The organism is Geodermatophilus africanus (assembly GCF_900107105.1).
Classification (GTDB): domain Bacteria; phylum Actinomycetota; class Actinomycetes; order Mycobacteriales; family Geodermatophilaceae; genus Geodermatophilus; species Geodermatophilus africanus.
Genome location: NZ_FNOT01000021.1, coordinates 1 through 57,025, shown reverse-complemented (window position 1 = coordinate 57,025; position 57,025 = coordinate 1). Strand labels below are relative to the sequence as shown.

At 72.3% G+C, this 57,025-nt stretch carries 48 protein-coding genes and 3 pseudogenes; 32 read left to right on the top strand and 19 right to left on the bottom strand.

Annotation, left to right across the window (positions count from 1 at the left end; genetic code table 11):
• Positions 1-183, bottom strand: a 183-nt coding sequence (locus BLW63_RS23365) for a hypothetical protein (RefSeq protein ID WP_139263765.1), incomplete at its 3' end; no start/stop codon positions are given.
• Between the two features lie 303 nt (positions 184-486).
• The gene (locus tag BLW63_RS23360) at positions 487-1,536 is read right to left on the bottom strand and encodes a helix-turn-helix transcriptional regulator (protein WP_091161666.1); all 1,050 of its coding nucleotides are present in this window, start codon (positions 1,534-1,536) and stop codon (positions 487-489) included.
• A 149-nt stretch (positions 1,537-1,685) separates the two neighbouring features.
• Here BLW63_RS23360 and BLW63_RS29100 point away from each other — a divergent pair.
• Positions 1,686-1,916, top strand: a pseudogene (locus BLW63_RS29100) (helix-turn-helix domain-containing protein); the annotation flags it as partial.
• A 122-nt stretch (positions 1,917-2,038) separates the two neighbouring features.
• Entirely contained in the window at positions 2,039-2,740 is a 702-nt protein-coding gene (locus BLW63_RS23350; RefSeq protein ID WP_091161646.1) for a LysR family transcriptional regulator substrate-binding protein, read from the top strand.
• Here the strand turns inward: BLW63_RS23350 and BLW63_RS28260 are convergent.
• Genes BLW63_RS28260 through BLW63_RS23340 form a run of 3 tightly spaced genes read right to left on the bottom strand, consistent with a single transcriptional unit; the run spans position 2,683 to position 4,301 of the window.
• On the bottom strand, positions 2,683-2,883 hold the full coding sequence (locus BLW63_RS28260) for a hypothetical protein (protein WP_244522755.1): 201 nt from the start codon (positions 2,881-2,883) through the stop codon (positions 2,683-2,685). The genes BLW63_RS23350 and BLW63_RS28260 overlap by 58 nt on opposite strands.
• A 36-nt stretch (positions 2,884-2,919) precedes the next feature.
• Positions 2,920-3,858 carry an alcohol dehydrogenase catalytic domain-containing protein gene (locus BLW63_RS23345; protein WP_244522754.1) on the bottom strand — a complete coding sequence of 313 codons (939 nt, stop codon included), beginning with the start codon at positions 3,856-3,858 and terminating at the stop codon, positions 2,920-2,922.
• Entirely contained in the window at positions 3,855-4,301 is a 447-nt protein-coding gene (locus BLW63_RS23340; RefSeq protein WP_211517261.1) for an SRPBCC family protein, read from the bottom strand. The genes BLW63_RS23345 and BLW63_RS23340 overlap by 4 nt, the downstream gene beginning before the upstream one ends.
• 308 nt (positions 4,302-4,609) lie before the next feature.
• On the opposite strand from BLW63_RS23340, the gene BLW63_RS23335 reads away from it, so the two are divergent.
• Positions 4,610-6,766, top strand: coding sequence for an amylo-alpha-1,6-glucosidase (locus tag BLW63_RS23335; RefSeq protein ID WP_091161643.1), 2,157 nt, complete (start codon positions 4,610-4,612; stop codon positions 6,764-6,766).
• On the opposite strand, the gene BLW63_RS23330 is transcribed toward BLW63_RS23335, so the two are convergent.
• On the bottom strand, positions 6,710-7,825 hold the full coding sequence (locus tag BLW63_RS23330; protein ID WP_091161640.1) for a glycosyltransferase family 4 protein: 1,116 nt from the start codon (positions 7,823-7,825) through the stop codon (positions 6,710-6,712). The two genes, BLW63_RS23335 and BLW63_RS23330, sit on opposite strands and share 57 nt — an antisense overlap.
• A 380-nt stretch (positions 7,826-8,205) precedes the next feature.
• Positions 8,206-8,457: an ANTAR domain-containing protein gene (locus BLW63_RS23325; protein WP_170856940.1), complete on the bottom strand. Its 252-nt coding sequence runs from the start codon at positions 8,455-8,457 to the stop codon at positions 8,206-8,208.
• A gap of 367 nt (positions 8,458-8,824) precedes the next feature.
• Between BLW63_RS23325 and BLW63_RS23320 the strand changes: the two genes are divergently transcribed.
• From BLW63_RS23320 to BLW63_RS23300, 5 genes and pseudogenes are all read left to right on the top strand, one after another.
• Entirely contained in the window at positions 8,825-9,979 is a 1,155-nt protein-coding gene (locus BLW63_RS23320; RefSeq protein ID WP_091161663.1) for a glutathione-independent formaldehyde dehydrogenase, read from the top strand.
• A gap of 1 nt (position 9,980) precedes the next feature.
• Positions 9,981-10,550 (top strand): type 1 glutamine amidotransferase domain-containing protein, encoded by a 570-nt coding sequence (locus tag BLW63_RS23315; protein ID WP_091161636.1) that lies wholly within the window; start codon positions 9,981-9,983, stop codon positions 10,548-10,550.
• A 571-nt stretch (positions 10,551-11,121) separates the two neighbouring features.
• A pseudogene (locus BLW63_RS28255) lies at positions 11,122-11,295 on the top strand (alcohol dehydrogenase catalytic domain-containing protein); the annotation flags it as partial.
• A 41-nt stretch (positions 11,296-11,336) separates the two neighbouring features.
• Positions 11,337-12,203 carry a zinc-binding dehydrogenase gene (locus BLW63_RS23305; protein WP_244522753.1) on the top strand — a complete coding sequence of 289 codons (867 nt, stop codon included), beginning with the start codon at positions 11,337-11,339 and terminating at the stop codon, positions 12,201-12,203.
• 91 nt (positions 12,204-12,294) lie between these two features.
• Positions 12,295-12,969: a DUF1345 domain-containing protein gene (locus BLW63_RS23300; protein ID WP_244522752.1), complete on the top strand. Its 675-nt coding sequence runs from the start codon at positions 12,295-12,297 to the stop codon at positions 12,967-12,969.
• A gap of 306 nt (positions 12,970-13,275) precedes the next feature.
• Here the strand turns inward: BLW63_RS23300 and BLW63_RS23290 are convergent, their stop codons facing one another.
• Entirely contained in the window at positions 13,276-14,316 is a 1,041-nt protein-coding gene (locus BLW63_RS23290) for a hypothetical protein (RefSeq protein ID WP_091161629.1), read from the bottom strand.
• 562 nt (positions 14,317-14,878) lie between these two features.
• Here BLW63_RS23290 and BLW63_RS23285 point away from each other — a divergent pair.
• The 3 genes from BLW63_RS23285 to BLW63_RS23275 all read left to right on the top strand — a co-directional run bounded on the left by BLW63_RS23285 (position 14,879) and on the right by BLW63_RS23275 (position 19,036).
• Complete coding sequence (locus BLW63_RS23285) at positions 14,879-16,240, top strand: DUF2254 domain-containing protein (RefSeq protein WP_091161627.1); 1,362 nt, start codon at positions 14,879-14,881, stop codon at positions 16,238-16,240.
• 313 nt (positions 16,241-16,553) lie between these two features.
• On the top strand, positions 16,554-16,928 hold the full coding sequence (locus BLW63_RS23280) for an SCP2 sterol-binding domain-containing protein (protein ID WP_170856939.1): 375 nt from the start codon (positions 16,554-16,556) through the stop codon (positions 16,926-16,928).
• A complete protein-coding gene (locus tag BLW63_RS23275; protein ID WP_091161621.1) occupies positions 16,925-19,036 on the top strand; it encodes an amylo-alpha-1,6-glucosidase in 2,112 nt (703 codons plus the stop codon). Before BLW63_RS23280 ends, BLW63_RS23275 begins: the two co-directional genes overlap by 4 nt.
• 394 nt (positions 19,037-19,430) lie before the next feature.
• On the opposite strand, the gene BLW63_RS23265 is transcribed toward BLW63_RS23275, so the two are convergent.
• On the bottom strand, positions 19,431-19,649 hold the full coding sequence (locus tag BLW63_RS23265) for a hypothetical protein (protein ID WP_091161616.1): 219 nt from the start codon (positions 19,647-19,649) through the stop codon (positions 19,431-19,433).
• A gap of 957 nt (positions 19,650-20,606) precedes the next feature.
• Between BLW63_RS23265 and BLW63_RS23260 the strand changes: the two genes are divergently transcribed.
• Entirely contained in the window at positions 20,607-21,554 is a 948-nt protein-coding gene (locus tag BLW63_RS23260; RefSeq protein ID WP_091161613.1) for a helix-turn-helix domain-containing protein, read from the top strand.
• 638 nt (positions 21,555-22,192) lie between these two features.
• On the opposite strand, the gene BLW63_RS28705 is transcribed toward BLW63_RS23260, so the two are convergent.
• The gene (locus BLW63_RS28705) at positions 22,193-22,324 is read right to left on the bottom strand and encodes a hypothetical protein (RefSeq protein ID WP_280140567.1); all 132 of its coding nucleotides are present in this window, start codon (positions 22,322-22,324) and stop codon (positions 22,193-22,195) included.
• 355 nt (positions 22,325-22,679) lie between these two features.
• On the opposite strand from BLW63_RS28705, the gene BLW63_RS23255 reads away from it, so the two are divergent.
• The 12 genes from BLW63_RS23255 to BLW63_RS23200 all read left to right on the top strand — a co-directional run bounded on the left by BLW63_RS23255 (position 22,680) and on the right by BLW63_RS23200 (position 34,195).
• Positions 22,680-23,132 carry an Hsp20/alpha crystallin family protein gene (locus BLW63_RS23255; RefSeq protein WP_211517262.1) on the top strand — a complete coding sequence of 151 codons (453 nt, stop codon included), beginning with the start codon at positions 22,680-22,682 and terminating at the stop codon, positions 23,130-23,132.
• Positions 23,133-23,253: 121 nt separating this feature from the next.
• Positions 23,254-23,685: a YflT domain-containing protein gene (locus BLW63_RS23250; RefSeq protein WP_091161608.1), complete on the top strand. Its 432-nt coding sequence runs from the start codon at positions 23,254-23,256 to the stop codon at positions 23,683-23,685.
• A gap of 1 nt (position 23,686) precedes the next feature.
• Positions 23,687-25,567 (top strand): molecular chaperone DnaK, encoded by a 1,881-nt coding sequence (dnaK, locus tag BLW63_RS23245; RefSeq protein WP_091161605.1) that lies wholly within the window; start codon positions 23,687-23,689, stop codon positions 25,565-25,567.
• Positions 25,568-25,577: 10 nt separating this feature from the next.
• Positions 25,578-26,168, top strand: coding sequence for a nucleotide exchange factor GrpE (locus BLW63_RS23240; protein ID WP_091161603.1), 591 nt, complete (start codon positions 25,578-25,580; stop codon positions 26,166-26,168).
• Positions 26,169-26,171: 3 nt separating this feature from the next.
• Positions 26,172-27,158: a DnaJ C-terminal domain-containing protein gene (locus BLW63_RS23235; RefSeq protein WP_091161601.1), complete on the top strand. Its 987-nt coding sequence runs from the start codon at positions 26,172-26,174 to the stop codon at positions 27,156-27,158.
• Entirely contained in the window at positions 27,155-27,541 is a 387-nt protein-coding gene (locus BLW63_RS23230) for a chaperone modulator CbpM (protein WP_091161599.1), read from the top strand. The genes BLW63_RS23235 and BLW63_RS23230 overlap by 4 nt, the downstream gene beginning before the upstream one ends.
• Complete coding sequence (gene clpB, locus BLW63_RS23225; protein ID WP_091161596.1) at positions 27,532-30,156, top strand: ATP-dependent chaperone ClpB; 2,625 nt, start codon at positions 27,532-27,534, stop codon at positions 30,154-30,156. The genes BLW63_RS23230 and clpB overlap by 10 nt, the downstream gene beginning before the upstream one ends.
• Complete coding sequence (trxA, locus tag BLW63_RS23220; RefSeq protein WP_091161593.1) at positions 30,153-30,611, top strand: thioredoxin; 459 nt, start codon at positions 30,153-30,155, stop codon at positions 30,609-30,611. The genes clpB and trxA overlap by 4 nt, the downstream gene beginning before the upstream one ends.
• Positions 30,608-30,880 (top strand): UBP-type zinc finger domain-containing protein, encoded by a 273-nt coding sequence (locus BLW63_RS23215; RefSeq protein ID WP_091161590.1) that lies wholly within the window; start codon positions 30,608-30,610, stop codon positions 30,878-30,880. The genes trxA and BLW63_RS23215 overlap by 4 nt, the downstream gene beginning before the upstream one ends.
• A complete protein-coding gene (locus tag BLW63_RS23210; RefSeq protein WP_170856938.1) occupies positions 30,877-32,586 on the top strand; it encodes an FAD-dependent oxidoreductase in 1,710 nt (569 codons plus the stop codon). The genes BLW63_RS23215 and BLW63_RS23210 overlap by 4 nt, the downstream gene beginning before the upstream one ends.
• 103 nt (positions 32,587-32,689) lie before the next feature.
• Complete coding sequence (locus tag BLW63_RS23205) at positions 32,690-33,769, top strand: hypothetical protein (RefSeq protein ID WP_211517260.1); 1,080 nt, start codon at positions 32,690-32,692, stop codon at positions 33,767-33,769.
• A 186-nt stretch (positions 33,770-33,955) separates the two neighbouring features.
• Positions 33,956-34,195 carry a hypothetical protein gene (locus BLW63_RS23200; RefSeq protein WP_091161585.1) on the top strand — a complete coding sequence of 80 codons (240 nt, stop codon included), beginning with the start codon at positions 33,956-33,958 and terminating at the stop codon, positions 34,193-34,195.
• Between the two features lie 17 nt (positions 34,196-34,212).
• Here the strand turns inward: BLW63_RS23200 and BLW63_RS29095 are convergent.
• A pseudogene (locus BLW63_RS29095) lies at positions 34,213-34,437 on the bottom strand (DUF2795 domain-containing protein); the annotation flags it as partial.
• 416 nt (positions 34,438-34,853) lie between these two features.
• Between BLW63_RS29095 and BLW63_RS23190 the strand changes: the two are divergent.
• The 5 genes from BLW63_RS23190 to BLW63_RS23170 all read left to right on the top strand — a co-directional run bounded on the left by BLW63_RS23190 (position 34,854) and on the right by BLW63_RS23170 (position 43,316).
• Positions 34,854-36,005 (top strand): zinc-dependent alcohol dehydrogenase, encoded by a 1,152-nt coding sequence (locus tag BLW63_RS23190; protein WP_091161580.1) that lies wholly within the window; start codon positions 34,854-34,856, stop codon positions 36,003-36,005.
• 13 nt (positions 36,006-36,018) lie between these two features.
• Complete coding sequence (locus BLW63_RS23185) at positions 36,019-36,591, top strand: hypothetical protein (protein WP_091161578.1); 573 nt, start codon at positions 36,019-36,021, stop codon at positions 36,589-36,591.
• A gap of 711 nt (positions 36,592-37,302) precedes the next feature.
• Positions 37,303-39,828, top strand: coding sequence for an ATP-dependent Clp protease ATP-binding subunit (locus tag BLW63_RS28700; RefSeq protein WP_091161576.1), 2,526 nt, complete (start codon positions 37,303-37,305; stop codon positions 39,826-39,828).
• Positions 39,829-40,354: 526 nt separating this feature from the next.
• The gene (locus BLW63_RS23175) at positions 40,355-42,598 is read left to right on the top strand and encodes a malate synthase G (protein ID WP_211517259.1); all 2,244 of its coding nucleotides are present in this window, start codon (positions 40,355-40,357) and stop codon (positions 42,596-42,598) included.
• A gap of 271 nt (positions 42,599-42,869) precedes the next feature.
• A complete protein-coding gene (locus BLW63_RS23170) occupies positions 42,870-43,316 on the top strand; it encodes a hypothetical protein (RefSeq protein ID WP_091161574.1) in 447 nt (148 codons plus the stop codon).
• A 299-nt stretch (positions 43,317-43,615) separates the two neighbouring features.
• Here BLW63_RS23170 and BLW63_RS23165 read toward each other — a convergent pair whose 3' ends face one another.
• Genes BLW63_RS23165 through BLW63_RS23150 form a run of 4 tightly spaced genes read right to left on the bottom strand, consistent with a single transcriptional unit; the run spans position 43,616 to position 48,081 of the window.
• Positions 43,616-44,833, bottom strand: a complete 1,218-nt coding sequence (locus BLW63_RS23165) for a (Fe-S)-binding protein (protein ID WP_211517258.1) — start codon at positions 44,831-44,833, stop codon at positions 43,616-43,618.
• Positions 44,830-46,212, bottom strand: coding sequence for an FAD-binding oxidoreductase (locus tag BLW63_RS23160; RefSeq protein WP_091161572.1), 1,383 nt, complete (start codon positions 46,210-46,212; stop codon positions 44,830-44,832). The genes BLW63_RS23165 and BLW63_RS23160 overlap by 4 nt, the downstream gene beginning before the upstream one ends.
• Positions 46,209-46,322: an LUD domain-containing protein gene (locus BLW63_RS28235; RefSeq protein WP_280140568.1), complete on the bottom strand. Its 114-nt coding sequence runs from the start codon at positions 46,320-46,322 to the stop codon at positions 46,209-46,211. Before BLW63_RS28235 ends, BLW63_RS23160 begins: the two co-directional genes overlap by 4 nt.
• Before the next feature lie 46 nt (positions 46,323-46,368).
• Positions 46,369-48,081, bottom strand: a complete 1,713-nt coding sequence (locus BLW63_RS23150; protein WP_091161569.1) for an L-lactate permease — start codon at positions 48,079-48,081, stop codon at positions 46,369-46,371.
• A 385-nt stretch (positions 48,082-48,466) separates the two neighbouring features.
• Here BLW63_RS23150 and BLW63_RS23145 point away from each other — a divergent pair, with 385 nt between their 5' ends.
• Together BLW63_RS23145 and BLW63_RS23140 are read left to right on the top strand one after the other, a co-directional pair.
• On the top strand, positions 48,467-48,718 hold the full coding sequence (locus tag BLW63_RS23145) for a hypothetical protein (protein ID WP_139263761.1): 252 nt from the start codon (positions 48,467-48,469) through the stop codon (positions 48,716-48,718).
• A gap of 85 nt (positions 48,719-48,803) precedes the next feature.
• Positions 48,804-50,360, top strand: a complete 1,557-nt coding sequence (locus tag BLW63_RS23140) for a nitrilase-related carbon-nitrogen hydrolase (protein WP_211517257.1) — start codon at positions 48,804-48,806, stop codon at positions 50,358-50,360.
• Here BLW63_RS23140 and BLW63_RS23135 read toward each other — a convergent pair.
• The 4 genes from BLW63_RS23135 to sigJ form a co-directional block, all read right to left on the bottom strand.
• A complete protein-coding gene (locus tag BLW63_RS23135) occupies positions 50,310-52,583 on the bottom strand; it encodes a winged helix-turn-helix domain-containing protein (protein WP_211517256.1) in 2,274 nt (757 codons plus the stop codon). The two genes, BLW63_RS23140 and BLW63_RS23135, sit on opposite strands and share 51 nt — an antisense overlap.
• Before the next feature lie 968 nt (positions 52,584-53,551).
• The gene (locus BLW63_RS27110; protein WP_244522751.1) at positions 53,552-53,845 is read right to left on the bottom strand and encodes a transposase; all 294 of its coding nucleotides are present in this window, start codon (positions 53,843-53,845) and stop codon (positions 53,552-53,554) included.
• Complete coding sequence (locus BLW63_RS28230) at positions 53,770-54,315, bottom strand: hypothetical protein (protein WP_244522750.1); 546 nt, start codon at positions 54,313-54,315, stop codon at positions 53,770-53,772. Before BLW63_RS28230 ends, BLW63_RS27110 begins: the two co-directional genes overlap by 76 nt.
• A gap of 380 nt (positions 54,316-54,695) precedes the next feature.
• Entirely contained in the window at positions 54,696-55,580 is an 885-nt protein-coding gene (sigJ, locus tag BLW63_RS23125; protein WP_091161557.1) for an RNA polymerase sigma factor SigJ, read from the bottom strand.
• Between the two features lie 105 nt (positions 55,581-55,685).
• On the opposite strand from sigJ, the gene BLW63_RS23120 reads away from it, so the two are divergent.
• Positions 55,686-56,495 carry an SDR family oxidoreductase gene (locus BLW63_RS23120; RefSeq protein ID WP_091161554.1) on the top strand — a complete coding sequence of 270 codons (810 nt, stop codon included), beginning with the start codon at positions 55,686-55,688 and terminating at the stop codon, positions 56,493-56,495.
• The last annotated feature ends 530 nt before the right edge of the window (positions 56,496-57,025 follow it).

The window sequence follows — 57,025 nt, the reverse complement described above, 5'->3', positions numbered from 1 at the left end:
ATCGCGGGCCACGTCTGCTGCACACGCGCGCGGCTGCTGCCAGGCGAGCAGCCGGTCCTCTGCCTGGGTCCACTCGGCGTGCGGCAGAGTCATCAGCAACGGGGTGTCGGGGCCGCCCTGATGCACGCCATCCTCGGCGCCGCCGACGCGCTCGACGAACCCCTGGTCGTCCTGCTCGGGCACCCGGACTACTACCCCCGCTTCGGGTTCCGGCCGGCGGCCCGAGATCGGCGTGGAGCCCGAGAACCCCGAGTGGGCTCCGTTCTTCCAGGCCCGCACCTCGACCGGCTACCGCCCGGAGCTCAGAGGTCGGTTCCGCTACCCGCAGCCCTTCGCAAACCCCTGAGCGGACGACACGACCGCCTGTGCCGCTCGATGTTGAGCGGAAACCCGTGAGCGGACCGCCAGTCGTTGATGACAGCACGAGCCGCCCGGTCCGCCGGGCTCACGGCGACGTCCTGGAGCGGCAGGGAGCTGCGCGGCACGCTATGTCGTGCCGATGCTCTCGCGTTGACCCCCGCATGCCCGCCGGCGGGAGGACGCCGGAACGTAAAGACCGTCGCGTTCTGCGCGGACCGCGGCGAGTGTCCTGGTCGGTGCCCTGAGCTTGACGAGGACGTGCTCGAGGTGGGCGGCCACGGTCCGCGGCGCCACGACGAGGGCTCGAGCGATTTCCTGGTTGGAGCCCCCCTCGACCAGGAGGCCCAGCACCTCCAGCTCCCGTGGGGTCAGCCCGTGCAGGTCGGTCGCCGGTGACAGCAGGGCCACAGCGGTCAGCCCCGGCGGCACGTCCTCGGGTGCCGCCAGGACGGTGACGCGCACGTGCCCGCCGGGGGCGTGAGAGCCGCCCACCGGCCAGAGGAAGGACGAGTAGACGTGCCCGTCACCGATCCGCTCACGTGCGGCGGCCAGGACGGGGGAGCGGGAGACCAGCAGCGCATCCGCCGGCAGTCCCGGCAGCGCCTGGCATCCGCCGTCCGCGCGGAGCACCGCGCCGGCCGTGGCCCCCCGGACCAGGCGTGCGGCGGTGAGCAGCGAACGCATCGGGTCGATGCCGTGCGCGAGCACCGGCGCGAGCCGCCCGAGCCGGCGGCGCGTGGCCGGGGACGGTGGCTGCCGGCTACCGGACAGCAGTGCGAGATGGCCCACGTGCCGCCCTCCGGGTGCGAACAGGGCGAGGCCCAGCCCCTCGTGGATACCGGACGGGATCAGGCACTCGGCCCAGGTCGGGAGCTCCTCGGCCGGGTAGGGCAGGTCCGACGGGCTCAACGGCGAACGTGCCCGGTCGGCGCCGGTGACCTCGATGTCCCGCGCCAACTGGGGGCCGGAGAGGAACTCCACCGTCGGGCCGTCCAGGTCGATGCTCGCCAGGGAGTGGTAGCCGTGGCCCAGCGGGTCGGCGAACGCCAGGAATGCAACGTCGAACGGGACTATCCGGTGGAGGACATCGAGCAGGGCCTGCGCGCGCTCGAACGTGGTGCCGGCCGCGGCAGCGGTCTCGGCCAGCAGCAGTTCCCCGGCCTGGTGCGAGCGCATGTCCACCCCCTGGGACTCAGCGGTAGCGGGCCGATTCCAGCCACGACCGAACCGGCTGCTCGACCGGCCGGGGGAGGACACGGTTCAGGTACTCATACCGCGGAACGTCACGGTTCACCGTGTGCACCGTGACGTAGAACCGCAGGCCTGTGAGGCCTGGCCTAACACGCCGACCGCCCGGTCCCTCGCCCGGCGATAGCCTGTCCTGTGGACCTGCGCCAGCTCAGGTGTTTCCTCACCGTGGCCGAGGAGCGGCGCTTCTCTTCGGCCGCACGCACTTGCACGTCGCCGCTCCGTCGCTCTCCCAGCAGATCCGTGCGCTGGAACGGGACCTGCGCGTCATGCTCTTCGATCGCACTCCACGCGGAGCCGAGCTTACGCCTGCGGGGCGCGTCCTGGCGGAGCGGGCTCGGGTGATCCTGGCCGAGGTCGACCGGGCTCGCGCGGACGTGCGATCCGCAGGACCCTCGAGCCGGGAGCAAGTGACCTGCGGGTCTAGACGATGGCCGACCGGGTCCTCGACGGCCCGCTGCGAACGGTGGGCCTCACCATCCCGGGCGCCGAGGTCTTCGTCACGTCCAGCCCCGGGGACGACGCCGTCGAGGCGGTCCGGCAGGCGCGGGCCGATGCAGCGGTCGTCTGGAGTCGGCCGCAGGCGCACCGGGACCTCGACGGTGTCGTCCTCGGTTCGGTGCCCTTCGGCGTCGTCCTGCCGGAGGAGCACCCGCTCGCCGACCGGGCGGAGATCCCGGTGACGGCGCTCGGCCACGAACCCGTGGTGATGTTCCCGCGTCCCCCATTCTCCGGCATCTGGCAGCGCGCCGTGGACCACCTGCTGCCGAGGGGCGCGCAGCTGGGGCAGGTCGTCGTCGAACCGGACCTCATCAACAGCCCCGAGGCGATGGTGCGGGCGGTCGCGAGGGGGTCCGGCGTGGCCCCGGGGATCCTCGGGGTCGCCGAGCGCATGGGCGTCGGCGGGATCGTCGTCCTGCCGCTCGATCCCTCCTTGTTCCTGGACCTGGAGGTCGTCTGGCGCCGCCCGGCCCGCCCCGCCGTCCGCCGCCTCGTCGACTTCCTCGTCGCGGCGGTCGACGACCCGGAGGTCCTCGTCTCGGCTCCTCGTCGTCCCCCCGCAGGCGCGAGCGGTCAGGGCTTGAGAACCACCTTCTCGCAGCCGTCCGCCTTGTTCGTGAAGATGTCGTAGCCGTGCGGGGCCTCGGCCAGGGGGAGTCGGTGGGTGATGACCCGGGTCGGATCGAGCTCGCCCCGCTCGATCCGGTCCAGCAGTGGTCGCATGTACCGCTGCACGTGGCACTGCCCGGTGCGCAGGGTGAGTGACCGGTTCATCCAGGCGCCGGCCGGGAACTTGTCGACCAGCCCGCCTTAGGTCCCGATGACCGAGACGATCCCGCCGCTGCGGCAGGACAGGATCGCCTGGCGCAGGGCGTGCGGCCGGTCGGACTCCGAGCGGACCGCCTGCTTGAGCCGGTCATAGAGGTGCACGTGGGCGGCACCGTGCGTGGCCTCCATGCCGACGGCGTCGATGCACTTGTCCGGTCCGCGCCCACCGGTCAGCTCCAGCAGGGCGGAGCGGACATCTGTGTCGGAGTAGTCGATCGTCCGGTAGCCCTGGGAGGCGGCCATCTCGAGGCGGTAGGGGACGTCGTCGATGGCGATCACCGTTGCCGCGCCGAGCACGCGGGCGCTGTCCATCGCGAACTGGCCCACGGGGCCGGCGCCCCACACAGCGACGACGTCGCCTTCCTGGATGTCGCACATCTCCGCGCCCATGTAGCCGGTGGGGAGGATGTCGGAGAGGAAGAGCACGTGCTCGTCGGAGAGGTCGCTCTCGATGCGGATCGGGCCGACGTTGGCGAACGGCACCCGGGCGTACTCGGCCTGTCCGCCGGCGAAGCCGCCGGTGAGGTGCGAGTAGCCGAAGATCCCGGCGACGGGGTGCCCGAACAACTTCTCGGCGACGCCGGCGTTGGGGTTGGTGTTCTCGCAACAGGAGTACAGCTCCGCCCGGCAGGCGAGGCAGGCGCCGCAGGCGATCGGGAAGGGGACGACGACGCGGTCGCCGACCCGCAGCCGCAACCCGTCGACGCCGGGGCCGACCTCGACGACCTCGCCCATGAACTCGTGACCCAGCACGTCGCCCTTCTCCATCATGGGCACGTAGCCGTCGAGCAGGTGCAGGTCGGAGCCGCAGATCGCCGTCGACGTGATCTTCACGACGGCGTCGCGACTGTTGAGGATCGTCGGGTCGGGGACGTCCTGCACCTCGACCTCGTTCGGGCCGACCCAGCAGTTGGCCTTCACGCCAGGACTTCCTCGCGGGCCTCGAGCTCCTGCAGCTCCTCGTCGCTCAGCGGCCGGGCCGGGCGCTGCGGGAACTGCTGGCGGGCTCGCTTGCCCCATGGGGCGCGTTCGGAACGCACGACCTCACCGGTCTCCATCACCTGCTTGAAGCGCCGCAGGTCGTCGTCGAGCGCCTGGGAGGGGTCGTCGCCGAAGTACTTCGCAGCGGCCCTGCCCAGCGCACCGGCGGGCATGTCATAGCGCAGCGTGACCCGCACTTCGGTGCCCCGCCCACCCGGTGCGGGCACGGACAGCACCTCGCCGGAGGTGTCGACGTCGGCGCCCTCGACGGACGCCCAGGCGATGCGCTCCGCGGCGACGTCGCCGGTCGTCACGGCGTCCCACTCGACGACGGTGTCGAACGGTGCGCTGGCCGCCCAGTGGCTGGAGCTGGGGCCGGTCACCGCACGTCGTCCAGGTGCGCCATGAACGTGGCCAGGTTCTCCAGCCGGTGCCAGAAGCCGTACACCTCTTGCGGGGGCTTGTTGACAGTCGTCGTCGCAGTCAGCTCCATGGGCGTGCACCTGAAGGGAAGGTGGGCCGGCGCGTCCAGCCAAGCCCGGCGGCGGGGTGACCTCCATCGGCAGGACGACCGATTGCGCCGCGCCCCGCACGACCAGCAGCGTGGAGCGGCCGCACGCCCGGTGGCGGCTTCCGCGCACCGGCGGGGCAGCGACCCGGAGGCCGCAGCGACGACCAGAGGACGACGGACATGGGTGCCTGGACACCGGAGGCTGAGCCGACCAGCACCGGCGGCGGTGCGGTGACCCTGGTCGAGGGGTCGTCGTTCTGCATCTGCACGCCGGGCGGGGACCTCAACGGTGCCGGGCCGCACGGAGTGTTCTTCCGCGACACCCGCATCCTGTCGCGGTGGGATCTGCGGGTCGACGGCGAGACTCCCCAGCCTCTCGCGGCCATGACGCCGGAACCCTACCGCGGGACCTTCCTCGGTCGGTTGCCTCGTCGTGCTGGCCGGACCGACACCAACCTGCTGGTGCAGCGTGACCGGCGGGTGGGCAACGGCCTGCGGGAGGACGTCGTCATCCGCAACTCGGCGGGGGAGCCGGCGGCCTGCACGGTCACGGTGGCCGTCGAGGCCGACTTCGCGGACCTCTTCGAGGTGAAGGAGGGCCGGGTCCAGGCACGCGGCGAGCGGCGCGTCCACGGGCAGGGCGAGCGGCTGGTGCTGGATCAGCGCTGGCGCGACAACCACCGGGGTGCCGTCGTCCTGGCCCCCGGCGCGTCCTTCGACACCGTTTCGAGCGTCGCCCAGAGCGCCGGCAGCATCCGGTATGAGGTCGTCGTCCCCGCCCGGGGCCAGTGGACGGCCTCGCTGCTGGTGCAGCCGGTGGTGGACGGCGAGGAGGTCGAGCCCTCGTTCCCGCTGGATCGTCCCGTGCGGGAGTCGCTGCCGGCCCGGCGTCTGCAGCGGTGGCAGGCGACCACGCCGATCGCGACGACGGGGCACGAAGGTCTGCAGCGGGTCCTGCGGCGCAGCCAGCAGGACCTGGGTGCTCTGCGCATCTTCGACCCCGTGGACCCCTCCCTCGCCGCGGTCGCCGCCGGAGCGCCGTGGTTCATGGCCCTGTTCGGCCGTGACTCGCTGCTCACCGCCTACATGGCGCTGCCCGTCGACCGCAGTCTGGCGTTGGGGACCTTGCGGACCCTTGCGCGGCACCAGGGCCGCAACACCGACCCGCTGACGGAGGAGGAACCGGGACGGATCCTGCACGAGGTCCGGCTCGGCGTGGAGTCGGGCCTGTCCCTGGGCGGTGGCAGCACCTACTACGGGACGGTCGACGCCACGCCGCTGTTCGTCGTGCTCCTCGGGGAGCTGGCCCGGTGGGGTGCCGACCCGCAGCAGGTCGCTGAGCTGCTGCCGCACGCCGACCTGGCGCTGGAGTGGATCCGCAGGCACGGCGACCGGGACGGTGACGGGTTCGTGGAGTACCAGCGGGCCACCGACCGGGGGCTGGCGAACCAGGGGTGGAAGGACTCGTGGGACGGGATCACCTCCGCCGACGGCCGGCCGGCCGAGGCGCCGATCGCGCTCTGCGAGGTCCAGGGGTACGTCTACGACGCCTACCGCACGCGCGCCGAGCTCGCTCGACTGATGGGCGAGGAGGACGTGGCGCGGGGGTGGGACGACCGCGCCGCGGCGCTCAGGGAGGCGTTCAACGAGCGGTTCTGGCTCCCTGAGCGCGGCTGGTTCGCCCTCGCGCTGGACCGGGACGAGCGTCCGGTCGACGCCTGCGCCTCGAACATGGGGCACTGCCTGTGGAGCGGCATCGTCGACGAGGACAAGGCCCCGCTCGTCGCCGAGCACCTCCTGTCGCCGGCGATGTTCAGCGGCTGGGGCGTGCGCACGCTCAGTAGCGCCATGGGGGCCTACGACCCGGTCAGCTACCACAACGGGTCGGTCTGGCCGCACGACAACGCCCTCGTCCTCGCAGGGCTCATGCGCTACGGCTTCGTGCGGGAGGCCCAGCGGGTCGCCGAGGCGTTGCTCGAGGCGGCTCAGCACTTCGGCGGCCGGCTGCCCGAACTCTTCTGCGGCTTCGACCGGCGGGAGTTCCCGGAGCCGGTGTCCTACCCGACCTCGTGCTCGCCGCAGGCGTGGGCCTCGGCCGCCCCGGTCCAGGTCATCCGGACGCTGTTGCGGTTCGATCCGGAGCTCCCTCAGGAGCGGCTGTGGGTCGACCCCGTGCTGCCCCCGGCCTTCGCTCCGCTCCGTGTCGAGGGGGTGGCCCTCGGGGCCGGCCGAGTCAGTGTGGAGGTGACCGGGGAGGAGACGCTGGTCGAGGGCCTGCCGTCAGGCGTCGAGCTGCGATGCGAGCCCCGCCCGCGGGAGGACTCCTATCCGGCGTGACGCTGGGTGATCGACTGCCCGAGGACGCGCCCGCGGCCGATCGGAGCCGATGACACCGGTGTACAGCTGCACGTGCTCGCGGACCATGCGTTCGGTGGCGAAGCGCGATTTGGCCGCCGCCCGGCAGGCGGCCCGGTCGAGGTCCGCCGCGGCCGTCAGTGCGTCGGCGAGCGCGGCGCATCCCTTCCGCAGGTAGCCGGTCACCCCGTCGTCCACGATCTCCGGTGCGGAACCGACCGGTGTGGCCACGACGGGGGTGCCCGTGGCGAGTGCCTCGATCATCACCAGACCGAACGGCTCCGCCCACTGCATGGGGTTCACGAGGGCGCACGAGCCCCCGACGAGCTCCAGCTTCTCGGCGCAGCCCAGTTCCCCGAGGAACTCCACGTCCGAGCACAGCAACGGCTTGACCTCCCCGTCGAAGTACTCGCGCTCGGCCGGCTCCCGGAGCTTGGCGGCCATGCGCAGTGGGACGCCCGCGGCCCGTGCGACGAGCGCGGCTTCGCGAGGTCCCTTCTCCGGGGACATGCGCCCCAGGAAGCTGGCGTACCCGCCGTTCCCGCGGCCTACCGGGACCGATTCCACGTCCAGGCCGTGATGGATCACGGCAGCCACCGGGATCCCGTCGGCGGTGGCCGCCTGGTGGTACGAGATGGCCACGACGGCGACTCCGCGCATCGCGCGGTAGACCGGGCTCATCGTCGCGTCGAAGGGGCCGTGGGCGGTGGTCACCACGGGCGGGCCGGCCGGAGGGTGCCGGTACAGCGGGCCCGTAAGGGTGTGGTCGTGCACGACGTCCACCTCGCGCATGGCGGCGTAACTCCTGATGACGTGGCGCAGCTCGGTGACCGTGTCGACGCAGACGGGTCCCGCCTCGGCGGCCTCGTCGGTGCCTCCCACCCGTGGCACCGGGCAGGCGCTGTTTGCCGCGGCGGCGAGCAGCACCTCGTGACCGGCGCGGACGAGCCCGCGGGCCAGCCGATCGACGACCGACTCCGTGCCGCCGTAGGCGAGAGGGGGCACGGGGACCCCCGGAGGGGCGATGAGACCGATGTGCATGGAGGCACGTCCTAGGGAAACGGCGCGGGCCGTGGCTCGCGGCGGAACGGATGCGGCCTAATGGCAACGGTTGGTGACCGTTCCGGCCATCGGCAGAGCGACCCATTCCCGCGACGCCGGCGGACGCTCTCCTCGACCACCCGCCCGGCTCGCCGCGCCTCCCGGCACGAAGGCGGCGCACAGCGCATCCGCCGGGAGCCTGCACCTAGGGCAGTCGAACTGCCCGGGATCGCCGTCCGTACGCCCCGGCATGACGAGCGACGCACGCGAGCAGAGCCCCGACCTGTCCCCGACGGCATCGGACGGCAGCCCCTGCGGTACGGAACGCGTCGTCGACGGGGCCATCGACGGAACCGATGGCCCCCGGGCGGGCGAGCCGGTCAGAGGCTCCCGGTGTAGATGACCTCCTCGGCCATGGTTCGCACCTTCACGTTGTGGTCCTGGCTGTGCTTGCTCAGGACGGCCATAGCCCGGTCCTCGGTGACCCCCAACCGGCACATCAGGATGCCGACGGCGATGCCGATCCGCCGGTTGGTCGCGAGCGCGACCTCCAGGTTGGCCGCCTTGATCTCCGCGGTCAGGACCCGGACACGCAGATCCGCCAGGGCGGCGGAGAAGGCGCACCACTCCACCCGGCCGTCGCGGGATCGAAGGCGGCTCCTCCGCGGCGTTCCTCCGGAGGGAGTCGTGGCACCGTGCCCCGCTCGCTCCGCTTCCGTCGCAACTCGATCGGGTCCCTCGATCGGCATGGTCCGTCCTCGACTGTTCTGCCGCGGCCGCCGGCACCGGGTCTGAACCGGGGTCCGTGAGCCCTGCGCTTAGCACTGTGACGCGTTGCGGGGCCCAGCACCATCGGCAGCTCGACCCATTACGGCGGCCGGCTCGGCCGGGTCGGTATCGGCATGTCTGCCGATACCCGGGCCCACGCTCCACCAGGTGCAATCAAGGCCCCGACCCGAGCCCGGAGCGGTGGGGCACATCGGCGACGAGGGAGGCAGCGTGAGGGCAGTGGTCTACGAGGGGCCGCGGCAGGTCAGCGTCAAGGACGTACCGGACGCGCGGATCGAGCGGCCGACCGACGTCCTGGTACGGATCACGTCGGCGAACATCTGCGGCTCGGACCTGCACATGTACGAGGGCCGGACGGACTTCGAGCCCGGCCGCTGGTTCGGGCACGAGAACCTGGGCCAGGTGGTCGAGGTCGGCGACGGCGTCGACAAGGTGCAGGTGGGGGACTACGTCGTCCTGCCGTTCAACATCGCCTGCGGACACTGCAAGAACTGCGAGCGCCAGCTCACGAACTACTGCCTGACCGCCCAGCCGGAGCCGAAGATGGCCGGCGCCGCGTACGGCTTCGCCGACATGGGCCCGTACGGCGGGGGGCAGGCCGAGCTGCTGCGCGTGCCCTGGGGTGACTTCAACTGCCTGCGGCTGGGCGAGGACGCCGAGCAGCGCCAGACCGACTACGTGATGCTCGCCGACATCTTCCCGACCGGCTACCACGCCACCGAGATGGCCGGCGTGCAGCCCGGCGACCAGACGGTCATCTTCGGCGCCGGCCCGGTCGGGCTGATGGCCGCCCTCTCGGCAACCATCCGAGGGGCCAGCAAGGTGATGGTCGTCGACCGGCAGCCCGACCGGCTGCGGTTAGCCGAGTCGATCGGGGCGATCGCCATCGACGACTCGCAGGTCGACCCCGTGCAGGCGGTGCTCGACCAGACCATGGGCCTCGGCGCCGACAACGGGTGCGAGTGCGTCGGCTACCAGGCGCACGAGCCCGACGGGCAGGAGCAACCGAACCTGACGCTCAACAGACTGGTCGCCTCGGTGCGGTTCACCGGCAAGATCGGCGTCGTCGGGGTGTACGTCCCGCAGGACCCCGGCGCGCAGGACGAGCTGGCCAAGCAGGGCCAGGTCGCCTTCGACTACGGCATGTTCTGGTTCAAGGGTCAGAAGATGGGCAGCGGCCAGGCGCCGGTCAAGCGGTACAACCGGCAACTGCGCGACCTCATCGCCGCACGCAAGGCCGAGCCGTCGTTCATCGTGAGCCACGAGCTGCCCCTCGACCGCGCGCCGGAGGCCTACGAGCACTTCGACAAGCGGGACGACGGCTGGACGAAGGTCGTCCTGCACCCGGCCATGGCAGGTGCATGACGTGGCCACGACACTGAACGGACGGCGGGTCGCCATCCTCGCGGCCGACGGGGTGGAGCGGGTGGAGCTCGAGCGACCTCGTCAGGCTCTGGAGGACGCCGGTGCGCGCACGGACCTGGTCTCGATCACCAGCGGCGAGATCCAGGCGCGCGACCACGACCTGGAGGACGCCGGCACGTTCGCCGTCGATCGCCTGGTCGGCGCCGCCTCGGTCGACGAGTACGACGCCCTGTTGCTGCCCGGGGGGACGGTGAACCCGGACAAACTGCGGATGGAGCCGGCCGCCGTGGCCTTCGTCCGCGACTTCGTCCAGTCCGGCAAGCCGGTCGCCTCGATCTGCCACGGCCCGTGGAACTTCGTCGAGGCCGACGTCGCGCGCGGCCGCCGGCTGACCTCGTGGCCGAGCGTGCGCACGGACCTGCGCAACGCCGGGGCGGAGGTGGTCGACGAGCAGGTCGTCACCGACGGCAACATCACGACGAGCCGGTCGCCCGACGACCTGCCTGCGTTCTGCGAGCGCATCGTGCAGGAATTCGCCGAGGCCGGGCAGCCCGCGGTGGGCCGGGCATGACGTCGGCCCTCGGGAGCACGGCGTCCCTCGCGGCCCGGGCCGGCGGCACGGTAGTCCGCCAGATCCGCTCGGTGCTCGACCCCGCCGGGGTCTCGGCCCGTGGGACGGCCGCCCCGGCGTCCGGGTGGCTCGCCGTGACCGTCTACCGGGAGCCGTCCGACGTGGACACCGCGCAGCTGCCCGCACCACTGGCGGAGTACGGCGACCGGATCGAGGTCCGCATCCGCGCGGCCGCCGACGGCAAGGGCACCGAGCTGGCGGCCCGGCTGCGCAACCAGCCCTCCGGCAGCCCTCTCGGTCGACTCACGGGCAGCGATCCGCAGGCCGATCTGCGGTCGCGCTGCGCCGGGCCAAGCAACTCATCGAGGTCGGTGAGGTGCTGGCGGTGGATCCCGCACCGCACGGCAAGCGGACCGCGACCCCCGGCGGCGTGCTCCTGGAGGCGTGGACCAAGGTGGCGCCCGAGGCAGGTGTGCGATGAGGGCGGTGACCTGGCGCGGGGTGAACGAGATCGGCGTCGAGGGACGTCCCCGAGCCCACGATCCTCGACGACCACGACGTCATCCTCGAGGTGGGGCTGAGTGCGACCTGCGGCTCGGACCTGCACCTGGTGGGCGGCTACATCCCCGCCATGCGCGCGGGGGACGTGCTCGGGCACGAGTTCATGGGCACGGTCGCCGAGGTCGGCCGCGCCGTGACGGAGCACCAGGTGGGCGACCGCGTGGTGGTGGTCTCCTTCACCAGCTGCGGGCAGTGCTGGTACTGCCGGCAGGGGTTGTGGTCGCTGTGCGACAACGGCGATCCCGACCCGGGATCACCGAGGCGCTGTGGGGCCAATCCATCGGCGGCTGCTACGGGTACTCCTACGCGATGGGCGGCTGGGCGGGCAGCCATGCGCCCTACATCCGGGTGCCCTACGCCGACCAAGGGGCGTTCGCGATCCCGGACGGCGTCTCCGACGAGCGGGCGCTGTTCGCCTCCGACTCCGCGCCCACCGGGTGGACCGGGGCGCACCAGGCCGAGGTGCGGCCGGGGGACGTCGTCGCGGTGTGGGGTGCAGGCGGAGTGGGCCAGATGGCCGCCCGCGCGGCCATGCTGATGGGCGCCGAGCGGGTCGTCGTCATCGACCGGTACGACAACCGGCTCGACCAGGTCCGCCGGCACATCGGGGCGGACACCCTCGACTACGAGGAGGTCGACGTCCCCGCAGAGCTGCGCGAGATCACGGGTGGCCGGGGACCGGACGTGTGCATCGAGGCGGTGGGCACGGAGGCGCACACCCCGGGACCGCAGTACCTGTACGACCAGGTCACGCAGCAGATGCGGCTGCAGACCGACCGACCCACGGCGGTGCGTGAGGCGATTTGCGCGTGCCGCAAGGGCGGGACCGTCTTCACCCTCGGCGTCTTCGCCGGCCTCGTGGACGAGTTCCCCCTCGGCGCGGTGATGAACAAGGCGCTGACCCTGCGCGGCGCCCAGCAGCACGGGCGCCGCTACATCCCGGAGATCCTCGACCGCATGAGCCGCGACGAGGTGGAGACGGAGCACCTCGCCACCCACGTGATGCCGCTCGACGACGGGCCGAGGGGCTACCGGATGTTCGAGGAGAAGGAGGACGGGTGCGTCCGTGCCGTGTTCCGCCCCGGTGCGTGAGGCGCCGGCCGTCGGACCGCCCCGGGCCCCGGCGCCGAGCCGGACGGGGGACCGTCGCCGGGTCCTCGCCGTCCCGGTGCCGGGATACCGGGTGAGCCTCGCACGCGGCGCGACGGCGGAGGAGGCCGGCCCGCGGCCGACGATCCTGTCGTGGCGCCGTCTGCTGATCTGTCTCGGCGGCGGCCTTCTCGCCGCCGGACTGACCACGGTCGCCGGCTTCCCCGAGCTCGCGGTACTCGTCGGCTGGGCCGTCGCGGCCAGCGGCCTACTGCTCTGGGTGTGGCGGATCAGCTGGCCACGCGATCCGCAGGGGACCAAACGGCTGGCCGAGGAGGAGGGGCGGACCCGCGTCACGGACACGGTCGTGCTGAGTGCGGCGGTGGCCAGCCTCGCCGCCGTCGTGGAGGGCCTCGTCCGGTCCGGCTCGGGGGACGCTGTCGGCGTCGCCACCGTGGTGCTCGGCGTCCTGGTGGTGATCCAGTCGTGGGCGCTGGTCAACACGGTCTTCGCTCTCAAGTACGCCCGGCTGTACTACTCCGGTGGGGACGGCGGCATCGAGTTCGGCCAGCGGGAACCGCCTGCCTACAGCGACTTCGCCTACGTCGCGTTCACCGTCGGGATGAGCTTCGCGGTACCGGACACCCAGCTCGCGGACACGTCGATCCGCAAGGTCGCCCTCGGGCACGCTCTGCTGTCCTACCTGTTCGGGACCGTCGTCATCGCGGTGGCCGTCAATCTCGTCACCAACCTGGGGCAGCAGGGATAGCGCCGTGGTGACGCGGGGCGAGCTGCACCTGCGGCCGCAGCGGATCCTGGACCACTACGCCATCCGCTTCCTCATCGCCCCCGGGAGGCGCTGGGGCAGCCGTTCGACCTGGAGGACGCGCGAAGCCGGCTGCAGCGGCTCCGCGCAGCCGGGGACGACGCCGCCGACCCGTGACCGGACGAGGCGGAGGTCCGCCGTTGCGCGCTCTTCGTAGGGCGGTGCCAGGCGTTTTGGACGACCTGGCCGAGCACCACCCGCAGCCTCCGGCGCAGATCCACGCCGCTGGCTGAGGGCGGCTCCGCGCGCTCACCGGCGCCCGGTCCGCGCCGGACGGCTCAACTCCGGCGGGATGCGCAGGCCGGTGCGCAGCGCCCGCGTGGCGGCGGCGGTGAGGTCGGGAGCGTCCAGAGCGACCTGGGCCCGGCGGAGGGCCTCTGTCGTGCTGCGCGGGTTCACGTGGAGAGCTGCGGCGAGCGCGGGGACCTGGGTCGTGCCGGCCACCATGTGCCCCAGGACCCGGAGATCGAGGGGAGTGAGACTGCGCAGGTCTCCGGGGGAGGACAGCAGCACTGCGGCCGACAGGTGGTCGAGGTCGGGGAGGGCGCAATCCAGTGCGGTGACCCGCAGCAGCCGTTCGCCGTCCGGGCCCGCCACGGGCGCGAGGAAGGCGGTGTAGGGGCCACCGGCGGATAGCTCGTGCGTGGCCGCGGCGAGGATTGGCGAGTCGGGGGCAAGCAGGCGGTCGTCGGGCAGCCCGGGCAGAGAGAGGGCGTCCCCACCGCGCGTGACCACCACGCCGGCCTCGGCGGTCCCGACGATCCTGGCGATCCGGGCGATCTCCTGGGTCCGGTCCAGGTCGTCCGCGATCACCCTGGTGACGGCGCCGACCATCTGCCGGTCGGCCAGGCTCAGGCGCGCCGGGTCCTCGGCGAGGAGGCTGAGGAAGCCGACGTGCCGCCCGGTCGAGGAGAACAGCGCGCCGGCCACGCCGCCGCCGAACCCCGCCGGGAGCAGGTACTCGCCCCAGGCGCATATCTCCGGGAGGGGCACGGGCAGCTCGCTGGCGAGCACCGGGCGCTGGGCGCTGTTGAGCCCGAGGTGCTCGAGCTCGGCGTCGGCCCCTGGGGACTCGAAGTAGCGGCGCAGGGGTTCGGCTGCGCCTGTGGTCGCAAGTGGGATGTGTCGACGTCGTTCGGGATCGCGGACGGCGAGCCACCCGGCGTCGAAGGGCAGGATCCGGCCCAGCGCCTCGAGGACCTCCCGGGCGCGCTGGTTCAGGCCCTCCGCCATGGTGCCGACGCCGGCCAGCTCCTCCTGCAGGCGCAGGAGGGCCGGGTCGCACTTCATCTCTGCGCCTCCCCTCGGGCGGGCCCGGTACACACGGTACGTAGAGGCCTGCCCGTCCGCCCGTACCGCGGCCAGGGTGCGCGCTTCATGTCACGCGCCCGGTGCCGGCTGGTGATGAAGGGGAGGGTCGGGTCGGGCGGATCCGCAGCGGCCACCGTGACGTACCGGGGATGGTGCGGATCGGCGAGACCAGTTGCGTGCCGTTGAACGGGACGGCGCGGTGAGCATCTGCTCCGCGCGACGGGGACGAGTGGACGACGACGCGGCGATCTCCGCCACGTCCCGGTCCGCGACCGCGTTCTCCGGCATAGGTGACCTCCGGGATGGCGATGTGCCGTTCGGGTGCCGCACTCATGCGGGCGATGCGCGTCCCAATCTGGTAGGCGTCGACGTACCGGCCCATCGGCAGCTCGACCGATTTCGACCGCCGTCGGTTCGACACCGTCCCGGGCGCGGGGTGGGATGGAAGAGACCGGGCCCTCGCGGGTGACCGGCCACGGCGGAGAACACGCCCCCACGCTCACACCGGCCGGCCCGCCGGTCCGAGCCCCGGAGGGGCCCGATGCGCCTCACCCGCTTCGTGCACGCCGTGCGGACCAGCCTGTGGCTGGTCCCCCTGCTGTGCATCCTGGCCGGCGTGCTGATGGCCCTCGGCACGCTCTCCCTCGACCGCCGGTCGGGCTACACCCTGGTCCCGCAGAGCGTGACGGGAACGCCCAGCGACGCGCAGACGATCCTGTCGGTCTTCGCCACCGCGATGGCCTCGCTGACCAGCCTCGTGCTCACGGTGACGCTGGTGGTGGTGCAGCTGGCGATGGGCCAGTTCTCGCCGCGGATCGTGGCCGCGCTGTTGTCCGACCGGTTCAGCCAGCTGGCGATCGGCCTGTTCGGGGCGACGTTCGTCGTCGCCGTGCTCACCCTCCGCGAGATCCGCGGTTCGGACACCGGCACCGTTCCCGGCGTGTCGGTGCTGCTGACCTACCTGCTGATGGTCGCCAGCCTCGTGACGCTGATCCTCTTCGTGCACCACTCCGGGCAGACCATGCGGGCGACGGGCCTGATCGACCTGGTCGGCGACCGCACCCGCGACCTCATCGAGTCATCCTTCCCCGCAGCGCCCCGACCGGCGACCGGGGCGGACGCCGACCCCGACGTGGTCTCCGCCCGGGAGCCGGGCAGCGTCGTCCGGGTCGACCGCGCCAGGCTGGTCGCCGCCGCGCGCCGCGCCGACTGCGTCCTCGAACTGGTGCCCGTCGTCGGCGACTTCGTGCCGGGCGGGGCACCGCTGTTCCGCGTGCACCCCGGCCCCCGGCGGGCGGGGGACGGCGCCGGGCCGGCCGCGCGGCTGCGGGCCGAGGAGATCGCGCGACTGGTCCTCGTGGGCCCCGAGCGCCTCCACACGGAGGACGCCTCCTACGGGCTGCGCAAGCTGGTCGACGTCGCGGAGCGGTCGATCGCCCAGCCGTTCGACGACCCGACGACCACCCTGCAGGCGCTGCACCGGCTGCACGACCTGCTGCGCCAGCTCGCCGTGCGCCCGCTCCCCGCCGGCGAGCACCGGGATGAGGACGGCGTGGTCCGGCTGGTCGAGCGCACGCTGTCCTGGGACGGCTACGTGCGGCTCGCCTTCGACGAGATCCGGCTGGCCGGCGCGGCCTCGCCGCAGGTGACCCGCCGGCTGTGCGCGGCGCTGCAGGACCTCAAGAGCATCGCCCCGCCCGACCGTCACGCCCCGCTGGACCGCCAGCTGCGGCTGCTGACCGCCGCCGTCCACCGGGCCTACGAGGACGAGGAGGACATCGCCGCCGCGCTGACGCCCGACGCCGAGGGCATCGGGTCCGGAGCCGACGTCACCACCGCGGTGCGCCTGGACAGGGGCACGCCGGACGCCGACGTCCGGCCCGGCGCGCGCATCCCGGGGTAGTGGCGCCTCGACGAGCTGTCCCGTCGGCTTCCCGTGCGACATGCGGGCACGCGGACACGAACGGCCGAGTGCCGACGCCGTCTGCAGGATCGGTCCGTGCGATGTCCGGGTCGGGGAGCGTGCCCGGTTGGCAGACGTGCCCCCCATCGCCAGAGGCACCCTCAGCGCAGCACAGCGGGTCGTGGTCGAGACGCCCGCACCGACGCGCCGGTAGGTTGGGCCTGTCGGCCCGCGGAGGAGACGCTGAGGTGTCGACGCGGCCGCGACGATGTCGGCCGCCCACCCGCTCCCGGGCGCACAGGGGAGCTCCTCCATGACGGCGATCGACGACTTCTTCGCGGATCTGGAACGCCGCGGACACGAACCGATGCTCAGGCGGCTCAGCGCGACCGTGCGCTGGGACATCCTCGACGGCGACCGGATCGACCACCGGCTGGTCCGGATCGAGCACGGCGACGTCATGGTGGCCGCGAGCGACGAGCCCGCCGATTGCGTGATCATCGCGGAGCGCGCGGTCTGCGACGACGTCGTGAGCGGCCGGACCAGCGCGCTGGCCGCGCTGCTCCGGGGTGCGGCTGCCATCGACGGGGACTTCGAGCTGATGGTGCTGGCCCAGCGGCTGTTGCCGCGCACGCCGGGCGCCTCGGGCGGTCGCGCCGTCGTCGCAGCGGAAGGGCGGCCGTCGTGAGCGAGGACGTTGTCCGGACCCTCAACGGCAGCACGTTCGTGGTCTGCGACAGGCGGGGCGACATCGAGACCTCGCCCAACGACCCGACCGGGCTGTTCTCGTTCGACACCCGGTTCCTGTCGCGGTGGGTGCTGACGGTCGACGGGGAGCGGCTGACCGCCCTCTCCACCGACGACCTGCAGTACTTCGAGACCCGGTTCTTCCTCGTCCCGGGCACCGGCACGGTCTACGTCGACGCGAAGACCACGGTCATCCGCCAGCGCGCGGTCGCCGACGGCTTCCTCGAGCAGCTCACCGTGCTCAACCACGACGTGAAGCCGGTCGAGCTGACGATCCGGATCGAGGCGGCAGCCGACTTCGCAGACCTGTTCGAGGTCAAGGACGCCCTCCAGAAGAAGGGTTCGCGGTCCGTCGCGGCAGTGGCCGGGCAACTGGTGATGAGCTACCGACGCGAGACGTTCCACCGCAGCACGACGGTGACCTCGACCCAGCCGGCCGAGGTCGACGAGCACGGGCTGACGTTCATCACCCACATCGAGCCGCACGGCTCCTGGAGCACCGAGCTGACCATCCGCGCGGTCATCCTGGGACCCGGCGAACGCCCCCTCAAGCCGACGGCGGCCGCTGATGACGTGCGGCGGGAGATGCTCGAGAACCTCGACCGCTGGGTCGCCCGGGCACCGCGCCTGACGTGCGACTCGGAGTCCCTAGTCGCGACCTACCGGCGCAGCCTGATCGACCTCGCGGCGCTGCGGTTCTCGCCGATCATCGCGGGTCCGGACAGCCTGCCCGCGGCCGGCCTGCCGTGGTTCATGACGATATTCGGCCGCGACAGCATCTTCACGAGCCTGCAGGCCCTCCCCTTCGCCCCGGAACTGGCGACGACGACGCTGCGCGTGCTGGGCGACTGGCAGGGAAATCGCGTCGACGACTTCCGCGACGAGGATCCCGGCCGCATCCTGCACGAGGTCCGCTACGGCGAGCTGAGCGCGTTCCAGGAGCGACCGCACACGCCGTACTACGGCACCGCCGACGCCACACCGCTGTACGTCGTCCTGATGGACGAGTACGAGCGGTGGACGGGGGACGGCGGCCTGGTGCGCCAGTACGAGCAGGAGCTGCGCGCGGCGCTGCGCTGGATCGACGACTATGCGGACCTGCAGGGCAACGGCTACGTCGCCTACCAGCGGCGCAACGAGGAAACCGGCCTGGAGAACCAGTGCTGGAAGGACTCCTGGGACGGGATCTCCTACCGCGACGGCCGGCTGCCCGGATTCCCGCGGGCCACCTGCGAGCTCCAGGGGTACGCCTATGACGCCAAGATGCGCGGCGCCCGCCTCGCGCGCGAGTTCTGGGACGACCCCGCCTTCGCCGACGACCTCGAGCGGGCGGCGGCCGACCTCAAGAACCGGTTCAACCGCGACTTCTGGATCGAGGGCGGGCAGTACTACGCGCTCGCCCTCGACGCCGACGGCGCCCGGGTGGACGCCCTGGCGTCCAACATCGGCCACCTGCTGTGGAGCGGCATCGTCGACGCCGACAGGGCGCCGGCCGTCGCAGGGCACCTGCTCGGGCCCCGGCTGTTCTCCGGCTGGGGGGTGCGCACGCTGGCCGAGGGCGAGGCCCGGTACAACCCGATCGGCTACCACAACGGCACGGTCTGGCCGTTCGACAACTCGTTCATCGCCTGGGGGCTGCGCCGGTACGGCTTCCACGTCGAGGCCGCCCGGATCGCGGCGGGCAACCTCGAGGCCGCGGATTTCTACCACGGCCGCCTGCCCGAGGCGTTCGGCGGCTACGAGCGCACGCTGACGAAGTACCCCGTCGAGTTCCCCACGGCCTGCAGCCCGCAGGCGTGGTCCACCGGGGCGCCGCTGCTGTACCTGCGCACGATGCTGGGCCTGGAGCCGCACGGGGACCACCTGGTGGTCGAGCCGGCACTGCCGGTCGGCATCGGCCGCATCGAGCTGCTCGACATCCCCGGACGGTGGGGCCGGGTCGACGCGTTCGGCCGCGGGCTGGTCGAGGTCGGCACCGGCGCCGACGGTGGGTCACCGACGCGGCCCGCGACTCCGGTCCGGCGCGCCTACGCCTTCCCGCCCACGTAGGACGTCCCGACGGCGAACGGCTGCGAAGGCATCGGGAAACGCCGCGGCGAACCGGTTCTGCACCTTCCACCCTGTGCAGTGCGCCGGGACCAGGACGGTGGGCGCCGCGTCGCTTGACGCGGCACATCGGGCGCTGGTAGCGGAAGCGGGTCTTGCCAGCCGCCGGGGGCAGCGGCTATCGGTGCGAGGTCCGTGAAAAGAACAGGAACTCCGACGGCCACGACGCTTGCCGACCTCTCGGCGTCCGCTGGGTCGAGCCGGTGCTCCCGGGCACGAACGTCGTCCACCGGAACGCGCTGGGGGAATCCCGGATGGCGCGGCGCAGGCGATGAGGTGCTCGGCTGGGCTGAGCAAGGCGACGGCCCCGCAGTCAGCGACTGCGAGGCCGTCGTGTTCAGACGAGCCCCTCGTTGTGGGGCTCGATGCTGGCCGAGAAATCCACCCCCTCGTCGGCGTCCGGCTGGACGGGCCCTTCGCCCGGCTCGGAACCGGAGCCGGCAGCGGTGTTCCGGGAGGACCGCTCCGGATCGGTCACGTCCGTGGTCGTCGGCGCCTGACCGATGCGCTTCGCGGCCTCCCCGGTCCCGGTCTCCTCTAGCTCGGACTCGCTCACGACTCCTCCATCCAGGTCGTTCGATACCGGTGATCACGCAGTGGGCTTCACGAGTTCCTTGGGCTCGCGGGACGGCTGACCGGACAGTGACTGTCGGTGAGCCGGATCCAGCGGACGCCCTAACCGGCCGGTTCGCGTCCGTCGAGGTCGGGCGCGCCGTACTCCTGGTCGTGGAACAGGTCGACCAGTTGCCCGGCGTGCGCACCGATATCGGGATCGCGGACGGTCACCGGCCGGTCGGTGGGTTGTGCGCGAACAGCACGCTGCCTCTGGTGGTGGACGCCGGTGTACCCGAGACCTGGGGCAGTCCGACGTCGATCACTTCGTGGCCGCCGACGCCGACCTCGGCGCACTCGCGAAGCCTGCCCAGCATGCGCTGGAAGCAGGAGAGCGGCGAGTCGGGATCGCGCCAGGGGACTGTGGCATGCGGCGCCGCGACCGGTCCAAGGTCTTCCCACGGCGTCACCGTCCGCGGTCGCCAGTCATTCGGGGGAATGCCGATGTCCAGGGCTCCGGACGTCCGGAGAAGAGCGACGCCCGTCCGAGGCCCGCTGCGTGCGCGCCGTCGCGAACCGGGGGGCCCGGGCCCGGCGTTTCCGGGCAGTTGTCCGGCGGTTGCGCAAGGGTGTCCGTGCAGGTGTCTGCGGGGACGCGCCACATGCGCACACGGCTCCACGGAGGCCGGTGATCCACTCCGTTCGTGGCGAAGGCGCCCACCACAATCACGACGGGGATGCGGCGCCGGTGATCAGCCCGCTCGGAGCATGTGCACGCACATCGTTCGGACGGCTCCTCCGGCGGCTGGGCTCGATCGGTCATCCGACGGATGCCGTACGGACCGGCCTGGTCCTAGCGTGGGGCTTCAGACGGCCGTATCCGTCAGGTGCTGGAGCCAACAGCCCACCGGAGCGATCGAGCCGGGGAGACACCGTGTCATCACCTGTCCCGCCCCCCACCATGGACGAAGTCGCCACGGCGGACCCCGGCGTGGCCCGCCGGTGGCTGGAGGCCTTCTACCCCGGCTACCGGCCGGAGGAGTCCAACAGCCACCGGGGCTTCGGCTTCCGCAGCCGCCATGTCCGCGTCGGCAGCGGCAGCCTCGCCAGACTTCGCTACTCGTTGAGCGCGGACAACAACGTCGTGCTCTCGGACGTCCTGGTCGTCGTCCAGCCGGACGACGGCGGGATGAAGGTGAGCCTGGGACGCCACGAGGACGTCGTCCTCCCGGGTTCCCCCGTGCTGTTGCCTGCCCACCAGGTGGTGAGCGTGCTGTGGGCCGACACCGTGGCCGACTGCGTCAGTGTGCAGACCGCCGACGTCGAGCGGGTCGCCGTCGAGACGACCGGACTCGTAGGCACCGCGCTGCGCTTCACCGGGCATCGGCCGATGTCCCCAGTCCTGGGCCGGCGCTGGAGCGACGCGGTCCGCCGCGTCGTCAACGTCCTCGTGGGGCATCCGGAGGTCGCGGCCGCCCCGCTGGTCGCCTCTGCGCTGACCCAGCGACTGGCCCGAGCCGTCCTCGAGACGTTCCCCAGTACGACTCTGGTCAGCCACCGCCGGTTGCCACCCGACCACGCCACGCCGGCCGTCGTGCGGCGCGCCATCGAGCACATCGAGGCCAACGCGCAGCGGGAGATGACGCTCACCGAGATCGCCGACGCCGCGGGGAGCGGCGCCCGGGGGCTCCAGGCGTCCTTCCTGCGCCACCGGGACACGACACCGACCGCCTTTGCCGAACGGGTGCGGATGGCGCGGGCCCACAGGGACCTGGTGGACACCGACCCCGGGGGTTCCGACAGCGTGCCGACGATCGCCGCCCGCTGGGGCTTCGCCAACCACCGCCGCTTCGCCGCCGCCTACCGGGAGACCTACGGCCGCCTCCCGGACGAGACACTCCGTCGCTGAGCGACAGCTGGACGTCGGCGTGCTTACCCCGCACCCCAGGCCCGGTTCGACGGTGAGCACCGTGATGAGGTCCGGCCAGCCGAGGACGGCGATGACGAGCAGCGGCCCCGGGACGTCCAATGTCCTCGCGGGCATACCGGGTCGCCGGAGGTCCGTGGAGAAGTAGCCGCCAACAAGGGGAGGGACCTCCGCGCGGTAGAAGCGCGGGAACGCTCGGCCGAGAAGGTCTCGAGGTCGGCGATCGCGTTGCGCACCAGCCGGTCGATCGGGGAGTCGGTCGCGCCGGTGATGCGCAGCTGCTCCGCGGGCACGTCGACGAGCTGCCGGGGACCGCCGGAGGAGGGGGCGGGCGTCGTGCCGGAGCACCCGGCCAGGAACACGACGCTCACCCCGGGCACGGCCAGCGCGCGACGGAGGTGCCGCCTCATCCGGTGGCTGTCCCGACCAGCCGGAACGTCGGACTCTCGTGGACGGTCATCGCATGCCCATCCATGCCTCCTCGGCCGGTGCAGCCCGGTGGGATCGATCAGCGAGGCCGCACCGTGACGGCCCACCGGTGGCCCGCCAGGGCTCATGGCACCGTGCCGACGTCGATCCGTCGATCGGCAGCACTGCCCATCCCGGCCCGAGCACGCCACTCAAGTGCGCACCCCGTCGACAAGGAAGTCGACGAGCCGCCTGACCAGTCCGCGCGATACCGCCACGCGCCAGGCGACCTCGCGATTCAGCGACGTCTCGGGGTCCTGGGGGCGGATCTCGGTCCAGGCCACCGACACATGCCTGACGACTCCGACGCCCGCGCCGTGGCATCCGAGTGATCTCCGACCACAGAGCAGCCGGAACGGAGCCGGCGAGGTGGGTCATCGAATCCTCGCGGTGGTCGGGCGGCGCCCTCCCGGATTCCCGAACGGATCCCCGCCGGGGTGGGCGGTCCATGCCTGGCCCCCGCTCGCCGGGATGCCCCGGTTCCATCGGGTGCCGTCGGCATCGGCAGAACGACCGATTGCCGCCGCCGGGGCCGACGGCGAGCGTGGAAACGCACGGTGTGGGTGGGCTCCACGTGGCCGCCACGCAATCGGCGGATCTCCGTGACCTCCCCGTCAGGAGGAACAGTCCGTGACGCTGATGCGGTTCGACCCGTTCCGGGAACTCGACCGGGTCGCCGAACAGACCCTGTCCGTGGGGGCGCGTGCGCTGCACAGCATGCCGATGGAGGCACTGCGACGCGGCGACCAGCTCAGCGTCCATCTCGACGTGCCGGCCGTCGCCCCCGACGACGTCGACCCGACCGTCGAGCGCAATGTCGTGAACGTGCGGGTCCATCGGGCGCCGACCCGCCAGGACGGCGATGAGGTGATCATCGACGAACGGCCCTACGGCGATTTCGCCCGCCAGCTCTTCCTCGGGGAGAACCTCGACCCCGACCGCCTGTCGGCCGACACCCGGGACGGCGTCCTGACCCTCACCATCCCGGTCAGCGAGAAGAGCAAGCCACGCAGGGTCCAGCTGGGCTCCTCCAACGCGGCCGCAACCACCTCAGACGCACCGTCGCCCGCCGGCCGGCCGGCCGCCGGCTGATCAGGAGGCCACGATGACCGATCGTTCCTACGCAGGACATTCTCCGGCTGGTGGGTCCGGCGCCGGCCAGCCATGGTCGCCCGGCAGTCCCGGCGTCGCGACGCGGTGGCCCAGGCGTGCGGTGGCGTCGTTCCCGACCTACGAGGAGGCCGAACGCGCCGTCGACCGGCTCGCCGACCGCGACTTCCCGGTCGAGCGGGTGGCCATCGTCGGGCAGGACCTGGAGACCGTCGAGCAGGTCACCGGCAAGATGGACTATCCCCGGGCCGCCTGGCGCGGGGCCCTCAGCGGAGCCGTACCGGGCGCCCTGATCGGCTGGATCTTCGGGATCTTCGACTGGGTCGACCCGATCCTCACGGGCCTGTTGCTGGCCCTGTACGGCCTGCTCATCGGGGCCGCGATCGGGGCGGTCATCGGCCTGATCACGTACGCCATGCAGGGGGGCCGTCGCGATTTCGCCTCGGTCATGTTCATGCGCCCACGCCGCTACGAGGTGGTCGTCGACGACGATGTGGCCGACCAGGCCGCCCGACTCATCGCATCGGAGGCCTGAGATGGCACGCGCGGTCGGTATCGACCTCGGGACGACGAACTCGGTCATCGCCGCCTGGGAAGGCGGCGAGGCCTCGGTCGTCCCCAACGCCGAGGGCGCCCGCACGACGCCGTCGGTGGTGGCGTTCACGGAGAACGGCGAGCGTCTCGTCGGCCAACTCGCCCGCCGGCAGGCGATTCTCAACGCCAAGGGCACGATCTACTCGGTCAAGCGGTTCATCGGCCGCAGGTTCGAGGAGGTGGAGGAGGAGGCCGGCCAGGTCACCTACGACGTGGTCCCCGATGCGAACGGGCTCGCGCGGATCAAGGTGCGGGACAAGCTGTACGCGCCGGAGGAGATTTCCGCACTGATCCTGCGCAAGCTCGCCGACGACGCCGGACGGCAGCTCGGCGAGCGGGTCACCGAGGCGGTGATCACCGTCCCGGCCTACTTCAACGACGCACAGCGCACCGCCACCCGCGACGCGGGGAAGATCGCCGGCCTCGAGGTCCTGCGGATCATCAACGAGCCGACCGCCGCGGCGCTGGCCTACGGGATGGACAAGGGGCAGCACGAGACGGTGCTGGTGTTCGACCTCGGCGGCGGGACGTTCGACGTCAGCGTCCTCGACGTGGGGGACGGCGTGGTGGAGGTGCGGGCCACGGCGGGCGACACCCACCTGGGCGGGGACGACTTCGACCGGCGGATCGTCGACCACCTGGCCGAGGAGTTCCAGAAGGAGAACGGCATCGACCTGCGGAAGGACCCGCAGGCGCTGCAGCGCCTCTACGAGGCCGCCGAGAAGGCGAAGGTGGAGCTGAGCTCGGTCACGCAGACCCAGGTCAACCTGCCCTTCGTCACCGCGGACGCGAACGGGCCGAAGCACCTCACGATGACGCTGATGCGCTCGCAGTTCGAGCACCTCACGGCGGATCTCGTGGAACGGACGATGGGACCGGTCCGTCAGGCCATGTCGGACGCCAAGATCGGGGGAGACGACCTCGACGAGGTCATCCTGGTCGGCGGGTCGACCCGGATCCCGGCGGTGCAGGCGCTCGTGCGCCGGCTCACCGGTGGCAAGGAACCGAACATGACCGTCAACCCCGACGAGGTCGTGGCGGTCGGCGCCGCGATCCAGGCGGGGGTGCTCAAGGGGGAGGTCTCCGACGTCCTCCTGCTCGACGTCACGCCCCTGTCACTGGGCGTGGAGACCCAGGGCGGTCTCATGACCAAGATCGTCGAACGGAACACCACGATCCCGGTCCGGCGCAGCGAGGTCTTCTCGACGGCGGTGGACAACCAGCCCGCCGTCGACATCGTCGTGCTGCAGGGAGAGCGGGAACGCGCGGCGGACAACCGCGTGCTGGGCCGGTTCCAGCTCACCGGCATCCGGCCGGCGCCTCGTGGTGAGCCGCAGATCGAGGTCGTGTTCGACATCGACGCCAACGGCATCCTCAACGTCACCGCGCGCGACAAGGACACCGGTGCCGAGCAGGGCATCACGATTTCCGAGAGCACCAACCTGGACACCTCCGAGGTCGAGCGGATGGTCACCGAGGCCGAGCGGAACAGGGCCTCGGACCAGCAACTGCGGCAGGAGGTGGACGCGCGCAATCAGCTGGACACCGTGGCCTACCAGGTGCAACGCCGACTCGACGAGCTCGGCGACTCCGCACCGCCGCACGAGCGCGCCCGGGCCGAGATGCTGGTGACCGAGGCCCGCCAGGCGGTGGCGGACCAGGCGCCGATCGATCGGGTCCGCGAGCTCACCGGCGAGCTGCAGCAGGCCCTGGCCGGGCTCCAGGCGGCTTCCACCAACTATGCCGCGGACGTCGGCGACCCCGCCGGTGAGACGGTAGCCGCGGACGACGACGTCATCGACGCCGAGTTCGACCGGAACTGAGCCTCTGACGATGGCTGAGCCCGGACCGAAGACGCCGACCGCCCAGCCGGCCGGAACACGGGGTGCCGACCCGGAGACCGCCGAGGCACGGGATCAGCCGGAGGGCGGACCTCCCCGGGAGCCGGCGCCCACCCCGCCGGACGGCGCGGCGGCGGGCGCTCAGCGCGCGCTCGACGCCGCCGAGGACCGCTGGCGGCGCGCCGCCGCCGACCTGGACAACCTGCGCAAGCGATACGCGCGGGAGGTCGCGCGCGAGCGCGCGAACGAGCGGGAGCTGGTCACCTCGGCGTTCCTGCCGGTGCTCGACACCATCGATCGCGCGCTCGAACACGCCGCGGCGGACCCGGGATCGATCGTCGAGGGCATCCGCACCCTCCGTGAGCAGGCCCTCGCCGTCGTCGGGGGGCTCGGCTACGGGCGGGAGGACGAGCCCGGAGTGCCGTTCGATCCGGCGCGGCACGAGGTCGTGGGGGTGGTGGACGCCGACGGAGCCGGGACCCCGCCCGGTTCGGTGGCCTCCGTCGTCCGGCCCGGCTACGGCGCCCCGGGGCGCCAGCTGCGTCCGGCGGCGGTGACCGTGGCGCAGCGCGCGGGGAGCTGACGGATGGCCCGTGACTACTACGACGTGCTGGGGGTGTCGCGCGACGCGGACCAGGACGAGCTGCAGCAGGCGTTCCGGCGGCTGGCGCGGCAGAACCATCCGGACGTGAACAAGGATCCGGCGGCGGAGGAGCGGTTCAAGGAGATCAACGAGGCGTACTCCGCGCTGTCGGACCCGGAGCTCCGCAAGCGCTACGACCGGTTCGGGGAGGACTTCCGGCGGGTTCCCGAGGACTGGGAGCAGCGCGTCGGTGCCGGGGTCGGCGGATCCGGCGGCCGGACCGGTCGGGGTCGCCGCGCGACCTGGACCGCGGAGGGGACCGACGTCGGCGGGGGCTTCGGTGGCGGGGGCTTCGAGGGCATCGACATCGAGGACCTCCTGGGCGGCATGTTCGGCGGCCGCGGACGAGGCCCCCGTGTGGCCCGCACCGCGGGAGCGGATCAGGAGGCCGAGCTGCCGCTCACGGTGGAGGAGGCCTATCGCGGCGGGCGCAAGGAGATCACGCTCAACGGCCCCGAGGGCCCGCGCAGCTACACGGTCACGATCCCCCCCGGCGTCAACGACGGCCGGCGGATCAGGCTGACCGGTGAGGGAGGGCGGGGCCTCGGCGACGGCGCGCCCGGCGACCTCTACCTGGTCGTGCGACTGTTGCCTCACCCGCTCTTCCGCGTGCACGGCCGGAACATCCACGTCGACCTGAAGCTCGCCCCGTGGGAGGCGGCGCTCGGCGCGACCGTCCCGGTCGCCACGCCCGGGGGCGAGAGCAAGGTGACCGTGCCCCCCGGCTCCTCGTCGGGACGACGGCTCCGGCTGCGTGGGCAAGGCATGCCGGACCCGGCCGGGCATCCGGGCGACCTGTTCGCCGAGGTCAAGATCATGGTCCCGCCACGGCTCAGCGACCGTGAACGTGAGCTCTTCTCCGAACTCGCCACGTCGTCGACGTTCGATCCGCGCCGCGCTCCGACCGACGACGGGGGAGGACGTCGATGAGCCCGCCGAGTCGTCCGCTGCGCTACCCGCTGGCCCGGAGGCCGGCATCCGCCCTGCTGGACGAGGTGGAGTTCGCCCGGCGCTGTGGCCTGCACCCCGAGCTGGTGCGGCGGTTCTGGGCGCTGGGTCTGATCCCGGCTGCGCGTCACCTGGATGGGTCGCTGTGGTTCAGCCCCGCGCAGGTACCGGCCGTCGCGCGGTTCCAGCGGCTGCACGCCACCCTGCCCCTCAACTACGCCGCCCTCGGGCTCGTGTGCGACCTCCTCGACCGGATCGCCGATCTCGAGACCGCCCTGCGCGTTCGCGGGCGCACCGAACCCGTACGACGGCGCATTCCCCAGGAGCCCGCCAACCGACCCGAGCGGAGCCAGCTATGGACCTGAACCGCCTGACCCAGAAGTCCCAGGAGGCGCTCGCCGCCGCCCAGTCCCTGGCGATCGAGCACGGTCACACCGAGGTTGACGTCGAGCACCTGCTCACGGCCCTCCTCGACCAGCCGGAGGGCCTCGTCCCGCGGCTGATCTCTGCGACGGGCGCCGACCCTGCGGCCCTGCGCAAGGACATGGAAGCGGAGCTCTCCCGCAAGCCGCGGACCACCGGCACGGCGCCTCAGCCGGGGCAGGTCTCGCTCACGCAGCGGGTGGCCCGGGTGCTCGAGGCCGCCGACCGCGAGGCCAGGCGCATGAAGGACGAGTACGTCTCGGTCGAGCACCTGCTCGTCGCGCTGGCGGAGACGGGCTCGGCCACCGGGGCCGGGCGGGTGCTGGCGCAGCACGGCGTCACCCGCGACGCGTTCCTCTCCGCGCTGACGCAGGTGCGTGGCAACCAGCGCGTCACGTCCGCAACCCCGGAGGGCTCCTACGAGGCGCTCACGAAGTACGGGATGGATCTCGTGGAGTCGGCGCGTTCCGGCCGGCTCGACCCGGTGATCGGCCGTGACGCCGAGATCCGGCGGGTGATCCAGATCCTGTCCCGGAAATCGAAGAACAACCCCGTGCTCCTGGGCGAGCCAGGTGTCGGCAAGACCGCCATCGTCGAGGGGCTGGCCCAGCGGATCCTCAACGGGGACGTCCCCGAGGGGCTGCGCGACCGCACGATCTTCTCCCTCGACATGGGTCTGCTGATCGCGGGGGCGAAGTACCGCGGCGAGTTCGAGGAACGGCTCCAGGCGGTGCTGACCGAGGTGAAGGCCGCCGAGGGCCGGATCCTGCTGTTCATCGACGAGCTGCACAACGTGGTCGGGGCCGGTGCGTCCGAGGGCTCGATGGACGCGGGCAACATGCTCAAGCCGATGCTCGCCCGCGGCGAGCTACACATGATCGGCGCCACCACGCTCACCGAGTACCGGAAGTACATCGAGAAGGACGCCGCACTCGAGCGTCGCTTCCAGCCCGTCTTCGTCGACGAGCCGTCGGTCGAGGACGCGGTCTCGATCCTGCGCGGGCTGCGCGAGCGGTTCGAGGTGTTCCACGGCGTCCGGATCCTCGACGGCTCGCTGATCGCGGCGGCGACGCTGAGCCATCGCTACCTGACCGACCGGTTCCTGCCCGACAAGGCAATCGACCTCGTCGACGAGGCGTGCGCCCGGCTGCGCACCGAGATCGACTCCATGCCCGCCGAGCTCGACGAGATCACCCGCCGGGTGATGCGGCTGGAGATCGAGGAGGCGGCGCTGGAACAGGAGGACGATCCCGCCTCGGTCGCCCGCCTGGACCAGCTCCGCCGCGAACTGGCCGACCTGCGCGGCGAGGCGGACGCCATGCGGGCGCAGTGGAACGCAGAGCGGCAGGCGATCAAGCGGGTCCAGGAACTGCGGGCGGAGCTGGAACAGGTCCGCCACGAGATCCAGGAGGCGGAGCGGGCCTACGACCTCAACCGCGCCGCCGAGCTCCGCTTCAGCCGGCTGGCCGACCTGGAACGCAAGCTGGAGGTGGAGGAGCGACGGCTCGCCGAGAAGCAGGGCGAGCACAGCCTGCTGCGCGAGGTGGTCACCGCCGAGGAAATCGCCGAGATCGTCTCGGTCTGGACGGGCATCCCGGTGTCCCGGCTGACCGAGGGCGAGCGGGAGAAGCTGCTGCGCCTCGACGAGGTGCTGCACCGGCGCGTCGTCGGCCAGGACGAGGCGGTGCAGGCGGTCGCGGACGCGATCATCCGGGCCCGGTCCGGGGTCAAGGACCCGCGACGGCCGACCGGCTCGTTCATCTTCCTGGGCCCGACCGGCGTCGGGAAGACGGAGCTGGCCAAGGCGCTGGCCGAGGCGCTGTTCGACTCCGAGGACAACATCGTCCGGATCGACATGAGCGAGTACCAGGAGCGGCACACCGTGTCGCGGCTGGTCGGGGCTCCGCCCGGCTACGTCGGCTACGAGGAGGGCGGGCAGCTCACCGAGGCCGTGCGTCGACGTCCCTACGCCGTCGTCCTCTTCGACGAGATCGAGAAGGCGCACCCGGACGTCTTCAACACGCTGCTGCAGGTGCTCGACGACGGCCGGCTCACCGACGCGCAGGGCCGCACCGTCGACTTCCGCAACACCGTCATCATCATGACGTCGAACATCGGGTCGCAGTACCTGCTCGACGGCGTCACCGACGCCGGCCAGCTCAAGCCGGAGGCCCGTGACCTCGTGATGGCCGAGCTGCGGGGCCACTTCCGGCCGGAGTTCCTCAACCGGGTCGACGACACCGTGCTGTTCACGCCGCTCAACCCGGGCGAGATCGAAAACATCGTCGAGCTGATGCTCGCCGACCTCCGCGTCCGCCTCGCCGAACGAACCATCACGGTGGAGATCACCGAGGAGGCCAAGCGCTTCATCGCCCGGGAGGGCTACGACCCGGTCTACGGTGCGCGGCCGCTGCGGCGGTTCATCGCCAAGGAGGTGGAGACCCAGGTCGCGCGGGCGCTGCTGCGTGACGGGGCCATCGAGGGGTCCACCGTGCGGGTCGACGTGGACGGCGACCGGCTCGTCGTCACCCATGAGATGGTGGGAGCGCAGGCATGAGCGCCCCGACGACCGCGCGGTCGAGCATCGTCACCTGCTCGCACTGCTCGAAGAAGAACCGGGTGCCGGCCGTGGCGGACAGCATCCCGAAGTGCGGAAACTGCCACCAGCCCCTGCCCTGGATCGCCGATGCGGGCGACGACGAATTCGCCGAGGTCGCGGAGCGGGCTCCGGTCCCGGTGCTCGTGGATCTGTGGGCCACCTGGTGCGGCCCGTGCCGGATGGTGAGTCCCGCCCTCGAACGGCTGGCCACCGAGCGTGCCGGTGAGCTCAAGCTGGTCAAGGTCGACGTCGACCAGGCGCCCCGGCTCTCCCAGCGGTTCGAGGTGCGCGCCGTCCCCACGCTGATGGTCCTGCGGGACGGCGAGGTACTCGCCCGCCAGCCCGGAGCCGCCCCGGAGCCCGCGCTGCGCAGCTGGCTGGACGGGGCCCTGTCCGGAGGGTCTGCTCGATGACGATCCCGGCCGGCGTCGACCCGCACCTCGCCTTCGTGCGCGAGGACGTCGTCCCGCGCCCCCCGGAGGGCTGCGAGGAATGCCTGCGCTTCGGGTCCCCCTGGGTGCACCTGCGGTTGTGCCTGACCTGCGGGCACGTCGGGTGCTGCGACTCCTCGCCGAACCGGCACGCCCGGAAGCACGCAGGTCTGCTCGGCCACCCCGTCGTCCAGTCGTTCCAGCCGGTCGAGGACTGGCGCTGGTGCTACGTCGACGAGGCATACGCGTGACGACCCGGTCTGTGGGTGACCAGGGGCTGGAGGAACTCCTCGCGGACGTGCCGCCGGGGGAGACCCCGGATGTGACCGGCGCGTTTCCCCGGCTGGAGGACTCGCAGCTCCAGATGCTGGAGCGGTGGGGGGACCGACGACCCGTTCCGCACGGCGAGGTGCTCATCGCGGAGGGCGAGCCGGAGGACATCTTCTACGTCCTTCTCTCCGGGCGGGTCGCCGTGGCGGAGGCGGTCGGGACGCCGGACCAGCGCGTCGTCCGCGTGCACGGACCCGGCCGCTTCATCGGTGATCTGGGCATGCTCACCGAGCAGCCCGCCTACGCCACCAGCATCGTCGCCGACCCCGGGGAGGTGCTGGCGATCCCGGCCGAGTGGCTGCGCGCCGGGGCGGCCGCGTCCCCGGCCTTCGGCGACCTGCTGCTGCGCGCCCTCCTGCTCCGGCGCTGGCTGGCGCTCGGGGAGGGGATGGGGTTCCGGATCGTCGGCTCCCGGTACTCCGCCGAGAGCCGGCAGCTGCGCGAGTTCGCCGGTCGCAACCGGCTGCCGCACAAGTTCGTCGACCTGGAGACCGATCCGTCGGCCGAGCGGCTGCTCCGCGGCCTCGAACTGGCGCCCGACGACACGCCCGTGGTGCTCTTCCGGAACCAGGTGCTGCGCAACCCGTCCCCGGCGGACCTCGCCGCGGCGTTCGGCCTGCGCGAGGTCGACTCCGCGGAGAAGGTCGTCGACCTGGTGGTGGTGGGCGCCGGCCCGGCGGGCCTCGCGGCCGCGGTCTACGGCGCCTCGGAGGGCCTCGACACCGCGGTGGTCGACGGCGTCGCGCCGGGCGGGCAGGCGGCGCGGACGTCGTGCATCGAGAACTACCTCGGCTTCCCCTCGGGGATCTCCGGGGGCGAGCTGGCCGATCGCGCCGTGCTGCAGGCGGAGAAGTTCGGGGCGCGGAGGTCCGTCCCGGCGGAGGTGGTGGTGATGGAGGAGCGCGACGGGAACCACGTGCTGCGGTTCGCCGACGGCGGTGAGCTGGCCACGCGCACGGTCATCGTCGCGTCCGGCGTGCGGGTCCGCCGGCTCCCGGTCCCCGGACTGGATCAGTTCGAGGACACCTGCGTGTACTACGCGGCCACGCCCATCGAGGCCCAGCAGTGCGCCGGCGACCCGGTGGTGGTCGTGGGTGGGGGCAACTCCGGCGGCCAGGCCGCGGTCTTCCTCACCGACCACGCCGCCCAGGTCCGCCTGCTGGTCCGAGAGGACAGGCTCGACGAGAACATGTCGCGCTACCTCGCCGACCGGATCACCCAGGACCCGCGCATCGAGGTGCACCCGCACACCATGGTGGAGGAACTGGAGGGCGAGGGCGGCCGCCTCGAGGCCGTCGTCGTGAAGGACACGGTGACCGGTGAGCGGCAGCGCCTGCTCGCGCGCGACCTCATGGTGTTCATAGGGGGTGTGCCCAGCACGTCGTGGTTGCCGGACTCGGTCGCCCTGGACTCCGGTGGTTACGTACTGACCGGGTCGGACGCCCGCCGGGCGACGGAGCGGGGGGAGTCCGACGGACCCGACCCGCTGCTGCTCGAGACCAGCCTGCCCGGCGTCTTCGCAGCGGGCGACGTGCGCAGCGGCTCGGTGAAGCGGGTCGCCTCGGCGGCGGGGGAGGGCGCGATGGCGGTCCGCCTGGTGCACGAGCACCTGGCGACGGCGCGGTGAGCGACGAGCGCGCGAGGACGTGCGGAACCCGTCGACCGACCGGCTGGTGAGGGCGATCGAGCTCTTCCGGCCGGCTCTCTAGATCGAGCCGGCGGACACCCGGGTGCCCGACGTCCGGGTGGGAGTGGTCAACGCACCCACGCTCTCCGACGAGCTGACCGCCGGCCTCGTCGACGACATCCGGGGTGACCTCGAAGCAGGCTTCCCCGACATGAGGTGGCATCTCCAACTCCTCGACGACGGTCTGGTGGAGCCGCCGGCGGAAGACGGCCAGATCGTCGGCGCAGCTCGCCAGCTCCTCCTGACGCGCGCGTGGGACCTCGTCGTCGTCCTGACCGATCTGCCCCTGGCGGTTGCGAGACGGCCGGTCGTGGCCCACGCGAGCCCGATGCACGGGGTCGCGGTCCTCTCGGTGCCCGCGCTCGGAAGTCTTGCCGTGCGACGGCGTCTCCGCGACGCCGTGCCGCGCCTGATCGGCGCACTGCTCGGGGAGGTCGGAGACGACGGCGCCGACGGTCGCACGGATGCGGCGCGGTGGCGGCGCATCAGTTCCCGGTTGCGCGAGCTGGGCTCCGAGGTCGAGGGGGAGGTGCCGTCGTTCCGCTTCACGACTCGTGTGTTCACCGGTCACCTGCGGCTGCTGTTCGGCATGGTGCGGGCCAATCGTCCGTGGCAGTTGGCCGCTCGCTTGTCCCGGGCACTGACGGCGGCCGCTGCGGCGGGTGTCTTCGCGCTGGTCACCCCGGACATCTGGAGCCTGGCCGGTGCCTTCAGGTGGCAGCGGTTGGCGGTCGTCAGCGTGGTCTCGGTCCTCGCGATCGCCATGACCCTGATCGTCGGCGCGCGGCTGTGGGAGCGCGCATCTGACCCGCGCGCGAGGCAACAGGTGGTGCTGTTCAACATCGCGACCACGGCGACGGTCGTGATCGGGGTGGCGGCCTTCTATGCCGCGCTCTTCGTGCTGAGCCTGCTCGGCGGCCTGCTGCTCGTCGTCCCGTCCGTCCTCGCCGATGCGATCAGCCATCCGGTGACCTTCGGGGACTACGTCGAGGTCGCCTGGTTGACGTCCTCGCTGGCGACTGTCGGCGGGGCACTCGGCGCGGGTCTCGAGTCGGACGAGGCGGTTCGTCGTGCTGCCTACACGTATCGCACGAGTCGCGCCACCGAGCACGGAGGCGGCTGACCAGCTCGGGGAAGACGTCGCTGGTCAACCTGGCCCGTGAGCGGCCGCGGTGGCTCCGGGAATTGCCGGTCCTTGATGTCAACCCATGGATGTTCTCCGGCGCCGAGCAGAACCCGACGCGGAAGCCGGGTAGGCGTCTTGTGACGCCGAACGCGGTGTCGCGCTGCCGTCCCGGGGAGGACCACCATGCGAGTCGAGGACCTGTCGGGGGAAGACGCCGCGGTCTACCGGGCCGTGGCCGAGGCGGAGGTCGGTGTCGGCGCTCCGCACCTGCAGGACATCGCTCGTGCTGCCGGGCTGGACCTCGAACGGGCGCGGGCCGCCGTCCACCGTCTGTGGCACAGCGAGCCCAAGATCCTGCACGAGGTGCCCGGCGCCGGCCCCACCGATCTGGGACCGACCTACGAACTGGCGCCGCGGACCTGAGTGCCGTCGACCCGGTTCTAGCGGGGCTCGCGCATGTGCTCGGCGACCCCGCTGGGGGCACGGGTGCGGGCCTGCTCGGCCGCCCGGCTCGCCGATCGGCCCGCTCCGGGGTCTCCGGGTACCGAGCGCATCACCTCCGCACGGTTGCGGTACTCGACCGGCGGGATGGCCCGGAGGCTGCGGACCACCGCATCGGGCGCGCCCGCCCGCTCGGCGGCGACCAGCACCTCCTTGCCGGCCGGGTAGTCGACGTCCGCTGGTTGCCGTCCATCGGGGAGGCCTGCTGGATACGTCTACGCGGCTTGCATGATCAGGAGGGAGTGCGGGGGAACCGCCAACCGGGGCTGCACTGACCCCGATGCTGATCTGGCCGCGGTGCGACGGCTGAGCCGGGGCGCCACGGGCGACCCCGGGCGTGCAACTGGCCGTCGCGCAGGGCGCCCTGGCGCTCGCCGCATCCGGTCCGTCCGAGACGACGCTGTTCTTCGGCGAACCGGCTGTTGGCCACAGTGAACGCCGGGCGACCCGAGCGGCGGCAGCGTCGCGTGCCGGCCGACGGAGATCGGTCGTTCTGCCGATACGGAGTCGGATGTGGCGTGGGTATCTACTGCGGCGACGGCGGCGGGACGCGGCCGAGCGCACCTGAGGGGAGCATTCGATGCGAGCGATGGTGTACCGGGGGCCGTACAAGATCCGGGTCGAGGAGAAGGACATCCCCGCGATCGAGCATCCCAACGACGCGATCGTGCGGGTGACGCTCGCGGCGATCTGCGGCTCGGACCTGCACATGTACCACGGGGCGATGCCGGACACGCGGATCGGGATGACCTTCGGTCACGAATTCATCGGGGTGGTCGAGCAAGTCGGCTCGTCGGTGCAGAACCTGCAGGTCGGCGACCGGGTGATGGTGCCGTTCAACATCTGTTGCGGGTCCTGCTGGTACTGCACCCGCGGGCTGTACTCCAACTGTAACAACACCAACGCCAACCACTACGCCGTCGGCGGCATCTACGGCTACTCCCACACGGCCGGCGGGTACGACGGTGCTCAGTCGGAGTACGTGCGGGTGCCCTTCGCCGACGTCGGACCGACCCTGATCCCGGACTGGATGTCCGACGAGGACGCCGTGCTGCTGACCGACGCGGCCCCGACCGGCTACTTCGGCGCCCAGCTCGGCGACATCGTCGAGGGCGACGTGGTGATCGTCTTCGGTGCCGGGCCGGTGGGACTTCTCGCGGCGAGGTCCGCGTGGCTCATGGGCGCCGGCCGGGTCATCGTCATCGACCACCTGGACTACCGGCTGGAGAAGGCGCGCGAGTTCGCCCAGGCGGAGACCTTCAACTTCACCGAGTACCGCGACATCGTTCTCGAGATGAAGAAGCAGACCGACTTCTTCGGCGCGGACGTGGCCATCGAGGCCGTCGGCGCGGAGGCCGACGGAGCCTTCTTCCAGCACGTCACCGCGTCGAAGCTGAAGCTGCAGGGCGGCGGTTCGCCGGTGGCGCTGAACTGGGCGATCGACTCCGTCCGCAAGGGCGGGACGATCTCGGTGGTGGGCGGCTTCGGGCCGCTCTTCAGCAACGTGAAGATGGGTGACCTGATGAACAAGGGCCTGACCCTGCACTCGAACCAGACCCCGGTGAAGAGGCAGTGGCCGCGGCTGTTCGAACACGTGCGCAACGGCTACCTCAAGCCCAGGGAGCTCGTCACGCACCGCTTCCCCCTCGAGCACATCACCGAGGGCTACCACGTCTTCTCCTCCAAGCTGGACGGCTGCATCAAGCCGCTGGTCGTCCCGAGCGCGGCCTGACAGGAGGCCAACCATGGCGTACACACCGCAGAAGCCACCGATCGCCGAGTCCAGTGATGCGCTGCGAGAGCGCATCTCCGGCTGGGGCGTGGACCTGGACCCGAAGGACCGCCCCTCAGCGCGCCGGCTGGTGTTCCAGGAGAACACCGGCGCGCACTGGCAGTTCCCGGAGCGGCAGCCGCAGAAGTGGCCACGCGAGCGCTCGATCGAGCACAAGTTCCTCACCCCGGTCTTCGGGACGGCCTGCCCGCCGAAGGGCCTGTCCGGCACCATCCGCAGGCTGGCCTACGCCCGCTACAGCGAGGGCCAGTCCGCGCACTGGCTGCTCCTGGTACTGGCTGACCGGGTCGACGCCTGGGAGCACCACCTCACGTCCTTCCTCACGCTGCGCCCCGACAACCCCATCACCGAGACGGGCGTGCTGAGCGAGTTCACCCGCCACGGCCTGAGTTCGCGCTTCGGCCAGCACCGTGCCGACCTGAAGCACCAGTGGCTGGATCCGATCGTCGTCGCCGGCCCCTGGCTGGCGGCGGCCTGGCTGGTGTTCTCCGGCGCCAGGAAGTTGGTCAGGCGCGCGCAGTCCTGAGCCGTCGCGGACGCGCGCGTGCGGTTCACCGGTCGGGCCGGCCTGGCTCCGTGCCGTCGGCCTGGCCGGCGACCAGCGGGGCGGCCGTCCCGGTGCGTTCGAGGGGGTGGTCGCCGACGCCCACGGACCGGAGGTTCGTCGTGCAGTCCCCGCCCCGCTGTTCCAGGAGATCGCCCGTCATCGCTGACGCGGCGGAAAGCGTGGACGATCGGGCGCGGGCACTTCTCCAGGCGCTGCGACCGGTGGTGCGGCGTTGATGTCGATGACCGCGTTCGGCTGAGCGTCCGGGATGCCGAGGAAGCTCAGCACCGCCAGCGGCGCAGGTCCTGCCGCGCGGACCGGAGGACCACGCCCAGCGCCGCGACCACAGCCGCGCGGTGAGCGGGAACGTAGGGGCCGGTTGCCGAACTCGATGACGCCGTGCCCGGCCGACTCCGGCGTGGGCGCGAAGCCCCCGTCGGTGCAGCGGGGCAGGTCCGGCAGCCGAGCAAGGGGCCGGTCAGCGCCACTGAGCCCCAGGTGACGACGATGAGCCCGTTGGCGAGGTCCCCCCGGACAGCGGCGCGCAGAAGGACAGAGGAGGACCGGCACGGCCCGATGCGAGGCGGTCCGCCTCGATGGACAGCCGCCTCGGCAGGATGACCGATGGAGATCCCGACCCAGGACGAGTAGGGCAGTAGGGGACCACGCCACTCCCGGGACGGACGAGCGATGACCAGCGGATACTTCCCAGGCTCTTACGGCAGCCCCTTCGACGACTTCTTCGCCCGCTACATGGGCGGCGCTCGCCAGCCCCGCCAGCGCGTCGACATCACCCAGTTCCTCAGCGAGCAGGCCCGGGAACTGGTGAACGCGGCCGCGCGCCGGGCCGCCGAGGTGGGCAGCCCGGACCTCGACACCGACCACCTGCTGCGGGCGATGACCGAGGAGGAGCCCACCCGGCAGCTGATCAGCCGCGCGGGCGCCGACCCGGCGCAGCTGCGCGCCGAGCTCGACGGCGTGCCGCGTCGCGGCGAGCCGCGCGCCGAGACGCCGGCCCTCACCCCCGCGGCCAAGCGCGCCCTCCTCGACGCCCACCAGATCTCCCGCGCGCTGGGCTCCACCTACATCGGTCCCGAACACCTGCTGTTCGCGCTGGCGGTCAACCCGGACTCGCCCGGTGGGCGGCTCCTGCGCCAGCGGGGCGTCACGCCGGAGGCCCTGCAGCAGGCCGTCAGCGGCGCAGGCGGCGGGCAGGGCGGGGCCGGTCGGCCCCCGTCGAGCACCCCGACGCTGGACGAGTACGGCCGCGACCTGACCGCGATGGCCCGCAACGGGGAGATCGACCCGGTGATCGGCCGGGAGCAGGAGATCGAGCAGACCGTCGAGGTGCTCTCCCGGCGGCGCAAGAACAACCCCGTGCTCATCGGGGAGGCCGGCGTCGGGAAGACCGCGATCGTCGAGGGGATCGCCGCCCAGATCGCCGAGGGCGACGTCCCGGAGACCCTCCGCGGCCGCCGGGTGGTGGAGATCGACCTGACCGGACTGGTCGCCGGCACGCGCTACCGCGGCGACTTCGAGGAGCGGCTGAAGAAGGTCATCGACGAGATCCGCGAGCACAGCGACGAGGTCATCGCGTTCATCGACGAGCTGCACACCGTCGTCGGGGCAGGCGCCTCCGAGGGGTCCGGCGGTGCCGGCAACATGCTCAAGCCGGCCCTCGCCCGCGGCGAGCTGCACATCATCGGCGCCACGACGCTCGACGAGTACCGCCGCAACATCGAGAAGGACGCCGCGCTGGAGCGCCGCTTCCAGCCCATCCTGGTGGCCGAGCCGAGCGTCGAGGACACGGTGCAGATCCTGTGCGGCCTGCGCGACCGATACGAGGCCCACCACCAGGTCCGGTTCACCGACGAGGCCGTCGTCGCGGCCGTGGAGCTCTCCGACCGCTACATCACCGACCGGCACCTGCCCGACAAGGCGATCGATCTCATCGATCAGGCGGGGGCACGCGTGCGCCGGCGGGTGAAGACGCCCCCGACCGACCTGCGCGGCCTGGAGCACGAGGCCGAGCGGCTGCAGCGGGAGAAGGACCAGGCGGTCGCGGCCGAGCAGTACGAGCGGGCCTCCGAGCTGCGCGACCAGGTCGCCGAGGCCCAGCAGCGGCTCGAGCAGGCCCGGGAGGGCGGCGGTGAGGTGCCGGGCGTCCCCGAGGTCGGCGTCGAGGACATCGCCGAGGTGGTGTCCCGGGCCACCGGCATCCCGGTCAGCCAGCTCACCCAGGAGGAGATGGAGCGGCTGCTCGGCCTCGAGCGGCGCCTGCACGAGCGGGTGGTCGGGCAGGACGAGGCGGTCGAGGTCGTCGCCGAGGCGGTGCGCCGCTCGCGTGTCGGCCTTGGCGACCCGGACCGTCCGATCGGCAGCTTCCTGTTCCTGGGGCCGACCGGCGTGGGCAAGACCGAGTTGGCGCGGGCGCTGGCCGAGGCGCTCTTCGGCGACGAGGACCGGATGATCCGGCTGGACATGAGCGAATTCCAGGAGCGGCACACGGTCAGCCGGCTGGTCGGGTCCCCGCCCGGCTACGTGGGATACGAGGACGCCGGGCAGCTGACCGAGGCGGTGCGCCGCCGGCCGTACTCGGTGGTGCTCTTCGACGAGATCGAGAAGGCCCACCCCGACGTCTTCAACACCCTGCTGCAGGTGCTCGACGACGGCCGGCTGACCGACTCCCAGGGCCGGACCGTGGACTTCCGCAACACCGTGATCATCATGACCAGCAACCTCGGGTCGGAGCTGATCGTCGGGCGGCACGGCCCGCTCGGGTTCGGCAACAGCACCGCGCACGAGTCCAACGCCGACCTGCGCGACCAGGTGATGCGCCGGCTGCGGGAGGCGTTCCGGCCGGAGTTCCTCAACCGGATCGACGAGATCGTGGTGTTCCAACAGCTGGACAACACCCAGCTGGGGCGGATCACCGACCTGATGCTGGACGAGACCCGCCGGCGGTTGCGGGCCCAGGGCATCGAGGTCGAGTTCACTCCGGAGGCGGTCAGCTGGCTCGCCGAGCGCGGGTTCGAACCGCACTTCGGCGCCCGCCCGCTGCGCCGGGCCATCCAGCGCGAGGTGGACAACCGGCTCTCCCGGTTGATGCTCGACGGCCGGGTGCGCAGCGGCCATCGGGTGCGCGTCGTGGTCCGGGACGGCGACCTCGACCTCGAGGTGGAGGACGTGCGGGAGGCCGCGTCAGCGCAGGCGTGAGCGGTCGTCACCGGCGTCCCGTGCCGAGCTCAGTGGGGCTCGGAACTGACGCCGCGACGGTGGTCGCCGCGGTGTCGTGCCGGTGGAGGTCATCCTCGTGCCGGGCCGGTGGGATCCAGCCGATCTCGCCCTGTAGCGTCGGGCCAGTCTGCGGTCGCGCGGGGCGGCCGTGGCGCTCAGGACCTTGAGCAGGCCGTCCGGGCGGTCGCCCGGCGGCCGCGCCGCCGACGCGTGCGTAAGCGTGATCGCGATACCGGTGCGCCGCGCAAACGGCCCCGGCAAGGGTGTCCGAGGGGCGACACGGTACATGCGCACACGGCTGTCGGTGGTCGGCCGGACAGTGACCGCTGCGGCCACTGGGCCGACCGGCCACGTGCCGCTGATGATGGCCATCGGACCGCCGAACCCGGCGCCGTCTAGGCCTAGGGCCGCATGCGCCGGGTACGTCCCTGTCCCGTTCCGAGAACGAGACGGTGGACGCGCGGGACGGAAGTCCCGACACACGAGAGAGACGAGGGTGGAAATCGTGAGCGACGCAACCGCTACCGCCGGCCTGCACGTCGACCCTGCGCTGCGTGACTTCGTGGGCGAGGAGCTGCTGGCCGGGCTCGATCTGCAGCCGGCGCAGTTCTGGTCGACCGTCGCCGAGCTGCAGGAGCGGTTCTCCGGACGGGTCGGTGAACTGCTGCGCCGCCGCGACGAGCTGCAGACGCAGATCGACGCCTGGCACCGGGAGCACGGGGTCGGCGACGTCGAGGCGCTGGAGGCCTTCCTCACCGACATCGGCTACCTGCTGCCGCTGGAGGAGCCCACCGTCCACGTGGAGCGCGTGGACCGCGAGATCGCCGAGGTGCCGGGTCCCCAGCTCGTCGTCCCGGCGACCGTGCCGCGCTACGCGCTCAACGCCGCGAACGCCCGCTGGGGGTCGCTGTACGACGCGCTCTACGGCACGGACGCGCTGCCGACGGAGCACGAGCTGGCACCGGGCTACGACGAGCGCCGCGGTGCCCAGGTCATCGCCGAGGCCGACCGCCTGCTCGACCGCTACTTCCCGCTGGCCGAGGGCAGCCACGGCGACGTCGTCGCGTACCGGGTGCCCTCACCGGGGGAGCTCGCCGTCGAGACGGCGGCGGGGACCACCGGCCTGGCCGACCCGGCCCAGTTCGCCGGGCACCGGCCCGGCGACGGCGACGGCGACGGCGACCGGCCGGCCGCGGTCCTGCTGCGCCGGCACGGGCTGCACCTGGAGCTGGCGATCGACCCCTCGACCCGGGTGGGCGCCCAGCACCACGCCGGGGTCTCCGACGCTGCGCTCGAGTCCGCGGTGACCACGATCGTCGACCTGGAGGATTCGGTCGCCACGGTCGACGGGCCGGACAAGGTGGGCGCTTACCGGACGTGGCTGGGGCTGCGCACCGGCGAGCTCACCGCGTCGTTCGGCAAGGGCGGGCGCACCGTGACCCGCACCGTCAACGGCGACCGCAGCTACGTCGGCGTCGACGGCCAGGAGCTGACCCTGCCCGGCCGGTCGCTGCTGCTCGTGCGCAACGTGGGGCACCACATGCGGCTGGACGCCGTCCGCACCGCCGACGGCGAGCCCATCCTCGAGGAGGTCCTCGACGCGCTCGTCTCCGCGACCGCCGCGCTGCAGGAGTTCCGTGGGAACGGCCGCGTCTCCAACACCCGGACCGGCAGCGTGTACATCGTCAAGCCGAAGATGCACGGCCCGGACGAGGTGGCCCTGTCCGTGGAGCTCCTCGCCGCCGTGGAGGAGGCGCTCGGCCTGGAGCCGACGACCCTCAAGATCGGGATCATGGACGAGGAGAAGCGCACCTCGACCAACCTGGAGGCCTGCATCGCGCGGGCGGCCGACCGTGTCATCTTCGTCAACACGGGCTTCCTCGACCGCACCGGCGACGAGATCCACACCGATTTCGAGGCCGGGCCCGTGGTCCGCAAGGACGACCAGAGGTCGCAGACCTGGTTGACGACCTACGAGGACCGCAACGTCGACGTGGCGCTGCGCGCCGGGTTCGCCGGGCAGGCGCAGATCGGCAAGGGCATGTGGGCCAAGCCGGCGGCGATGCGGGAGATGCTCGACACCAAGGGCGCGCACCCGAGGGCCGGGGCGAACACCGCCTGGGTGCCCTCGCCGACCGCGGCCACGCTGCATGCGCTGCACTACCTCGAGACGGACGTGCTCTCGGTGCAGGAGGAGATCAGCAAGCGCCCCCTCGCCGACCGGCGGGGCCTGCTCGTGGCCCCGGTGCTGCCCGACGGCGGCGCCGGCCTCTCCGACGAGGAGAAGCGGCACGAGCTGGAGACCAACGCGCAGTCCATCCTGGGCTACGTCGTGCGCTGGGTCGGCCTGGGCATCGGCTGCTCGACCGTGCCCACCCTCGAGGGGGTGGGCCTGATGGAGGACCGCGCGACCCTGCGGATCTCCAGCCAGCAGATCGCGAACTGGCTGCACCACGGGCTGGTCGAGGAGGCTCAGGTCCGCGAGACCTTCGCCCGGATGGCGGCGCTGGTCGACGAGCAGAACGCCGGCGAGCCGGGCTACCAGCCGATGTGCGCCGACCTCGACGGCAGCCCGTCGTTCCAGGCGGCGCTGGACCTGGTCTTCTCCGGACGGCAGGAACCCAACGGCTACACCGAGCCGGCACTGACGCGCTGGCGGCAGCGGGCCAAGGCAACAGCCGGTAGCGGCGCGGAGCCGCGGACCCGGGAGGCCGTCCTCGACGACCACGCACCGAGCCCGGCCTCCTGAACCGGTCCCACACCAGGCCGAGGCCGATTCCTCAGCGCCGCGGTGATGGACGGCTGCATCCACCCGTCGGACCACGCGACAGCCACGGGGCGATGGGTCGATGCCCCGCGGCGGTCAGACTCTCGGTTCCAGGCCACGCGGCGCCTCACGGCGCCGCGTGGCCAAGTCCTGTGCAGCCGCAGGCGGCACTCGCAGTCGCACCCGCGTTCGCCCCCGTGGCACCATCGCCGACACGACTTGCCCGTGAACATCGGCGTTCGCAGGAGCAGACATGACTCGGTACCTCGTGGTCGCGCACGAGACGGTCACCAACCCGGAGTTGCTCAAGCAGGTTCGCGCGGTCAGGGAGCAGGACAGGGAGGCGGAGTTCGTGCTCCTCGTCCCGGCGACGCCGGTACGGCACCTGCTGTTCCGGCGAGGCGACGAGCGTGACGCCGACGTCGCTGCCCACAAGCTCGCCGACCGAGCCAGGACACTGTTCGCCAAGAGGGGAGTGCCGCTCAGCGACGTCCGCGTCGGCGCGCCCGATCCGATCGAGGCCATCGACGGGGAGGTGGAGCGCAACCCGGGGTACGCCGGGTTCATCATCTCCACGTTGCCGGAGGAGAAGTCCCGTTGGCTGCGGATGGACCTGCCTCGCGCGGTCGGTGCGAAGTACGGCCTGCCGGTCCACCACGTCGTGGCCACCCAGGACTACACGCTCGGCGATCTGCCCTGAGCGTGGCTGCGCGACTGCGAGCGGAGAGGCCCATCACCGGGTGGCTGTCACGGGATGGCGCATGGATCAGCCGATCATGTGCCGCGTCCGTGGCGTTTCCTGCATCGGGCACAGCGCACTGGCGAGCCCGCCGCGGGCCAGGGTGCGGTCGGTGCGGCCGTGGCCGACATGGGGACTCCACGATGCCGTCGATCCCGGTGCCCATGGCGATGTTGGTGACTCGTTCGGGGCTCCACTCGTTGCCCGGTCAACAGCCGACGGGTTCACGCGCCACCGAGGGGGCGTGGCACCGCCGTCGATCAGGCGGACCAGCCCGCCGTGCCACCGCTTGCGCCCCGCCTCCGCGACCCCCGGCGTAGATCGAACCGGACCCGCGGCACCCGCCACCGCCGTCCCCGCGTCAGGGGCCGACCCTCGGCCGCCGCGGCGAGCAGGTCCGCGAGGTGGACGGCGCGGATCGCGCTCTCCCGCCGGCGTAGGTTGGCGTGCAGCTGCTGCTGGCACCCCGGGTTGACCGTCACGACGTAGTCGACCCCGGCGGCCTCGTACGCGTCGAGCTTCGGCGCGAGGATCCGCTTGCTGTCGCGGGGGCGCAGCAGCGAGTAGGTGCCGGCGGAGCCGCAGCAGGATTCGTCGCCCCTGACGGGCACGAAGTCCGCCACGGCGGAAATCAGCGCCCGCGGCTCGGCGAAGACGCGCAGCCCGTTGCGCAGGTGGCAGGAGTCCTGGATCGCCACCCGGGCGCGCCGTCCGTCGATCTTGACCTCCCCGACCGGCGTCGCGCCCGTCTTCGCCAGGTGCTCGGAGAGCTCGTGCACGCGGTCGCGCCCGAGCACGCCCGCGAGGTGCGCCGCGCACCCGCCGGCGGTGGTGACGATCGTCCCGGGCAGCTGCTCCCCGAGCTTCCGGGCCAGCTCCCGACCCTTCTCCGACTCGCCGTTGTGCGCGTGCAGCGCCCCACAGCAGCCCTGCTGCGGGGGGACGGCGATGTCGGGCAGCAGCGTCCGGACCGCCCGGCTGACGCCTGGGAACAGGCCCCGCTCGAAGCAGCCGAGCATCAAGGAGGTCTGCACGGGGACCGCCGCAGTCCGCGCATGCCGGCGCACCAGCCCCATCATCCGCAGCAGCGGTGTCCGCTCCGCCACCATCATCAGCGCCTGCGCCAGCGGTGGCCGGTGTCGGCCTCGCCACTGGTGGTCGCGCCATTCCTCGAGCAGGTCGCCGTACTGCACGCCCGCGGGGCACACCGGCTCGCAGGCCCGGCAACCGAGGCAGAACGACGACTCCTCGCGTAGACGCGGGTCGTCCTCGTCGAGCCGGCCCGTCTCCAGTGCGCGCATCAGCGTGATGCGCCCGCGCGGCGACGAACCCTCGTCCTTGGAGACCGCGTAGGTGGGGCACGCGGGCAGGCAGAACCCGCAGGAGATGCAGCGGTCGAGCAGTTGGGGGTCGAAGATCCCCCGGCCCGGTGGCGTCGCCATGTGCTGCTCGTGCGGCGGGTGCTGCAGGCCGGTCATGATCCCAGCTTCCCCGGGTTGAGGATCCCGGCCGGGTCGAAGGCCGCCTTGATCCGGCGCAGCAGGGCCATCTGGTCGGCTCCGAGCCGTGCCGCGAGGTACGGCAGCTTCGCGGCGCCGACGCCGTGCTCGCCGGTGATCGTCCCATCCATCTCGATCGCGGCGGCGAACACGTCCCCGAACGCCTTGTGCGCCCGGTGGATCGCGGCCTCGTCGCGCTGGTCGACCACGCAGGTCGGATGCAGGTTGCCGTCGCCGGCGTGCCCGAAGGTCGCCATCGGCACCTCGTACCGGTCGGCGATCTCGTCGATGCGGTCGACCATCGCCGCGAGCCTCGGTCGCGGCACGGTCGCGTCCTCGAGCAGCGTCAACGTGCCCAGCCGGGACAGCGCCGGCAGCGAGCACCGGCGGGCCGTGAGCAGCGCCTCCGAGCGGGCGACGTCCTCGGCGAGGGTCACCTCCAGGGCCCCGCTGATCGTGCACTGCTCCCCGATACGGCCGAGGTTGCGGTCGACCACGTCCGCCGGGCCGTCGTCGCCGAAGAGCAGCAGCGCCCCCGCGTCGAGCCGCAGCCCGAGGTTCGCGTACTCCTCCACCGCGCCGATGCACTTGGCGTCGAGGAACTCCAGGGTCGCCGGCACGATCCCGTCGCCGATGATCGCGTCGACGGCGCGGCCCGCTTCCGCGAGCGACCCGAAGTACGCGACGCCGGTGTTGGTGGTGGCCGGCATCGGCAGCAGCGCGACCGTCAGCTCGGTGAGCACCCCGAGCGTGCCCTCGGAGCCGGTGAGCAGCCGGGTGAGGTCGTAGCCGGCGACGTCCTTCCACAGCCGGCCGCCGGTGCTGATCACCTCGCCGGTCGGCAGCACCGCGGTGGTGCCCAGGACGTAGTTGCGGGTGACCCCGTACTTGAGCCCGCGCAGCCCGCCCGCGCAGGTCGCGACGTTGCCGCCCACGGTGGAGACGGTGCGGCTGCCCGGGTCGGGCGCGTAAAGCAGGCCCTGGGCAGCTGCGGCGTCGGCCAGCACGGACGTCGGCACCCCCGCCTCCACACGGGCGAGCAGCTCTCCCGGACTGATCTCGAGGATCCGGTCCATCCGGGTGAGGACGAGCACGATGCCGCCCCGCTCGGGGACGGTGGCCGCGCACAGGTTCGAGCCCGCCCCGCGCGGCACCACCGGCACCCGCCGCTCGGTCGCCAGCCGCAGCAGGGCCGCGACCTGCTCGGTGTCGGCCGGCCACACCACCGCGTCGGGCACGGCGCGGAAGACGGGCGTCGCGTCGCGCGCGTACGGCTCCACGTCGCCGGGGTCGGTGCGCACGTGCTTCGCACCGACGATCGCCTCCAGCTCGGCGACGAGCGTCCGGTCCAAGGTCATGATCGGTCTCCTCCGACGACGATCACCTGCAGGGTGCGCGGGCCGTGCACGCCCTCCACCCGGTCGAGCTCAATGTCGCTGGTCGCCGACGGGCCAGAGACCCACGTCAGCGGACGGCCCGGGGCGAGCCGCGCGACCGCGGCGTTTCCTATCCGGTCACGGCAGCATCCAGGACAGGAGGTTGGACTGGAGATAGATGAGCACGCACAGCACGAGGAGCAGGCCGATGCTCCAGAAGATCGTCTTGCGGAACAGGTCGGCCTCCCGCCCGACGATGCCCACGGCCGTCGCGGCGATCGTCAGGTTCTGCGGGCTGATCATCTTGCCTACCACGCCGCCCGAGGTGTTGGCGGCGACGAGCAGTGTCGGGTCCAGCCCCGCCTGCTGAGCCGCGGTCTGCTGCAGCGTCGCGAAGAGGGCGTTGGCCGAGGTGTCGGAACCGGTGACGGCTGTGCCCAGCCAGCCGAGGATGGGTGAGAGGAACGCGAACGCCGCGCCGGTGCCCGCGATCCAGGTGCCGATCGTGATCGTCTGACCGGAGAGGTTCATGACGTAGGCCAGGGCGAGCACCATGGCCACGGTCAGGAAGGCCCAGCGCAGCTTGACGGCCGTGGCCGCCAGCTCGCGGAGGGCCCGCCCGAGCGGCACGCGGTAGACCAGGGCGGTGACGAACCCGCAGATCAGCAGCAGCGAGCCCGGCGAGGACAACCACGGGAAGTTGTAGACCGTGGACGTCACCGGCGTGCCCGCGGCGCTGAGCACGTTCTGGTCCAGGCCCGGCCACGGGATCTTGACGTCGCGGCCGACCAGGAAGGTCGACAGCGGCGTCCACAGCTTCGCCAGCGAGAACACCACGATGACCAGCAGGTACGGGAAGAACGCCATGAGCACCTTGCTGCGGGTGAGACCCGCAGCGTGCTCGGCCAGCGCCTGCTGCTGCGTCTGCGTCTGCGTGCCCGCCCCTGCCGCCGTCACGGAGCCGGCCTCCTCCCGGTCCTGCGGGCCGGCCTGCTCTACTTCGTGCTCGCCGTGCAGCCGCGCGGCGGCCTCCTCGGAACCCCGCGGGGTCCAGACCCTGAGCGTGACGACCGCCGCGGCGAGCCCCGCTAGCGCGGCGACGATGTCGGTGAGCTCGACGGACAGGTAGTTGGCGGCCACGAACTGGCCGACCGCGAACGTGACACCTACCGACAGCGCCACCGGCCAGGTCTGCCGCAGCCCGCGCTTGCCGTCCACCATCAGCACCAGCAGCGCCGGCACGATGAACGCGAGCAACGGCGTCTGGCGGCCGACGTAGGCCCCGATCTCGTTGTAGTCGATACCCGTCAGCGTGCCCGCGGTGATGATCGGGGTGCCGATCGCGCCGAACGCGACAGGTGCGGTGTTGGCCAGCAGCACCACCACGGCCGCGCGGACCGCGGAGAAGCCGAGCGCCATGAGCATGACGCCCGTGATCGCGACCGGAGCGCCGAAGCCCGCGAGCGCCTCGAGCAGCCCGCCGAAGCAGAACGCGATGATGATCGCCTGCACCCGCGGGTCGTCGGAGATCAGGTGGAACGCGGCACGCAGGTCCTCGAACCGCCCGCTCACCACCGTGACCTGGTAGAGCCAGATCGCCGTGAAGACGATCCACATGATCGGGAACAGGCCGAACACGGCGCCCTGCGTGGCCGACAGGACCGCGAGGCCCACCGGCATGCCGTACGCGGCGACGGCCACGATGATCGCGACGACGAGCGACGCGAGGCCCGCCCAGTGCGCCTTCCACCGCAGCGCACCGAGCAGGACGAAGATCGTCAGCAACGGGAGGAGCGCGACGAGCGCCGAGACGGTGAGGCTCCCGAGCGGGGCGAGTTCCTGCTGGAACATGAGGTCTCCCGGGCGGTGTCGACAAGGACATGCAACTCGGTGCAACCGGCACGTGAGATTTACCTCATAGCCGGCCGAAGGGCCACCTGAGGCGCAAAGCCCGGCCGATGGCCCGTTGCCACCGCGAGAGCCGGAACAGGCCACGCGTGCCCCCTGCCCAGAGATCGACGGCGCGTGTCCCCATGTCGACCTACCGACTCGTCCTCGGCGTCGGGGCCCGAGGTGCGGCAACAGCAGTCGTCCTGCGGAACATGACGTGCGGACCGCTGGGAGCAGCGAGCCGTCCCGAGAAGGGGCTCAGGAGCTACCCGGGGTGGTTCTGCGGGGCGGGTGGTGTGCCCGGCGGGCGGGCCGCGCCACGGTGGTTGCGACGCAGGAGGTCACCGTGGGATCGACGTACTGCCTGGTAGTCACCGACCCGATGCCGTCGGCGGTCATCGGGATGGTGCGGGCTCGCTTCGACGACGCCCGCGTCTCCGCGGGGCCGGCCGGGACGGTGATCGGTTGCTCGCTTCCCGACCAGGCCGCACTGAGGGCGCTTCTGACCCAGGTCTGGGACGTCGGTGCCGGGGTCCTCCTCGTCGCCGTGATCCGCAGCAGCAGCGAGAGGAGTCGACATGTCCACGATCAGCGGTGAAGCGGTCGCCACGTCCGCCGGTACGGCGGCCCGGGACGGAACGCGCCCAGCGCTTCCACCGGCCCCGGTCGTCAGGCGGCCGTGGGTGTGGCTGCTCCTGGGTGCGGGACTGCTGCCCTTCGCGAACATGCAGACCCTGGTGCCCCTGGCGGCGTGGGTGGCGCCCGTATTCCTGATGCGTTTCACGCGCAGCCAGCGGCCCTCGACCGGGCTCTTCGTCGTCACCGTCGCGACGTCCCTGGCGCTGCTGGTGGCCCTGCGAGACGAATTCTTCCCCGTCGAGACCGGTATCGAGTACTACGCCTTCGTCGCCCTCCTCGGCCTGGGTGGCGCGGTGCCCTTCGCGGTCGACCGACTCCTGGCCCCGAGGTTGACCGGCCTGCCGCGCACGTTGGTCTTCCCGGCAGCCGTGACGACCGCGGACTTCGTCGGAGCGATGACCAGCGCCTACGGCACCGCCGGCAGCACGGCCTACTCCCAGTACGCCGGCCTTCCGCTGTTGCAACTGGTGTCCGTCACCGGGATCTGGGGTCTGACATTCCTGATCAGCTGGCTGGCGCCGGTCGTGAACGAGGTCTGGGAGCGTGGTCGGGACGGCTCACGGCACCGGGCTCCGACCGTGGTGTTCGTCGCGACGCTGGCTGCGGCTCTGCTCTCCGGTGGGGCGCAGCTGGCGTTCGCCGCGCCGGCAGCCGACACGGTGCGGGTGGCCGCCCTCGCCCCCGATCGGCGGCTGTCCGACCAGGCCTACGCGGCTCCGCCGCTGACCCCTGGGGATCCAGCCCAGCGCGCCGCTGTCCGGGACGAGTACTTCCGACCCGTGCTGGACGAGCTGTTCGAGCGCTCCGAGCGCGAGGCCGAGGCCGGCGCGGAGATCATCGCGTGGTCCGAGGCCGCAGCGCGCACGCTCGAGGAGGACCAAGCCGCCGTCGTGGCGCGCGCGGCTGACCTGGCGCGGGAGCACGAGGTGTACCTCCAGGTCTCGATGATCGTCCAGCTGGCCGACGCCGGCGACGGAGCGGACGGCGCAGCGGTCAACGAGAACCACGCCGTTCTGCTGGATCCGAGCGGCGCGGTCGTCTGGGACTATCTGAAGGCCAGGCCGACGCCCGGTGACGGGCACGAGGCCGGCCCCGGCGTCGTCCCGACGGTCGACACGCCCCACGGCCGGCTGGCCACGATCATCTGCCAGGACGACTTCTTTCCCGGGCTGGTCCGCCAGGCGGGGCGGGCCGGGGTGGACATCCTGCTGGTGCCGTCCAGCGACTGGCGCAGCATCTCGGCGTGGCACGCCCAGCAGGCACCCTTCCGGGCCGTCGAGAACGGCGTCGCACTGATCCGTCCGACGCGCCAGGGGATCTCGTTGGCCACCGACGCGCAGGGCCGCCTGCTCGGCCACAAGGCCGACTACTTCACCGCCACCGAGCAGACGCTCGTGGTGTCCGTGCCGACTCAGGGTTCGACCACCTGGTACGCCCGCTCGGGCGACACCGTCGCCTTCGCCAGTGCCCTCGGCCTGCTCGTCCTGACCGGGGCGGGCTGGCGCTCCCGGCGGCGCCAGGGCGAGGCTGCGGCTGCCGTGGCGACCGGCTCAGACCAGGCCGAGCGCCCTGCCCCGCTCGACCGCGTCGCGGCGGGATGAGGTGCCGAGCTTGCGGTAGAGGCTCTTGGTGTAGCCCTTCACGGTGTTGACGGACAGGAACAACGCAGCGCTGATATCGCGCTGGGTGGCCGGTCCGGACAACGCCTGCAGCACCGACAGCTCCCGGTCGGTGAGGTCCTCGTGGAGGCGGCCGAGGCGCCGTGCGGCCCGCACGGCGCCTCGGCCGAGCCGTGTCTCGACAGCCTGCAGCTCCGCCGCCGCCAGCGGCCGGATCGGCGCCGCGTCGGCAACCTCGCGAGCGCGGGTGGCCGCCTCGCGCGCGCCTCGGCGGTCGCCGGCCGCGAGCTCCACCTCGGCCAGGCTGCTCAGCGCCCGGACCAGTTCCAGGTCCCGCCCCCAGACGTCGGCGAGCCGGACCGCGCCGCGCAGCCGGCTCCGCGCGAGGATCAGGTCCCCACGGGAACGCGCGAGGCGGCCCTGGACGAGCCGGAGCCAGGTGACCGACGAGGCGGCGGCCTCCCCCCACGCGCCCTCCACGGCGTCGGCGGTGGCCGACACCTCGTCGCAGACCTCCTTCGCCACCTCGACATCGCCCACCTGGAGGCGGTTCAGGGCCACGAGGCCGGCGGTCTGCAGCAGCGCTGGGGTCGGCAGCAGCGCGCGCGAGGGTCGCTGCCACGCATCGGTCAGCAGGGCGACCGCGTCCTCGTAACGTCCGGCCCGCATGTACGCGCTCGCCAGCGCCGCACGCGCGAGGACGTAGCCGGGTCGCCCGGCATCGGCCTCGAGCTGCACGGCGCGAGCGCCCTCGACGAGGTCGGCGGAGGACCGGTCGCCCTCCTCGTGCCCGTAGGCGGCCCGCATCGTCAGCAGCAGGGCGCGGGCGCTCCGCCATCCGTCGACGGGCGGCGTCCGGTCCCCCACGAAGGGGTCGGCAGCGTCGCACCAGTGGCGCACGCGGTCGAACCGACCGCTGAGCACGGCGGCGTACGCGAGCATCACGTACACCTCGGCGTCCGGGGGCCCTCCCGCCGCGACCGCCTCCTCACCCAGCCGCAGGTAGACGGCCGCGGCACCGGACTCGAAGAACCACGCCTGCGACGACCGCAGCAGCGCCATCGCCCGGGCGATGTCCCTTGCGGCGATCAGCAGCCGGACGGCCTCGTCCGTCCGGCCCTCCGCCGCGTACCAGTCGGCCGCCCGACCCAGCAGCAACGGCACGGCGTCGGGATCGGTGGCCTCCAGCTCCCGGCGCAGTACGTCGCGCAGGAGGCTGTGGCACCGGTACCACCGACGAGCCGGGTCGAGCGCCGCGACGAAGAGGCTTGCCTGTTCGAGGTTCCGCAGGATCCCGGCCGAGCCGCTCCGCCCGAGCACGGCGTCGCAGAGTGGACCCGACAGCCGCCTCAGGACGGACATCCGGACGAGCAGATCGAGCTGCGCCGGGTCCAGGCGGTCCAGGACCTCGGTCGCCAGATAGTCTAGGATATGGCGGTCGTCGCCGCGGAGCCGGGACACCGCGGCCTCCGGCTCGCCGGAGCCCCGGACGGAGAGCGCGGCGAGCTGCAGCCCGGCCGCCCAGCCCTCGGTGCGTTCCCACAGCTGCGCCGCCGAGGCCGGCGGCAACCGGGATCCGCCGACCGCGGCGAACAGGTCGGCGGACTCCTCGAGGGTGAAGCGCAGGTCGTCCGCCCGGATCTCGGCGAGCTGACCGCGTGCCCGCAGCCGGGCCAGGGGCAGTGCCGGGTCGGCTCGCCCGGCCATCACCACACGCAGGGACGGCGGCAGGTACTCGAGCAGGAACTCGAGCCCCTCCCAGACCTGGCGGTCGTGCAGGACGTGGACGTCGTCCAGGACGAGCACGTACTGGGCCGAGATGGCGGCCAGGTCGTTCAGCAGCGTGGGCACCGCGACGGTCACCGGATCCACCGCGGGAGCGGATAGTGCGGCCAGCGCCCTCGCGCTCACCGTCGCGTCTAGCGCGGACAGCGCCGTCAGTGCATAGGCCCAGAACCGGACCGGCTCGTCGTCCGACCGGTCGAGCGACACCCACGCCGTGCACAGCCGCTGCTCGGGCTCCCTCGCCCACTGCGCCAGAAGCGTCGTCTTGCCCCAGCCGGCGGGGGCCACGACGGCGCACAGCCGTGCTTCCCGGGCGGCGCGGAGCCCGTCGTGCAGCCGCTTCCGGCGCACTGCCGCGGGTCGTGGAGGTGGGACCGCGTGCTTCACCGACAGCAGTGGCGAACTCGGTGGTCCGGTCACGACGCCTCCTGACAGGCACCGATACTGCCAGCCCCCGGGCTCGCCGGACAGATCCCGGTGGGCGGTTCGCGACGAGGCGCGACAGTCCGGGGGAACCGCCTCGGGAAGCCACCGGAAGGTCAGCGGACACGGGCCGCGACCCGGCGTCGGGAGGCCGAAGGCGGTGACGGCGAAGGCCAGTCACAGCACAGCGAGCAGTGCGAAGCCGATGTGCTTCAGGCGCGCGCGGGGCGTTGGGGGAGCACCAGCCACCGGTGAGCTGGCTGCCCGACCTGCGGCACACCGGTGCGGCTTGCTGCTGGCAGCCTGCGAGCCAGTCAAGGTGGCCTCCGAGCCGCTCGGCCACGCCAACGCGATGATGACGCTCACCGTCCACCAGCAGCCCCACCCCGGTGTGGGTCGCCAGGCGGCGGACCGTTTAGCCGTGCTGCTCAACAACGGTGACGCTGATAGCGCCAGGCGCCGCCGAGTATCGCGGCGGCATCAGAGGCCCGCTCTCACCTGGCCCCCAGAGGGAGCCACCCCAAGTTCCTGACCTACAGGAACGCCAGGGTGGACTGTGTCCGAGGGGCGACACGCTACATGCGCACACGCCTGTCGAGTCGACAGAGCCAGGTGGTCGAGCGAGCTTACGACCCGTGGAGTGGCTGGGTGCGCTCCCTATGAAGACGGGGGCCGGGGTCAAGCGGGGTTCTTGGTGCATCCGTTCCCGTTCGCGGCAAGGGTTGATTGCCGTCGGTGAGAAGCGGGTCCAGGTGGAGCGCCCGCAGCCGCGCAGCGGCGAGGACGAACGACCTGGAGGCGGGGCGAACCGGCGGCAGCATCGCTGCGCCGCCGACGGGGAGGGATCGGCGTTGCGCGCGTGGGTGGGGCCCGCTCGGGTCGGCGGGAGCCGGGCTCATCTCGCTATCGCCTCCTCGTCGGGAGGACCAGGCCGGATGGGAGGGACTTCGCTCCGGTGGCGCATCTCAGTCGAGGGCCGTCCATGCGGCCAGAGCGCAATGCGGGGCGCCTGCCGGAGCGAAGGGCCTTCTCGTGGTGAGCATCCACCAGGTGGCCTCGGCGAGCTTGCGGGCGATGTCGACGCGGGCGACCTTCGCTTCGCGCTGCGTACCGAGGCGGGTCTGGGTGCGCTGGTAGCGCTCGGCGTAGACCGGGTGGCGGGCGGCGTGGGTGGCCGCCTCGATCAGCGCCCAGCGCAGGTACTTCGGGCCGTTCCTGGCCAGCTCCCCGCGCCAGTCATGCCCGCCGGGCTGATCCACCGCCGGGCACAGCCCGGTGTAGCCGACCAGCTTCTTCGGCGTGGAGAACCCCGGCCGATCTCGCCGATCTCGGCGGCGATGGTGTAGCCGAGCACCCACCCGATCCCGGGCGCGCTCATCAGCAACGGCACATACCGATGATCGGCGCCGAAGATGCGCAGCGCGGCCTCGCAGTCGTCGATCTGCCCGTCCAGGAGGTCGATCAGCTCGAGCGCCACGGCCACATCGGCCGCCCACGGCTCGGGCAGCTGCAGACTGTCCAGCAGCCGCCGGCCGGCGGCGCCGAACAGGTCCGAGACCGGGCAGGGATGGCCGAACGTCAGCAGGGTGGCGGGAATGCGGTTCTTCAGCGCGGTGCGGTGACGCACCAGGTGCAGCCGCCACCGGGCCCGCTCCCGCTCGGCGCGCACCGCTGGGTCCGGCAGCCAGATCGCCGGCACCAGATCGCGGCGGGACAGCTCGGCCGGCACCCACGCGTCGATCCTGTCGGTCTTGCAGGCCAACGGCGCAAAAGCCCTTGACCAAGCCCCGCGTCGGCGATCTCCACCGCCCAGCCGCGCAGCTCGAGCGGGTCATGGACGAAGCGGGCGCCGTTCATCGACTCGATCGCCGCCGCCACCGGCCCACCGAGCTCGTCGACGCGGTGGGCCAGCGAGGCCAGCCCACCGGCGTCCGGCGCCGCGGTGGTCACCGCCAGCGGCGCGCCCGCCTCGTCCATGACATGCACATCCAGCCGAGTCCTGCTCAGGTCCAACCCAACGTGCAACATGAGGACCGGGCCTCCTTCCGTTCCGCTCGCCGGCTCTCACCGCAAGCGTGATCCGGGGGGAGGCCCCCGTCTTCATCGCATTCAGTCGTCGAAGGCGTCCATCTCCAGCCCTTCCAGTCGGTCCCGGTCAGCGAGCACGTCGATCGCGACGATCCTCCCGCCGCTCACGGTGAAGGCCATGACCGACAACGGCCGGCCGTGCGCCGTGACGACGACCCCTGGAGTCCCGTTGACCAGCGCGGGCCGGGCGAACGGGGAGAGCCGGCCGAAGGTGACCGCCTGCTCGGCCACGGCCCGGGCGCCGGTGATGAGGGTGGTGAGGCGGGCGGGGCCGCGCCCAGCGTCGGACCGGAGCACGACGTCGGGGTCGAGAACGGCCACGAGGGCCTCGAAGTCGCCGTCGCGGGCGGCGGCGAAGAAGGCGTCGACGACGCGGCGCTGGCGGGGGAGATCCGGGTCGGGTGCCGGCGCCTGCCCCCGGACCCGGCGGCGCCCGCGGCTGGCCAGCTGCCGGGCCGCCACCGGGGACCGCTCGATCATCAGGGCGATCTCTTCGAACGGCACCGCGAACATGTCGTGCAGCACGAAGGCCAGCCGTTCGGTGGGGGTCAAGGTGTCGAGCACCACCTGCAGCGCCAGCCCGACCGAGTCGGCCAGCAGCACCTCGTTCTGAGGATCGAGGCCGGACTCCGGGCTGACGATCGGGTCGGGCACGTGGAGGTCGAGCGGCACCTCGCGTCGCTGCTCGCGGGAGCGGAGCTTGTTCAGGCACACCCGCGCCACCACCGTGGTCAGCCACGCCTCGAGGTTCTGCACGTTGCCGGTGTCGGCGCGGTCGAGGCGTAGCCAGCTGTCCTGCAGGGCGTCCTCGGCCTCGCTCAGCGACCCGAGCATCCGATAGGCCACGGCTCGCAGCCGCGGCCGGTGCGCCTCGAAGCGCTCGGTCAGCCACTCGCGGTCGTCCATCGCTGTCACGTTCCTCTCTCGTCGGGTGTCACAGAAGTGACCCGCGAGGACGCGTGGTCGTGACAGGGAGGACGGACTCCCGAAGTGGACGAACACGGAGGAACCATGAGCGCACCCATCCTGGTCACCGGCGGCACCGGAACGCTGGGGAGCCACGTCGTCCCGTTGCTGCGGGCGGCCGGGCGGGACGTACGGGTCCTGAGCCGGCACCCCCGCGAGTCGAGGAACGGCATCGAGTACGTGGCCGGCGACCTGCTGGACGGCGAAGGGATCGACCGGGCCGTGGCAGGAGTGAGCACCCTGCTGCACCTCGCCGGCGGGCCGAAGGGTGACGACGTCGCCACCCGCAACCTGGTGCGAGCGGCGGCAGGCGCCGAGGTGCGGCATCTCGTGTACATCTCGGTCATCGGCGCCGACACGGTCCCGCTGGGCTACTTCCGCGCGAAGCTGGGCGCCGAGCGGGCCGTGGCCGGCTCCGGCCTGCCGTGGACCGTCCTGCGCGCTGCCCAGTTCCACGACCTCGTGCTGACCGTCGCCGAGAAGATGGCGAAGCTGCCGGTGGTGCCGGTTCCGGGCGGGCTGCGGTTCCAGCCGGTGGACTCCCGGGAGGTGGCGGCACGGCTGGTGGACCTCGCCCTCGGTCGCCCGGTTGGGCGGGTGGCCGACCTCGCCGGACCCCAGGTGTACGGGATGGGGGAGCTGGTCGGCAGCTACCTGCAGGCACGTGGCAAGCGCCGGCCGATGATGCCGGTGCGGATGCCCGGGAAGGCGGGCCGTGCCTACCGGGCGGGCGTCAACCTCTCCCTGGCCGGTGCCGACATCGGGAGCCGCAGCTGGGAGGAGTTCCTCGCCGAGCGGCTGGCCCCGGACCGGCAGATCCGGCCCGCCGATCGTCTGGCGACGTGCGACTCCTGACCGCGGTCGGCATGAAGGCCCTGCGAAGCTCCCCCGGGCGACGTTCGCCCGGGGGAGCTGCCCGGCCGTGCTGTCCACATCGGTGTCCGGGCGCTGAGCGGCGCTGCCCCGGGAGTTGACTCGTCCGGTGCCCGGCGGTAGGCCTCAGTCGCGTCTGCTCGACCGTTCGGCAAGGTGCGACGGGCACGACTGGCGAAAAACGGCGTCCGGTCGCGCATGCGCCCGTTGATGTTCGTCTTCTGGACGGGGCCCGCCACCGCCCTGGCACGCGGCTGGGACGAGATCCGCAGGGGCCTCGCTGACGAAGCGGCCCGGCAGAGTGAGAGGCAGAACAGTGTTGATCCGTCGTGAGCTGCCCGGTGACGAGTCCGCGATCCGTCGGGTGCACGCCGACGCTTTCGCTCCGCACTACCAGGGCGAGCCGCCGGTCGAGCCACAGCTCGTCGACGACCTCCGCGCCAGCGGCGCCATCTCGACGCTCTGTCCCTGATCGCGATGGCCGACGGCGAGATCGCGGGCCACGTCTGCTG

Bases quoted from the DNA above. Each gene is read 5' to 3' on its own strand.
- BLW63_RS23360 (WP_091161666.1), bottom strand. From the start codon at position 1,536: ATGCGCTCGCACCAGGCCGGGGAACTGCTGCTGGCCGAGACCGCTGCC.
- BLW63_RS23350 (WP_091161646.1), top strand. From the start codon at position 2,039: ATGGCCGACCGGGTCCTCGACGGCCCGCTGCGAACGGTGGGCCTCACC.
- BLW63_RS28260 (WP_244522755.1), bottom strand. From the start codon at position 2,883: ATGAACCGGTCACTCACCCTGCGCACCGGGCAGTGCCACGTGCAGCGG.
- BLW63_RS23335 (WP_091161643.1), top strand. From the start codon at position 4,610: ATGGGTGCCTGGACACCGGAGGCTGAGCCGACCAGCACCGGCGGCGGT.
- BLW63_RS23330 (WP_091161640.1), bottom strand. From the start codon at position 7,825: ATGCACATCGGTCTCATCGCCCCTCCGGGGGTCCCCGTGCCCCCTCTC.
- BLW63_RS23290 (WP_091161629.1), bottom strand. From the start codon at position 14,316: ATGAAGTGCGACCCGGCCCTCCTGCGCCTGCAGGAGGAGCTGGCCGGC.
- BLW63_RS23285 (WP_091161627.1), top strand. From the start codon at position 14,879: ATGCGCCTCACCCGCTTCGTGCACGCCGTGCGGACCAGCCTGTGGCTG.
- BLW63_RS23280 (WP_170856939.1), top strand. From the start codon at position 16,554: ATGACGGCGATCGACGACTTCTTCGCGGATCTGGAACGCCGCGGACAC.
- BLW63_RS23260 (WP_091161613.1), top strand. From the start codon at position 20,607: ATGGACGAAGTCGCCACGGCGGACCCCGGCGTGGCCCGCCGGTGGCTG.
- BLW63_RS23255 (WP_211517262.1), top strand. From the start codon at position 22,680: ATGCGGTTCGACCCGTTCCGGGAACTCGACCGGGTCGCCGAACAGACC.
- dnaK (WP_091161605.1), top strand. From the start codon at position 23,687: ATGGCACGCGCGGTCGGTATCGACCTCGGGACGACGAACTCGGTCATC.
- BLW63_RS23240 (WP_091161603.1), top strand. From the start codon at position 25,578: ATGGCTGAGCCCGGACCGAAGACGCCGACCGCCCAGCCGGCCGGAACA.
- BLW63_RS23235 (WP_091161601.1), top strand. From the start codon at position 26,172: ATGGCCCGTGACTACTACGACGTGCTGGGGGTGTCGCGCGACGCGGAC.
- BLW63_RS23230 (WP_091161599.1), top strand. From the start codon at position 27,155: ATGAGCCCGCCGAGTCGTCCGCTGCGCTACCCGCTGGCCCGGAGGCCG.
- clpB (WP_091161596.1), top strand. From the start codon at position 27,532: ATGGACCTGAACCGCCTGACCCAGAAGTCCCAGGAGGCGCTCGCCGCC.
- trxA (WP_091161593.1), top strand. From the start codon at position 30,153: ATGAGCGCCCCGACGACCGCGCGGTCGAGCATCGTCACCTGCTCGCAC.
- BLW63_RS23215 (WP_091161590.1), top strand. From the start codon at position 30,608: ATGACGATCCCGGCCGGCGTCGACCCGCACCTCGCCTTCGTGCGCGAG.
- BLW63_RS23200 (WP_091161585.1), top strand. From the start codon at position 33,956: ATGCGAGTCGAGGACCTGTCGGGGGAAGACGCCGCGGTCTACCGGGCC.
- BLW63_RS23190 (WP_091161580.1), top strand. From the start codon at position 34,854: ATGCGAGCGATGGTGTACCGGGGGCCGTACAAGATCCGGGTCGAGGAG.
- BLW63_RS23185 (WP_091161578.1), top strand. From the start codon at position 36,019: ATGGCGTACACACCGCAGAAGCCACCGATCGCCGAGTCCAGTGATGCG.
- BLW63_RS28700 (WP_091161576.1), top strand. From the start codon at position 37,303: ATGACCAGCGGATACTTCCCAGGCTCTTACGGCAGCCCCTTCGACGAC.
- BLW63_RS23170 (WP_091161574.1), top strand. From the start codon at position 42,870: ATGACTCGGTACCTCGTGGTCGCGCACGAGACGGTCACCAACCCGGAG.
- BLW63_RS23165 (WP_211517258.1), bottom strand. From the start codon at position 44,833: ATGACCGGCCTGCAGCACCCGCCGCACGAGCAGCACATGGCGACGCCA.
- BLW63_RS23160 (WP_091161572.1), bottom strand. From the start codon at position 46,212: ATGACCTTGGACCGGACGCTCGTCGCCGAGCTGGAGGCGATCGTCGGT.
- BLW63_RS23150 (WP_091161569.1), bottom strand. From the start codon at position 48,081: ATGTTCCAGCAGGAACTCGCCCCGCTCGGGAGCCTCACCGTCTCGGCG.
- sigJ (WP_091161557.1), bottom strand. From the start codon at position 55,580: ATGGACGACCGCGAGTGGCTGACCGAGCGCTTCGAGGCGCACCGGCCG.
- BLW63_RS23120 (WP_091161554.1), top strand. From the start codon at position 55,686: ATGAGCGCACCCATCCTGGTCACCGGCGGCACCGGAACGCTGGGGAGC.